Source organism: uncultured Helicobacter sp. (genome assembly GCF_910577135.1).
In the GTDB taxonomy this organism is placed as follows: Bacteria; Campylobacterota; Campylobacteria; order Campylobacterales; family Helicobacteraceae; genus Helicobacter_C; species Helicobacter_C mastomyrinus.
Map to the genome: position 1 here is coordinate 9,234 of NZ_CAJTLL010000004.1, position 57,671 is coordinate 66,904.

Annotated in this window: 50 protein-coding genes, 3 tRNA genes and 4 pseudogenes (1 of these 57 only partly in view); 41 read left to right on the plus strand and 16 right to left on the minus strand. The window is 38.0% G+C overall.

Annotation, left to right across the window (positions count from 1 at the left end):
* The 6 genes from QZ289_RS02840 to QZ289_RS02865 all read right to left on the minus strand — a co-directional run.
* The coding region (locus QZ289_RS02840) for a methyltransferase domain-containing protein (RefSeq protein WP_295699004.1) at positions 1–381 on the minus strand (381 nt) is incomplete at its 3' end.
* A gap of 71 nt (positions 382–452) precedes the next feature.
* Positions 453–1,376 (minus strand): hypothetical protein, encoded by a 924-nt coding sequence (locus QZ289_RS02845; RefSeq protein ID WP_295699006.1) that lies wholly within the window; start codon positions 1,374–1,376, stop codon positions 453–455.
* Positions 1,351–2,256 carry a glycosyltransferase gene (locus QZ289_RS02850; RefSeq protein ID WP_295699009.1) on the minus strand — a complete coding sequence of 302 codons (906 nt, stop codon included), beginning with the start codon at positions 2,254–2,256 and terminating at the stop codon, positions 1,351–1,353. The genes QZ289_RS02845 and QZ289_RS02850 overlap by 26 nt, the downstream gene beginning before the upstream one ends.
* Before the next feature lie 56 nt (positions 2,257–2,312).
* Positions 2,313–2,389, minus strand: a tRNA-Arg gene (locus tag QZ289_RS02855).
* A gap of 26 nt (positions 2,390–2,415) precedes the next feature.
* Positions 2,416–2,492 (minus strand) — tRNA-Met (locus tag QZ289_RS02860).
* A gap of 65 nt (positions 2,493–2,557) precedes the next feature.
* Positions 2,558–2,632 (minus strand) — tRNA-Gln (locus QZ289_RS02865).
* A gap of 344 nt (positions 2,633–2,976) precedes the next feature.
* On the opposite strand from QZ289_RS02865, the gene QZ289_RS02870 reads away from it, so the two are divergent.
* From QZ289_RS02870 to glf, 7 genes and pseudogenes are all read left to right on the plus strand, one after another.
* The gene (locus QZ289_RS02870) at positions 2,977–3,414 is read left to right on the plus strand and encodes a DNA starvation/stationary phase protection protein (protein WP_295699012.1); all 438 of its coding nucleotides are present in this window, start codon (positions 2,977–2,979) and stop codon (positions 3,412–3,414) included.
* A gap of 373 nt (positions 3,415–3,787) precedes the next feature.
* Positions 3,788–4,858: a bifunctional 3,4-dihydroxy-2-butanone 4-phosphate synthase/GTP cyclohydrolase II gene (locus QZ289_RS02875; protein ID WP_295699015.1), complete on the plus strand. Its 1,071-nt coding sequence runs from the start codon at positions 3,788–3,790 to the stop codon at positions 4,856–4,858.
* Positions 4,859–4,914: 56 nt separating this feature from the next.
* Complete coding sequence (locus QZ289_RS02880) at positions 4,915–5,967, plus strand: DUF4422 domain-containing protein (RefSeq protein ID WP_295699017.1); 1,053 nt, start codon at positions 4,915–4,917, stop codon at positions 5,965–5,967.
* A gap of 21 nt (positions 5,968–5,988) precedes the next feature.
* On the plus strand, positions 5,989–6,903 hold the full coding sequence (locus tag QZ289_RS02885; protein WP_295699020.1) for a DUF4422 domain-containing protein: 915 nt from the start codon (positions 5,989–5,991) through the stop codon (positions 6,901–6,903).
* 14 nt (positions 6,904–6,917) lie between these two features.
* Entirely contained in the window at positions 6,918–8,342 is a 1,425-nt protein-coding gene (locus tag QZ289_RS02890) for an O-antigen ligase family protein (protein ID WP_295699022.1), read from the plus strand.
* Positions 8,320–9,426, plus strand: a complete 1,107-nt coding sequence (locus QZ289_RS02895; protein ID WP_295699024.1) for a glycosyltransferase family 2 protein — start codon at positions 8,320–8,322, stop codon at positions 9,424–9,426. Before QZ289_RS02890 ends, QZ289_RS02895 begins: the two co-directional genes overlap by 23 nt.
* Positions 9,423–10,524 (plus strand): annotated as a pseudogene (gene glf / locus QZ289_RS02900) (UDP-galactopyranose mutase). Before QZ289_RS02895 ends, glf begins: the two are co-directional and overlap by 4 nt.
* Positions 10,525–10,719: 195 nt before the next feature.
* Here the strand turns inward: glf and QZ289_RS02905 are convergent.
* The 6 genes from QZ289_RS02905 to htpG all read right to left on the minus strand — a co-directional run bounded on the left by QZ289_RS02905 (position 10,720) and on the right by htpG (position 17,245).
* A complete protein-coding gene (locus QZ289_RS02905; RefSeq protein WP_295699026.1) occupies positions 10,720–11,541 on the minus strand; it encodes a ferritin-like domain-containing protein in 822 nt (273 codons plus the stop codon).
* A complete protein-coding gene (locus tag QZ289_RS02910; RefSeq protein WP_295699029.1) occupies positions 11,542–12,042 on the minus strand; it encodes an MFS transporter in 501 nt (166 codons plus the stop codon).
* Between the two features lie 16 nt (positions 12,043–12,058).
* A complete protein-coding gene (gene pgk / locus QZ289_RS02915; protein WP_295699032.1) occupies positions 12,059–13,264 on the minus strand; it encodes a phosphoglycerate kinase in 1,206 nt (401 codons plus the stop codon).
* Between the two features lie 169 nt (positions 13,265–13,433).
* Positions 13,434–14,321, minus strand: a complete 888-nt coding sequence (locus QZ289_RS02920) for a YihY family inner membrane protein (protein ID WP_295699034.1) — start codon at positions 14,319–14,321, stop codon at positions 13,434–13,436.
* Between the two features lie 20 nt (positions 14,322–14,341).
* Positions 14,342–15,247, minus strand: a complete 906-nt coding sequence (locus QZ289_RS02925; RefSeq protein WP_295699219.1) for a biotin synthase — start codon at positions 15,245–15,247, stop codon at positions 14,342–14,344.
* A 141-nt stretch (positions 15,248–15,388) separates the two neighbouring features.
* Positions 15,389–17,245, minus strand: a complete 1,857-nt coding sequence (htpG, locus tag QZ289_RS02930) for a molecular chaperone HtpG (protein ID WP_295699037.1) — start codon at positions 17,243–17,245, stop codon at positions 15,389–15,391.
* A gap of 538 nt (positions 17,246–17,783) precedes the next feature.
* On the opposite strand from htpG, the gene xseA reads away from it, so the two are divergent.
* From xseA to QZ289_RS02960, 6 genes are all read left to right on the plus strand, one after another.
* Entirely contained in the window at positions 17,784–19,049 is a 1,266-nt protein-coding gene (xseA, locus tag QZ289_RS02935; RefSeq protein ID WP_295699039.1) for an exodeoxyribonuclease VII large subunit, read from the plus strand.
* Between the two features lie 15 nt (positions 19,050–19,064).
* Positions 19,065–20,189 (plus strand): FAD-binding protein, encoded by a 1,125-nt coding sequence (locus QZ289_RS02940; RefSeq protein WP_295699040.1) that lies wholly within the window; start codon positions 19,065–19,067, stop codon positions 20,187–20,189.
* 43 nt (positions 20,190–20,232) lie between these two features.
* The gene (locus QZ289_RS02945) at positions 20,233–20,916 is read left to right on the plus strand and encodes an outer membrane beta-barrel protein (protein WP_295699043.1); all 684 of its coding nucleotides are present in this window, start codon (positions 20,233–20,235) and stop codon (positions 20,914–20,916) included.
* A 10-nt stretch (positions 20,917–20,926) separates the two neighbouring features.
* A complete protein-coding gene (locus QZ289_RS02950) occupies positions 20,927–21,820 on the plus strand; it encodes an outer membrane beta-barrel protein (RefSeq protein ID WP_295699045.1) in 894 nt (297 codons plus the stop codon).
* Positions 21,820–23,073, plus strand: a complete 1,254-nt coding sequence (locus QZ289_RS02955; RefSeq protein WP_295699047.1) for a [cytidine(C)-cytidine(C)-adenosine (A)]-adding enzyme — start codon at positions 21,820–21,822, stop codon at positions 23,071–23,073. The genes QZ289_RS02950 and QZ289_RS02955 overlap by 1 nt, the downstream gene beginning before the upstream one ends.
* 301 nt (positions 23,074–23,374) lie before the next feature.
* Positions 23,375–25,537, plus strand: coding sequence for a TonB-dependent receptor (locus QZ289_RS02960; RefSeq protein WP_295699221.1), 2,163 nt, complete (start codon positions 23,375–23,377; stop codon positions 25,535–25,537).
* Positions 25,538–25,964: 427 nt separating this feature from the next.
* Here the strand turns inward: QZ289_RS02960 and trpB are convergent, their stop codons facing one another.
* A complete protein-coding gene (trpB, locus tag QZ289_RS02965; protein ID WP_295699050.1) occupies positions 25,965–27,230 on the minus strand; it encodes a tryptophan synthase subunit beta in 1,266 nt (421 codons plus the stop codon).
* A gap of 138 nt (positions 27,231–27,368) precedes the next feature.
* On the opposite strand from trpB, the gene trpA reads away from it, so the two are divergent.
* Complete coding sequence (trpA, locus tag QZ289_RS02970; protein WP_295699052.1) at positions 27,369–28,172, plus strand: tryptophan synthase subunit alpha; 804 nt, start codon at positions 27,369–27,371, stop codon at positions 28,170–28,172.
* Between the two features lie 557 nt (positions 28,173–28,729).
* Here trpA and QZ289_RS02975 read toward each other — a convergent pair.
* Complete coding sequence (locus tag QZ289_RS02975) at positions 28,730–28,891, minus strand: hypothetical protein (protein ID WP_295699056.1); 162 nt, start codon at positions 28,889–28,891, stop codon at positions 28,730–28,732.
* 490 nt (positions 28,892–29,381) lie between these two features.
* On the opposite strand from QZ289_RS02975, the gene QZ289_RS02980 reads away from it, so the two are divergent.
* The 5 genes from QZ289_RS02980 (at position 29,382) to QZ289_RS03000 (ending at position 36,271) form a co-directional block, all read left to right on the plus strand.
* The gene (locus QZ289_RS02980) at positions 29,382–30,638 is read left to right on the plus strand and encodes an aromatic amino acid transport family protein (RefSeq protein ID WP_295699058.1); all 1,257 of its coding nucleotides are present in this window, start codon (positions 29,382–29,384) and stop codon (positions 30,636–30,638) included.
* A gap of 78 nt (positions 30,639–30,716) precedes the next feature.
* On the plus strand, positions 30,717–31,064 hold the full coding sequence (locus QZ289_RS02985; protein ID WP_295699061.1) for a transcriptional regulator: 348 nt from the start codon (positions 30,717–30,719) through the stop codon (positions 31,062–31,064).
* A 67-nt stretch (positions 31,065–31,131) separates the two neighbouring features.
* Positions 31,132–34,431: a glutamine-hydrolyzing GMP synthase gene (gene guaA, locus QZ289_RS02990; protein ID WP_295699063.1), complete on the plus strand. Its 3,300-nt coding sequence runs from the start codon at positions 31,132–31,134 to the stop codon at positions 34,429–34,431.
* A 3-nt stretch (positions 34,432–34,434) separates the two neighbouring features.
* Positions 34,435–35,064 carry a restriction endonuclease gene (locus QZ289_RS02995; protein ID WP_295699065.1) on the plus strand — a complete coding sequence of 210 codons (630 nt, stop codon included), beginning with the start codon at positions 34,435–34,437 and terminating at the stop codon, positions 35,062–35,064.
* The gene (locus QZ289_RS03000; protein WP_295699067.1) at positions 35,054–36,271 is read left to right on the plus strand and encodes an N-6 DNA methylase; all 1,218 of its coding nucleotides are present in this window, start codon (positions 35,054–35,056) and stop codon (positions 36,269–36,271) included. Before QZ289_RS02995 ends, QZ289_RS03000 begins: the two co-directional genes overlap by 11 nt.
* A 42-nt stretch (positions 36,272–36,313) precedes the next feature.
* Here the strand turns inward: QZ289_RS03000 and QZ289_RS03005 are convergent, their stop codons facing one another.
* Positions 36,314–37,801: an ATP-binding protein gene (locus tag QZ289_RS03005; protein WP_295699070.1), complete on the minus strand. Its 1,488-nt coding sequence runs from the start codon at positions 37,799–37,801 to the stop codon at positions 36,314–36,316.
* 220 nt (positions 37,802–38,021) lie between these two features.
* On the opposite strand from QZ289_RS03005, the gene QZ289_RS03010 reads away from it, so the two are divergent.
* From QZ289_RS03010 to QZ289_RS03130, 22 genes and pseudogenes are all read left to right on the plus strand, one after another.
* Entirely contained in the window at positions 38,022–38,273 is a 252-nt protein-coding gene (locus QZ289_RS03010) for a DNA methyltransferase (protein ID WP_295699073.1), read from the plus strand.
* Between the two features lie 336 nt (positions 38,274–38,609).
* On the plus strand, positions 38,610–39,305 hold the full coding sequence (locus QZ289_RS03015; protein ID WP_295699075.1) for a cytolethal distending toxin subunit A/C: 696 nt from the start codon (positions 38,610–38,612) through the stop codon (positions 39,303–39,305).
* 19 nt (positions 39,306–39,324) lie between these two features.
* Positions 39,325–40,146 (plus strand): cytolethal distending toxin subunit B family protein, encoded by an 822-nt coding sequence (locus QZ289_RS03020; RefSeq protein ID WP_295699077.1) that lies wholly within the window; start codon positions 39,325–39,327, stop codon positions 40,144–40,146.
* Between the two features lie 9 nt (positions 40,147–40,155).
* On the plus strand, positions 40,156–40,707 hold the full coding sequence (locus tag QZ289_RS03025; protein WP_034367843.1) for a cytolethal distending toxin subunit A/C: 552 nt from the start codon (positions 40,156–40,158) through the stop codon (positions 40,705–40,707).
* Positions 40,708–40,755: 48 nt separating this feature from the next.
* Positions 40,756–40,932 (plus strand): hypothetical protein, encoded by a 177-nt coding sequence (locus tag QZ289_RS03030; RefSeq protein WP_295699081.1) that lies wholly within the window; start codon positions 40,756–40,758, stop codon positions 40,930–40,932.
* A 148-nt stretch (positions 40,933–41,080) separates the two neighbouring features.
* The gene (locus QZ289_RS03035) at positions 41,081–41,251 is read left to right on the plus strand and encodes a hypothetical protein (RefSeq protein ID WP_295699084.1); all 171 of its coding nucleotides are present in this window, start codon (positions 41,081–41,083) and stop codon (positions 41,249–41,251) included.
* A gap of 103 nt (positions 41,252–41,354) precedes the next feature.
* On the plus strand, positions 41,355–41,627 hold the full coding sequence (locus QZ289_RS03040) for a dihydrofolate reductase family protein (protein WP_295699223.1): 273 nt from the start codon (positions 41,355–41,357) through the stop codon (positions 41,625–41,627).
* Between the two features lie 140 nt (positions 41,628–41,767).
* Positions 41,768–43,528, plus strand: a complete 1,761-nt coding sequence (locus tag QZ289_RS03045) for a DUF262 domain-containing protein (protein WP_295699086.1) — start codon at positions 41,768–41,770, stop codon at positions 43,526–43,528.
* A gap of 18 nt (positions 43,529–43,546) precedes the next feature.
* The gene (locus QZ289_RS03050) at positions 43,547–43,735 is read left to right on the plus strand and encodes an EVE domain-containing protein (RefSeq protein ID WP_295699088.1); all 189 of its coding nucleotides are present in this window, start codon (positions 43,547–43,549) and stop codon (positions 43,733–43,735) included.
* Positions 43,659–43,901 (plus strand): hypothetical protein, encoded by a 243-nt coding sequence (locus QZ289_RS03055; RefSeq protein WP_295699090.1) that lies wholly within the window; start codon positions 43,659–43,661, stop codon positions 43,899–43,901. Before QZ289_RS03050 ends, QZ289_RS03055 begins: the two co-directional genes overlap by 77 nt.
* 224 nt (positions 43,902–44,125) lie before the next feature.
* Positions 44,126–45,635 (plus strand): annotated as a pseudogene (locus QZ289_RS10445) (N-6 DNA methylase).
* A 230-nt stretch (positions 45,636–45,865) separates the two neighbouring features.
* Complete coding sequence (locus QZ289_RS03080; RefSeq protein WP_289688026.1) at positions 45,866–46,021, plus strand: hypothetical protein; 156 nt, start codon at positions 45,866–45,868, stop codon at positions 46,019–46,021.
* A gap of 50 nt (positions 46,022–46,071) precedes the next feature.
* A complete protein-coding gene (locus QZ289_RS03085) occupies positions 46,072–46,293 on the plus strand; it encodes a hypothetical protein (protein WP_034327661.1) in 222 nt (73 codons plus the stop codon).
* Positions 46,283–46,552, plus strand: a pseudogene (locus tag QZ289_RS03090) (type II toxin-antitoxin system YafQ family toxin). The gene QZ289_RS03085 and the pseudogene QZ289_RS03090 overlap by 11 nt, the downstream one beginning before the upstream one ends.
* A gap of 50 nt (positions 46,553–46,602) precedes the next feature.
* Positions 46,603–47,808, plus strand: coding sequence for a restriction endonuclease subunit S (locus tag QZ289_RS03095; RefSeq protein ID WP_289688027.1), 1,206 nt, complete (start codon positions 46,603–46,605; stop codon positions 47,806–47,808).
* Position 47,809: 1 nt separating this feature from the next.
* The gene (locus tag QZ289_RS03100; RefSeq protein WP_295699098.1) at positions 47,810–49,528 is read left to right on the plus strand and encodes a hypothetical protein; all 1,719 of its coding nucleotides are present in this window, start codon (positions 47,810–47,812) and stop codon (positions 49,526–49,528) included.
* 117 nt (positions 49,529–49,645) lie between these two features.
* Positions 49,646–52,030, plus strand: coding sequence for a type I restriction endonuclease subunit R (locus QZ289_RS03105; protein WP_295699099.1), 2,385 nt, complete (start codon positions 49,646–49,648; stop codon positions 52,028–52,030).
* Complete coding sequence (locus QZ289_RS03110; RefSeq protein WP_295699101.1) at positions 52,014–52,712, plus strand: DUF3387 domain-containing protein; 699 nt, start codon at positions 52,014–52,016, stop codon at positions 52,710–52,712. Before QZ289_RS03105 ends, QZ289_RS03110 begins: the two co-directional genes overlap by 17 nt.
* 20 nt (positions 52,713–52,732) lie before the next feature.
* Complete coding sequence (locus QZ289_RS03115; RefSeq protein ID WP_290456786.1) at positions 52,733–53,371, plus strand: CatB-related O-acetyltransferase; 639 nt, start codon at positions 52,733–52,735, stop codon at positions 53,369–53,371.
* A gap of 93 nt (positions 53,372–53,464) precedes the next feature.
* Positions 53,465–53,682, plus strand: a pseudogene (locus QZ289_RS03120) (DNA methyltransferase); the annotation flags it as partial.
* A gap of 344 nt (positions 53,683–54,026) precedes the next feature.
* Entirely contained in the window at positions 54,027–56,603 is a 2,577-nt protein-coding gene (locus tag QZ289_RS03125; protein WP_295699108.1) for an AAA family ATPase, read from the plus strand.
* 90 nt (positions 56,604–56,693) lie between these two features.
* A complete protein-coding gene (locus QZ289_RS03130) occupies positions 56,694–57,392 on the plus strand; it encodes a thioredoxin fold domain-containing protein (protein WP_295699110.1) in 699 nt (232 codons plus the stop codon).
* 27 nt (positions 57,393–57,419) lie between these two features.
* Here the strand turns inward: QZ289_RS03130 and QZ289_RS03135 are convergent, their stop codons facing one another.
* A protein-coding gene (locus QZ289_RS03135; protein ID WP_295699112.1) for an McrC family protein crosses the window boundary here: on the minus strand, positions 57,420–57,671 show its end. It continues 1,401 nt past the right edge of the window; the window shows 252 of its 1,653 coding nt (coding positions 1,402–1,653); the start codon falls outside the window, past its right edge; the stop codon is at positions 57,420–57,422.

Sequence of the window (57,671 nt, forward strand, 5' to 3'; positions counted from 1 at the left end):
GCCCCCCCCCCACAATATACTCTCATTGCAAGAATCTAAGCTATGAGATGGCAAGAGATTTTTAATCTTATGCAACGTATCCAAATAGGCTTGTGCCATATTTTCCAAATCAGGCACGACTATGCGCAAAATACCATTTGGTTTAAGAATGCGCTTGATTTCTTTGAGTATATCAAGGGCTTTGTGAGGATTCAAATGCTCTAAAAAATGGCTGCTGTATGCTACATCAAAGCTATTATCGCTAAAGGGTAGGGTGGAGAGGAGATTTACCTTTTTGACACGATTATCAAGTGGGCTAAAATCTATATTCACCCAATCCGTGTGGAATCTACTGCCACAGGCGAAATTAAGCATTTTGATGGGGGTATTATTTTCTTGCATAGGAATCCTTTGAAATGTGGTAAAAAGATGATTGTAGTAGCAATTCACTTAACATTTGATTTTCCATTTTGCTAGAGTGATGTAAAAAATGTCAATGGATAGACATTATAGCTTCCTCTCATAGATCGCCTTAAGCGATGATAAAGGGCTTTAAGATTTTTAGGAGGCTTATGCCTTAAATCAAAATTATGAGGCATAAAAGTTTCTCTTAGCGCAATAAGCTCTTTTATATAAGGTGTGTAGATTTGCTCTAGTGTGGCTTGAGGAAGCTTATAATTGCCTAAATCGACTTTGTTTTCACCAATAAATGAAAGGGCGTGAAAATGATAAAAAATAGGGCGGAGGTGGAAAAACTGCTGGATATTCCACGGAGCAAGTGCGTATCTAGGATTGCTTGGCACATACACGCCGCAAAATCGTTCAGTCCAATCATCAAGGTATTTTTGGTCACCAAACTTACCATCTTCAAAACGCGCAAAACACCATTCTAAACATCTTTGTTTCCACCAAGTGAGCGCTTCTAATCCATCTTGTGTCGCCTTAAAGCACATAAACTGCACGCAATAGATTCCACTTGTGGCTTCTTGATTGTAGATAGGCGTGTAGTTATGCTTTGTGAGTAAGATAGAGTTTTCTCTCATTTCATCAATAATCACATTAGGATTTTCAAAGAAATACACATCTGCATCAATATATGTGCAAAATGGGAGGTTGAAAGTTTTAATACAATATTCAATAATCGCGGGGGTGCAGCTCCAGCAGTATTCCCCAAGACTTCTTGTGCTTTTAATAGCAAGGAGCTCTTCATTTTCAAAATCATATAGCGCAATAGGCGTAACAAAGGATAGTTTAAGCGCGGTGATATGTTTTAAACTCTCATCATCAAAGCAAAGCACATAGATATGAATATCTTGTGTATGAGCGCTCAGGGATTTAATCATCGCAATCCCGCGTGTAAGGTAGTTTGCATTAAAGAGTGTGCAGTAGTAATACATACGCACTCCTTAGAGATGGTAAAGAAGGGGAATAGATTAAATGCGATTTAGAAAAAACAGAAAAAGAAATAACAAAATGTCTAAGAATGTAAAGTAGGAGGAGGATTACAAGTTTGTGTGCCCCCCCCCTAGCACCAAAACTAATGAGTTTTTTTGGTGTGTTGATACGCAGGGTATTTCGTGCAAATTCCTTATTGATAGGGCGGTATAGGCGTGTGTCGATAGGATTAGGGAGGTTGATAATAGGCTTATTTTTAAAAAGTGTAGAATCTCTAGCACAGGATGTAATCCATTGAGATAAGCCGTTTATGGTTAGATTCTGTAATGTATTATAAACTTTTGCCTTATGCTTAAAAGTCCAAAAACTGATGTCAAAAGGAAACTTAGAATGGAGGAGTGGGCAAGATTTACAAACAGAGCCAACCCCTATACAGGCGGGTGCCACATAGTGGCACCCGCCTGTATAGGGGTTGGCGTCGTGCAGGCTCCACAAAAGCGGCGCTTTGATGGATTGCAAATCTTTGATATTAAAGAATCCGCTTTCAACACAATGCAAATGCACTACATCAGGGTTTAGCTCATTAATAGCGGCAAGAAGGGGACGATTGCGCGGTGTGAAGAATGGAAGATGGGGTGAAAATATATCTTTGTGTCGTTTGGGATAGAGTTTAAGCGGGAGCTGGGATAAAAAGGGGCGAATCTTGGCAAAGGCTTTTTGGAGTTTGGTTTGCGCGATTTGTCTTATCTGTGGAGTATCTGTAGTTTTATTTTGTGTAAGTATTATAGAATCTACATTGTGTTCAAGCAGTGCCTTATGTAGCCGGACACAGGCTCTTCCAGCTCCACCATTATCTTGAGTAACAAGATGCACTATTCTCATCGTATTCCTTAATCTAAACGCTCTTTTTGCTATTTTGCATCTTAGGTTAATCAAAGTGGCACGCCCAAGAGGATTCGAACCTCTGACCTACGGCTTAGAAGGCCGTTGCTCTATCCAGCTGAGCTATGAGCGCATTTAAAGTAAAAAGAGGTTTGGGATTGGTTGCGGGAGAGGGATTTGAACCCCCGACCTTTGGGTTATGAGCCCAACGAGCTACCGGACTGCTCTATCCCGCGATACTTAAACTTAATTACAAACTAGAATGTTTAGATATAGCTATAAAACTAAAGGCTTAAAGAAGTGGCTGGGGTAAAAGGATTCGAACCTCTGAATGCCTGGACCAAAACCAGGTGCCTTACCGCTTGGCGATACCCCAATAACAAAAAAATTTAAAGGCGCAATTATAATGAGTTTGTATAGCTTTGTCAAGATTCTTAATGCGCTACGCTTGTGGCAGGAACTCTCTCTATGCCTTTGCTATCAGGATTAAAGCTTTCGCATTTACACAAAGTGTCAATCCACAATTTGCATACAGCGTAGCATACGAGCGAAGCTCTTATCCTTTGGCAAATCCCGTAAGGAAAAAATGAGTTTTTAAGGCAGAATCTTTATGATATATTTGCTTTGAAGTTACTTGTGTGTTTTACAATGTAGGTATTCCTTGAATGGTTTTAGCGATGAAGCTATTTTAAGGAAAATATTATTGTGAAAGGATATATTATGAGTAAAGTTGTTGAAATTTTAAAGCAGATTCAAGCTGATACAGAAGTGTTTTATGTCAAAGTGCATAATTTTCATTGGAATGTTAAGGGTATGGATTTTTACCCTACACATAAAGCTACTGAAGAGATTTATGAAAAATTTGCTGATGTCTTTGATGATGTCGCAGAACGTGTATTGCAAATTGGTGAAAAGCCTTATGTAACACTTGCAGATATGCTTAAAGCTGCAAAAATTAAAGAGGAGAGTAAAACAAGTTTTACTTCAAAAGATGTTTTAAAAGCTATTCTTGCTGATTATGAATATTTCCTTAAAGCATTTGAAAATCTTTCAAGCGAAGCAGACAAGGTAGGAGATAATGTAACTGCTGCGTATGCTGATGATAAGGTAGGTGAGTTACAAAAAGCTATTTGGATGCTTAAAGCGCAACTTGCTTAAAAATACAATGATTTTAGAGCATTCACATTCTATATAAATGCCCATTTGCTACTACACTTCGTGTGAATGCGGCACGAAGTGTTAATCTACACTTGTTTTTAAACAAAAAATAATAGAATCCAAAAACTTCAATGAAAATGAAATAAATATTTATTGAAAAAACTCAAAGAAAAACCCACAAATATTTACAAGACTCATTTCTTCAAAATCTATTTTAGTGCATATTCTTCTGTGCTATTTGATACTTTATATAAATATCCACGCTTAAGGCACTCAAATACATAATAAAATTTATTTTATTGCTATATAATGCCGCGCTAGCTTAATATAAATTATCAATGATTGAGATTTTGAGATTCTATAAAGGTTTGCTATGTATGAGGAACGTGTAAAGAGAGCCATAGAGGCGATAAAAAAGGGCGAGATGATTATCATAATGGATGATGAGGACAGGGAGAATGAGGGTGATTTAGTAATGGCGGGGATTTTCTCCACACCGCAAAAAATCAACTTTATGGCGCAAGAGGCACGGGGGCTCATTTGTGTATCCATCACAAATGAGATTGCCAAAAAGCTGGATTTACCCCCAATGGTGCAAAAAAATGATAGCAATTACGAGACAGCTTTCACTATTTCCATTGACGCTAAAGAGGCAAAGACAGGTATTTCAGCTTATGAACGTGATATGACTATCCGCCTAATGTGTGATAGCAATGCCAAGCCTAGCGACTTTGTGCGCCCCGGACATATTTTTCCGCTCATTGCCAAGGAGGGAGGCACTTTGGTTCGCACAGGGCACACTGAAGCAAGTGTAGATATTTGCCGCCTTGCAGGTGTTGCACCTATCTCTGTGATTTGTGAGATTATGAAAAAGGACGGCACAATGGCAGGGCGAGGTGATAAATTCCTCCTTGATTTTGCAAAGGAGCATAGTCTTAATATCCTTTATGTAAGCGACATTATTCACTATCGCTTAAATTTTGAGAATCTTATCAATGAATCGGGGCGTGAAAATGTGATGTTTATGAATGAGAGTGCAGAAAAAATCCATTTTATCGACCATTTGGGGCGTACACATATCGCCTTTGCTTTTGCAGGGCTTAGTAAGATTGCTTCACAGAGCCCTGCACAGATAAAGCCACTTATTCGATTCCATAATGTGCGGAGTGATTTAGAGCTTTTACAAGATGATGAGGAGTTTAACGCACTTTTAAGCAGTATTAGCCACCTTAAGCAGCAGGGCGGGTATTTGATATTCCTTAATCAGCAGGACAAAGCACATAAGAGCTGTGGTGAGATAAAGGATTTTGGCATAGGAGCGCAGATTCTTAAAAGGCTAGAGGTGCAAGACTTTATCCTTCTTAGTTCGTGCAATACTCAAGCGAGTGAGTATAACGCCCTAAGCGGCTTCAATCTGCATTTGATAGAAAAAATAGAGGTATAAATTAAGCTTTTAAAAGCTATACTTGCACTTTTATTTTAAGTTTTTAAGGTTATTGTTTGTCCCCCAAGGTTAAGATTCTTATCTGCTATCACAAAGTAAGCCCTATTATTGCTAATGATTTCCTAGCACCCATATTGCTAGGAGCAGAATCTGCACCAAAAGATACTCAAGAATGCCTAAAAAGTGATTGCATTAAACATAATACAGATTTGTTGAGAGATGATTCTATCTGCGCTGGGGGAGGGCAACCTCATAGCTTAAAAGGTAATCCTGTTTCATTAGAAGATACATATCTTTCGCATACTGATTCTGCCGCACTGCCTATATCTTTGAATCCTCGTGAGATTCCCCACACCTTAGAGCATATTTCCTCGCTTAATCCCTACTTTTGCGAGCTTACCGCGATGTATTGGGCGTGGAAGAATCTAGAGGCGGATTATTATGGGCTATTTCACTATCGCCGAGTGCTGGATTTTACGTCATCAAGCCTCCTAGCAAAAACTCTATCTTTTCTCACGCCTAAGGCTTTTCCACAGGTGAAATACTCTTTGCATCCCTGTCATATAGATAAGCTTTTGCAAACACAAAAGCCCGATATGATCATCCCTCAAAGGCAGAATCTCGCAGCACACTTAACCTCTTATGATACCTACAAGCAAGACCATCATATACAGGATTTAGACAAGGCACTTGCGTATATTAAGGCACATTTTCCCTATATGCAAGAAGCAGTGCAAGAGGCGCTTTTCACAAAAGGGCAGGGCGTGTATTATTGGAATATCGCTATATGGCGCAAGGAGCTATTTTTTGAATACTGCGAGTGGCTTTTTGATGTGCTCTTTGGGATTATGGAGGAAATCCCATATAAGCAATATGATGATTTTCAAAAGCGCGTTTTTGGCTTTTTGGCAGAGCGGTTATCTAATGTATGGCTGATGTATAAGATGCAAACCCAACTCTTAAAGATTATAGAGTGCAAAACAAGGCTTCTGCATACCTCTAATAAAAAGTTTTTTGGTGTGGTGAGAGGGAGAGAGTATAAGCGGCATTATTGCTTTTTTATTCGCATGTATAAAAAGCCTCTCTCACCCCCCCCCCCACAATATTAGTGAAAATGCAAGGAGTAAGGAATGAATATAAAAATTTTAGTCTGCTATCACAAAGTTAGCCCTATTATCGCCAATGAGGTTTTGCAGCCTATTTTGCTAGGGGCGGAGAATGCAAAGGAGCAGGTGAAAGATGAGCTAGAAAATCTCTGCCACAGGGTAAATGTAAAGCTATACTATGATGATAGCGGAGAGCATATCAGCAGCCTTAATCCCTACTTTTGCGAACTCACTGCAATGTATTGGGCGTGGAAGAATCTAGAGGCGGATTATTATGGGTTGTTTCATTATAGGAGGGTTTTTGATTTTAGAGGGAAAACACCTCTTAATAATCCCTACGATGTAAATAAAATTAGACTTTCTCCATCACAGCTTCAGCATACCTTTGGGCTATCCGCACAAAGCATAGAGTCTATGTTAAAAACAGCGGATATTATTGCTTCAAAACGTATTATTGTTTCCTATGGTTGGGAGAGTTCGCGCTTCTTTAATCAATATGAAATCTATGCGCGAGACCATCATCAAAAAGATTTAGATATAGTGCTAGAGATTATAAGGGAGAAATACCCTCATTATGAGGAAGCAATCCAAAAGGTATTTTTCACTCGGGGGCAATGCCTTAGCTGGTGGAATCTCTTTGTGATGAAAAAGGATTTATATTTTGAATATTGCGAGTTTTTGTTTGGAGTGCTTTTTGAGGCACAAAAACGTATTGATTTGCGCTTTTATACCCCTTATCAAGCACGTATATTTGGCTTTTTGGCAGAGCGGCTTTTAAATGTATTCCTTGTGTATAAAGACTTAACTTCTCTTACGAGGATTGAAAAGCTTCAAGCGTGGCAGCTTAAAGATGAGCGTCCGTGGCTAGGTTGGGTGCAGGAGGGTGATGTAAGGCGATTTTATGTTTGCAAACTACGAGTGTTAAAGCGGTATTGCTAAGGCAGGTGTGAGATATGCAAAAGATAGTGAGATTTACCCAAAAATATGATGTGAGGCAATATATTTTGTGGCTTTGCATAGCCTTATGTGCCATATCTCTAGCGATTTTGCCACTTTCATATAGCTATCTTAGTATAAAGATTCCCATAAACTGCCTTTATACTGCATTTGGCCTCTTTCTTTTGTGTTTTTATAAAGATGTGAAGCATATAAGGCAGATATGGTTTGTGCTTGTGTGTATGGCTGTTATTGTGGTGATGGCGTATATTTCACTGCTTTATGCGGCACATATTGATTGGACAAAAACTGCCATTAGGCAGTATCTCTTAGAGCCTACGCTTTTTATGATTTGTAGCTTTTTGCTCGTGCAAAGGCTTAGTCAAAGACAGCTTTTAGGACTTTTTGTAGCCTTATGCGTGGCACTTTTTTATCACCCTTTAGCTACGATATATGATTTTTATGCTAATTGGAATGGAATGTTTGGCTACCGCGCTATGTTACCGAGTTATCACGTACCTGCTACGGTATATGTATTTTATTTGCTTTTTGCTTTGAGTATTGCTTATGTAGGATTTTTGAAAACTAAGGGTTTGTTAAAGCTTATATTTGGCGTGTTTGTGCTTTTAGGGATAGCGGCATTTGTGCTTAATGGCGGGAGATTTGGTATCTTAGCTTGTCTTACTATAATAAGCGCACCTCTTGTATGCTTTGCATATACCTATAAAAAACTCTCTCTTGCCTTGCTTTGTTTGGGCTTGATTGGCGCAAGTGTAGCGTTGTATTATGGTAGCCAAAAGTGGGATTCACGCTACAATTTGCATAATGCACTTAATACTTTTAGTGAAGTGTGGCATACCCCTCCGGCAGCTATGGGGCAATATCTAGGTGGAGGTTGTGAATCTTGGGCTAAGTGCTCTAAGCACTCTCTCAATCAGCCCTCATCTATTGTTTGGGAATATTCAAGCGTAGATAGAATCTCCAAACTTAAAGCCACGCTTCTCGCCATAGCTGATAATCCTTTGCGCCCTAATGGCTATCACTTTCAGCAGTTCCCTTTTAATATCCAGCATATTTTTCCACTTGATTCTATCAATCACCCTTTTTCACTTACCCCATATAAGGATACATTTATTATGTCAAATGCGCATAATCATAACTACCCCTTATCAGTATTTTTTGAACTAGGACTCATAGGTTTTATAGGTTTTTGTGCCTTTAGCTTATTCTTTCCTGTGAGTATGTGGAGGGTAAAAATTGCATTAAAGGCTAAAAATACAGATATAGGAGAGATAATAATAGGTAGCATAGGTATAGCGGTTATTGGTTTAATAGTGGCAAATATGTTTGATTGCATACCTGTTCGTGATGGGCAGCTTATGCTCTTTGTGATGTATGGAATCTTCTTAGGGGTAAGATATGGGGCATTGCGTCAAAAATAGTCCTTTAGTCTCTGTGATAATTCCTATTTACAATGTAGAGCAGTATTTACAGGAGTGTTTAGATTCTGTTTTGAATCAAACATACAAACATTTAGAGATTATCCTCGTGAATGATGGCAGCACCGATAAAAGCCCAGATATAGCACAAGAATATGCTAAAAAAGATTCTAGAATCCGCTATTTCACACAGGAAAACAAAGGCGGTGGGGTGGCTAGAAATATAGGGTTAGATAATGCGAGGGGCGAGTGGGTGCTTATCTTTGATAGTGATGATTATATGCGTCCTTTTGCTATTGAAACTCTTTTGCAAAGGGCATTAGAGGCAAATGCGCAAATAGTGATAGCGCAAAGTGAGGAGCTAAGAGATGGGCGTATATCGCTTATGGATTGGGCTTTGCGATTAGATTTAGTGCCAAATAAGCTAAGTTTTAACTACAAAGATTTGGGGGATAATGTCTTTGGATTTTGCGTAGGGTGGGCGTGGGATAAGCTCTATAAAAGGGATTTTATAGAATCTTATGCTTTGCGCTTTCAAAACATTCAAGTTGCTAATGATTTGTATTTTACCTTTATGGGTTTGATTATGACAGATTCTATCAGTATATGTGATAAGGTGCTTTTCACTCATCGTAAGCATAGCACTTCGCTAGAAAGTAGCCGCGATGGCAATCCCGCCTTGTTTTTAGAATCTGTGAAAAAATGGCACAAGACACTTAAAAGTTTAGACATATTCTCGCAAGTGGAAAGGAGCATTATGAATTGGACACTTAGTTTTTGTCTATGGCATTTGCATACTCTAAGTGATGATAGGGCGCATTATAGGTTATTTAAAGTGCTAAAAAGAGCATTTTGCGATTTAGGTTTAAGGGGCTACCCACAGGCAAAGTTTTACAATCAAAAGCATTATAAACAAATGTGCTATATTTTGCGTATCCCTCTGTGGCTACATCGCCTGAATACCTTTAGGGTGTGTGATATGAAAGGTTTGTTTCGTATGAGAGTTGGGGAAAAGGGGTGTGTGATAAGACTTTTTGGCATTACTTTGTATAATAGCTATGAAAATAATATAAGGCATAGAAAATGAAAGTAAAAAATCTCATCGTAGGGGCGGGACTAGCTGGGCTGACTTTAGCAGAGCGATTAGCAAATGTGAAAAAACAAAGAGTGCTCGTCATAGATAGGCGCAATCACATCGGGGGGCAATGTGTATGATTACGATGATGGCGGGATTTTAGTGCATAAGTATGGCACACATATTTTTCATACCAATGATAAAAAAGTGTGGGATTATCTCAATCAATTTAGCCGATTCTATCCCTATATGCACGAGGTAAAAGCCTTTGTCGATGGACAGCTAGTGCCTGTGCCTTTTAATCTTAATACCCTCTCTATGCTCCTGCCTCATAGCATTGCAAAAGACATAGAATCCGCGCTTTTAAAGCATTTTAGCCTTGGGAGCAAAGTGTCTATCCTAGAGCTGCAGAAGCTCCCTGAATTTGCCTTTTTGAGCCAGTTTATCTATGAAAAAATCTTTTTGCATTATACACTGAAGCAGTGGCAATGCAGCCCAGAGGAGCTAGATAGCAGTGTGTTTGAGCGTGTGCCTGTGGTGCTAAGCAAGGACAATCGCTATTTTAGCGATACTTTTCAGGGTATTCCTATACAGGGCTATACGCAAATGTGTGAAAATATGTGTAAAAGTGAGCTTATAACTTTAGAGCTTGATTGCGATTATAAGGACGTAGCGCACTCGCTTGAATGTGAGAGAATCTTCTTTAGCGGGGCGATTGATGAATTTTTCGACTATGAGCTAGGGGAGTTGCCCTATCGTAGTTTGTATTTTGAATTTATGCGATTTGAGAGGGAATATTTCCAAAGTAATAGCGTGATAAATTACCCTAACAACTATGATTATACGCGCATAGGGGAATATAAGTATTTCTTAGATAGCAAAACACCTCATAGCATTGTGAGCTTTGAGTATCCTAAGTCGTGGAGTAGGGGAGATGAGCGATACTATCCCGTGCCAAATGCCGCGAGTGCTGCTATATATGAAGCCTATATGCAGAGGGCAAAGGCATTGAAAAATGTCTATTTCATCGGCAGACTTGGGGAATATAAGTATTATGATATGGATAAGGTGGTAGCTAGAGCCTTAGAGCTTTTTGAATCTTTAAGCTGATAAAGGAAACAGATTTTTTGATACCAATATCAAATCTCGTCTTGACGTTTTTAGTCTTTTTGTGCCAAAAAGATAGAAGCTTGTGTATTGCGTGGTTTCTAGTGTTAAAGCTAGATTTATGAGGTATCCAACCTTTGCATTTTGTAGAAAAATATTGCATATAAAAATATGTCTCCCAATGCCTTAATATCGATTCTATACCGAGTAATGCCTACCCATCATACGCAGTTCTTCTGTGCTAAAACCTGCTTGGATTCTTGCTTGGATATTAAGGATACGTGGAGGGCTGTAAAATGCCCTAAAACGTTCTAATGTGGCTAAAAACTCCTGTGTAGAGGCATTAGTGTGGCTATATCTCCACCATTTATTACCCTTTTTTACGTGAGCAATTTCATCGTGCAAAATTACCTCTAGCACAGCAAGAAGCCTATCACGCAATGTATGCTCAAAATGCTTAATCTTGCTCACTACAAAGGGATTTGCATCAAGCCCATTTGCCTCTAAGCCTCTGTGAAGTAGCGCCATTCTATCGCTCATATCGCTTGTTGCCTTTTGTGCATCAAAGAGTTGAGTATGCACGGGGAAATCGCCATATTCATAGCCAAGTGCATTGAGGCATTCGTGCAATAATCTAAAATGCCGCATTTCCTCTAATGCGACTTCTAGCCAATCGTGATAATAGGATAAGGGCAAATCCCTAAAGCGATACATCGCATCAAGGGCTAAATCTATCGCACTATACTCGATATGCACGATAGAATGCAGCATTTTAGCGAGGCTTTGCTCACTCTTTATATGCTTTGGGCGGCGGATTCTAGTAGGGTGGGTAATCATGCAGAATCCTACATAGGAGGGCTGCTTGAGTGGATAGATGGGAGAATGTCTGCTCTTTATGGATTCATAGCTTTGTGCGGAGGCTAGAGCTATCTTACTTATCCTTGCCAATGCCTCGATCTCTGTGCATTTTTGTGCAGGAGTTTTAGCACTCATAGCACTATAAAGCATATCAAAAAACATTCACACCCTTTCTTTTATGCGATAAAACACCGCAGAAGTTGCGCTCAAAAGCAGCGCAATGCAGAATATGAAAATCTCCCAACCAAGCATTTCAAAGACAAATGATGAGAGATAAGAGCCAAGTGTGCTATCTGTGTAGTAAAAGCTCAAATATAAGCCGCTTAATACGCCTTTATGATGTGTGCTTAGGGAGCTATTGAGCGCATTAAGCATAGAATACGCAATAAAAGAGCTAAAGCACATTATAAGCATACCCACATATATCCACATTACAGAATCTATGAGGAATACACATAGCCCTAGCACGAAGAAAATGAGGCTTAAGAATATGGTCTTTTCCTTGCCCTCGTATATTTTTGCGATAGAATGAGCAAGGAGTGAGACGACAATACTTGCGCGGTATCCTAAATAGAACCGCCCATTTTGTGCTTGAGTAATATGCGGGAATATGTCTCTAGTGTGGAAAGGAAGTGTATCGAGCACGGCTTGTTGTGCGCCCATATCAGTGTTTATATATTTATTTGCGCTCTAGCACTTCGCATGCAGGGAGGATCTTACCCTCTAGCAGCTCTAGGCTCGCTCCACCACCGGTAGAAATAAAGCTCATATTATCACGCTCACCAGCTTTGTCAATCGCATCTGCAGTATCGCCCCCGCCAATAAGGCTAAAGGCATAGGTATCGCTTACGGCGTGAGCGAGATTAAACGTACCGCGTGAAAATGCTTGTATTTCGTAGATTCCAAGCGGTCCATTCCAAATAATCGTTTGGGAATCGCGCACTACTTCACTAAAAAGCTTACTTGTCGCTGGTCCCATATCTACTGCCATAAAGCCTTCTGGCACATCTTGCGCGGGAGTGATTTTAATATGGCGGTGCTCTTTAATATCATCAGTGCTGACGACATCTACGGGCAGATAAATTTTGACTTTCTTTTCTTTAGCATGGTTGAGAATCTTCTGTGCCTCACTGATGAGATTATCCTCTACAAGGGATTTTTGCATATCAAATCCTAGCGCCTTAAGGAATGTATTGCTCATCGCTCCGCCGATGATGATTTTATCCACGACATCAAGGATATTGTATAAAAGGGCAAGCTTGGAGCTGACCTTGCTACCGCCTACAATGAGTAAAACAGGCTTGAGCGGATTTGCCATAGCTTTTGCAAAGGAGTCAATTTCTTTTTTGAGTAATAGCCCTGCTACGCGCTCTTTTGCATATTTTGCAATGCCACAAGTGCTAGAATGGGCGCGGTGGCTTGTGCCAAAGGCATCATTGACATATACATCACAGAGGGAGGCGAGTTTGCGTGAAAGCTCATCGCTATTTTTTTCCTCTCCCTCATAGAATCTAATATTTTCAAGTAAAATCACATTGCCATTCGCACCTTGTTGTAAGGATTCTACATTCTCAATATTTTCTGCAAAATCGACATCTCGCCCTAAAAGCCGCTCCACACGTTTGATTACGTGTTTGAGTGAAAATTCCGCACTTCGCCCTTTGGGACGTCCTAAATGACTCACAAGCACAATACTTTGAGCGTGATTATCTGTGCAATAATTAATCGTTGGCAAAGCCTCCCTTATACGTGTATCATCACTAATATCAAAGTCTTCACCCATTGGCACATTAAAATCCACGCGTATTAGCACTCTTTTGTCTTTTACATCAATATCGCGCACACTTTTTGTATTTTTCATCACCTCAATACTGGCTTCTTTCATTAAACCTACTCCTTAAAAATTTGTTGTTATTTTAGCATATTTATGTGATTATGGCTTTTAATTCAAACATACTATATGTCCTAAATATTATCGATTTTACCGCCCATTATCGTGCAAAAGCCTGCCTAAATTATTGTTTTAATAGTATAAGGAGGGGTTGGATAATAGCTTACACTTCAGTTGTGCTAATACCATATTTCTCCTCAAGCTTCTTGCCAAAATTAGTAGCAAAACCCTCGCAAAATCGCATTCCATAGAGCATAACAAACCACGAAACATAAATCCACAGCATAAGAAAAAGAAAGATAGAAATCGAACCATAGACGCTTTTGTAAGTTTGATTATAGAACACATAATACACAAACGCCCATTTAGTGAGTAGCCACGCTGCAGAAGTGAGCACACTTGAAGTAAGTAGAGAAAGGAGTTTCAAGGGTTTATTGGCTGAAAGTTTAAAAAGGAGGAAAAACATAGCCCAAGTCAGCAAATAGGGAATCAAATCAAATAATATGCTTAAATCTGCCGTGCCTTTGAGCGTTTTTTGCACTTCGCCACTAAAATAGATTGAAAAGGCTAATACCACCGGGAAAAGCGTAATCATCGTCCAATACATCATAAGAGAATCAAAAAATTTGCGCGGCGTGGAGTTAAACATCTTTGCCGCGATATACTCATAATTGCGAAAAAACATCACAGAAGCCACAAGTGTGTAGCCAAGCCCCATCATACCAAGCGAAGAGCTATTTTGCATAAAGGTATCAAGGTATTCTGCAATCACATCTGTGTGCGTGGGCAGGATATTTGAGAGGATAAGGGTGCGGATTTGCTCGATTTGGGATTGAAAATTGGGTAGATTGATAAAAATCGTAAAGATAATAAGTAAAAGCGGCACAATAGCAAAAATTGTATAAAAGCTAAGCGAAGCTGCATAAAAGCTAAGCTCCTTATCAGCGACAAAATCCCAAATGCTCTTAATCTTGCTCCATAGTGCAAAAAAAAGCTGCCGACTCCTGCTCCAAAGCCAATGAACAAATCGCTCTTTTGTTGTGTGCTGCATATTGCTCCTTACATATCGCCTTAATGGCAGCTTGTAGCTGCGACATAGCCATAAGATTCTATCATTGCTACATCATCTCTAGGGGCTTTACCATCGGTGGTGAGGTAGTCTCCTAGCACGACAGCGTTAATCCCTGCCTCAAAAAGCGGCTTTTGGTTATCTCCAAAAACCATCTCTCGTCCCCCGGCAATCATTAACCGCGTGTTAGGGAGATATTCACGCGCTAAAATCACGCATTCAAGCGCTTCATCTTTGCTTAATGTTTTCATTGGTAAAGGCAGTGCTTCATTGGCGATATAAAAATTAATAGGAGAGCTATGAGGGGAGAGAATCTGCAAATGCTTTAGAAGCTCGATTCTATCGCTCCAGCTTTCCCCTATGCCAAAGATTCCGCCCGAGCAAAGCCCTAGTTCAGCTTTAAGCGTGTTTTCGCAAGTCTCAAACCGCTCAAGCCACGTATGTGTGCTGCAAATCTGCGGAAAATAATCTTTTGATGTTTCTAAGTTGTGATTATAGCTATCCACGCCGTGCTTTTTAAGGAATTTAAGCGAATCTAAATCCGCACTCCCACAACAAGCGATAATATGCAAACCTAAATCCGCCTCTTTAATCGCACTTGCAGCTTTAGCGATATATTCACATTTATCAGAATCGAGTGAGCGTCCTGCCGTTACAAGGCAAAATCCCAATGCCCCATACTCACGCAAAGACTTAGCTTCTTGCAGAATTTTATTTATGTTTTTGTTTTTATATCGTTGAATCTGTGTGCCATAATGCGCACTTTGTGTGCAGTATTTGCAGTCCTCCGGGCAATCTCCTGATGTTACATTACAAATACTGCATAAAAATATTTCATTACTTGCCATATTTTGCCTTTCCCTAATAATAAGATGTTTCAAATTACAAAATCTCAAAAAACTTAGCATTGTAGCAAAAAAGTATTTAAAGTTTATGACAAGCTTCTTTAAAAATAGCTTCTTGCGTGCGTTCAATATTTTTTCAATTAATGTTGTTTAAGGAGAAGTTAAAATCGCAGACATCTAGTATCATAGATATCTGCAAAGGATTTAAAGGCTTTGAAGGATAAGTTCATTGAGTTGTGTATTAAAGGCTTTAGCATTTTCCAATGTGCCACCTTCAAGGACAAGCGTAGCGCCAAAGAGCAATAAGGCACTTTGAGCGATTTTATCTTTTTTTGCACTTTTAAGCTTTTTGACAATGGGGTGAGTGATGTTAAGCTCTAAGGTCGGCTTAGATTCTGGCATTTTCTGCCCCATTTGTGCCATAAGATTTGCCATCATAGGATTAGAATCTTCCTTAATAAGCGTGAGTGGCGCATCGCCAAGAGATGAGAGCTTCACATCAGCAATTTGCTCTCCTAAGGCTTCTTTAAAACCTTTGATAACTTTCTCATAGTCTTTTTGCGTAGCCTCATCTATGCTCTCCTCACCAAGCTCCTCTAAGGCTTCTTTAGAATTGATACTTCTTAGTGGTGTCTTGTCATATTCACCTACCATTGGCATTACAATTGCATCAATCTCATCGCTTAAAAGCAGCACATCAAAGCCCTTTTTGGCGAATTTTTCAAGTAGCGGTGTGTTTTTAAGCGTGTCTTTGTTTTCCCCTAGTATGTAGTAAATGCTCTTTTGCTCACTGCTCATAGCGTCTTTGTAAGCCTTAAACGAGAGATTCTCCACCTTAAAGCTATCAAAACGCAAGAGTTCTAAAATCTTTTCCTTATTTTCATAATCGCTATACAAGCCCTCTTTTAGCATCTTGCCAAACTGCTCATAAAACGCCTTGTAGCTTTCCTCATCTTTAGCGATATTGCCAATTTCACCTAGAATCTTCTTTGTCGAGGCGGATTTGATATTGGCTAGAATCTTATTTTGCTGCAAAATCTCGCGGCTTACATTAAGAGGCAAATCCTCACTATCAATCACCCCTCGTACAAAGCGTAAATACGGAGGCAAAAGCTCCTTATCATCATCGGTGATAAACACACGTTTGACATAGAGCTTCACACCGGATTGATAATCCACGCGGTAGAGGTCAAAAGGGGCTTTTTGAGGAATATAAAATAATGTTGTGTATTCTAGATTCCCCTCGACTTTTGTGTGAATCCACCGCATAGGCTCGTTATTATCGTGTGAAAGTGTGCTGTAAAATTCCTTATAATCTGCATCTTTTAATTCCGCTTTGGGAATCTTCCATAAAGCCTTAGCTGTGTTGATTTGAGAGGTTATGTTCTCTTTGACTTCTTTTTTGTCATCACCCTCGCCTTCAAAGCTAGATTCTGTATAATGGAGATAAATAGGGAAAGCGATATGCTCGGAATATTTATGGATAATGTTTTCGATCTCCCAACGTGACGCAAAATGTGCTTCCTCCTCTCGCAAATAGAGTGTGATTTGTGTGCCTTGTGTGTCTTTGACACATTCGCCTACTTCATATTCACCCTTGCCCTCGCTTACCCACGCATAAGCCTTATCCTCTCCGGCTTTCTTACTTTGCACGACAACGCGATGAGCCACCATAAATGCGGAGTAAAAGCCCACGCCAAACTGCCCAATGAGCGCAGAATCTTTTTTTTTATCCCCGCTAAGTTGTGCGAGGAAGCTCTTTGTGCCTGATTTTGCGATAATGCCAAGATGTTCTTTCATATCCGCCTCATTCATACCTATACCATTATCCTCTATAGTAATGGTTTTCTTAGTCTCATCAAATTGTATGTCAATACTTGGCGTGAATGTAAGCGATTTGAGCTTCTCATCTGTGAGTGTGAGGTAGGAGAGCTTGTCTAGTGCGTCAGAGGCATTACTAATCAGCTCTCTTAGGAAAATCTCCTTATTGGAATACAAAGAATGTATCATTAAGTCTAAAAGCTGTGTGATCTCGGTTTGAAATTGATGTTTTGTTGCCATTTTGTTTCCTTGAATAATAAAATTGAGCAATCATAGCAGAAAATATTAAATTTTATATAAAGTTTATAGTAATAATATCAAGTTTAATGAGTTAATATATATAAAAATATTTAGTATAAATCTACTACATTTCAAGAATATGCCCTAAACTTAATGAATTTTTCAAGACTCAAAAAAATCATTGTTTTTTTGCAATATTCTGTAACTCTATGTATAGAGTAATCTCTACTTTTGCAAAATTAAACAAAAAATATATGCAATTACAGAAACTTATCATTAATTATAGACTTGCATTTAATGGCGAGTAATGTTATTAAATAGCTTAATAGCAAATGCTTGTAGGTGTTGGTGTTAATACGCACGCTTAGAGTTATGGATTAATAATGCTACAAAAGTTTTTATGTTTAAGGAAATATCTTCTAATAATATGTCTCTAGCAGTATTGCCAATGCTGTTGTATTGTGCAGTTTAAGAGTGCATTAAAGCTATGCTGTGATACAATCGTGCAAATTTTTCAAACAGGAGCGGCAGGAGCGGTATGAAAGCTTTAGCGGTGAGTGAGTTAAACGCGCAGATTAAAAGCATTTTAGAGCAAACCTTTATGGATATTCTTGTGTGTGGGGAGATTAGCAGTGTGAAGATTCACACAAGTGGGCATATCTACCTCACGCTTAAAGATGAGCATTCAAGCATTCGCTGCGTGATGTTTAAGGGAAATGCACGTAGCCTTAAAATGACGCTTGAAGTGGGGCAGAATGTAGAGATAAATGGCGCAATTAGCGTATATAGCCCTAAGGGGGAATATCAGATTCTATGCAAAAGCATTGCTCTTGCAGGGATTGGGGAGCTTTCACGTGCGTTTGAAGCCCTTAAAACAAAGCTTAGTGCAAAGGGTTATTTTGATAGTGCGCACAAAAAGCCTCTGCCTAGATTCCCTAAACGCATAGCCTTGCTTACATCTGCCACAGGTGCAGCAAAAGAAGATATGCTAAAGGTCGCTCAAAAGCGATGGGAAAACATACATATCACACTTTTTAATACCATTGTGCAGGGCGTGGAAGCAAAAGATTCTATCGTGCGTAATATCGCCCTTGCCGATAGCTTTTTTGGCACAAAAGAGGGCTTTGATGTGTTAATTATAGGTCGTGGTGGTGGTAGTATGGAGGATATGTGGGCGTTTAATGAGGAATGCGTAGCGGAGGCGATTTTTGCCGCAAGGACGCCTATTGTTTCCGCAGTGGGGCACGAAATCGATACCTTTATTAGCGATTTTGTCGCTGATATCCGCGCTCCTACGCCCTCTGCTGCTATGGAGATACTTCTGCCGGATAAAAATGAATATTTGCGTTTGCTTGATGAGATGATGAATGCGTTTGCCTCCATACTGCAGAAGCATATCACGCATAAAAGCGATATTTTAGAACAGCTAAAAGAGTATTTCCGTCTTTTTAACTTCCAATCTCAATATATGTCTAAAACTGAGCAGATTAAGACATTGCAAACAATGCTTACAAGGCAGATTGAAGTATTATTACAAGAGAAAAAGGCGCAATGTGAAAATATGGCTTTGTCTCTAAATACCCTTAAAGAGCGGTATATAAGAGCGGCGCAAAGTCAATATGAGAGGATTTATGAAGCTATAAGTGTGCTTAATCCTACATTGCTTTGTGCGCGTGGATTTGCACAGGTGAGTAAGGATAATAAGCCTATCGTGCTAGAGCAGCTAAAGCAAGGTGATACATTTTATTTAAGTGATATAAAACACTCGATTCTAGCTCAATGTATAGAGCGCAAAACACACTAATAAGGTTATAGGCGTATGGAAAGCAAGGATTTAGGTATATATGATATTGCCATTATGGGCTTAGGCGTGGCAGGGAGCAATCTTGGCGCATTGCTAAAGCCCAATCTTAAGGTGATTGGCATAGATAAGAAAGATTTAAGGGGAGATTGTTTTGATGAGGGCTTTCATAAGCCTTGTGGTGGGCTACTCTCTCAAGGAGGACAAAAGGCTTTGGCAAAGCAAGGGCTTACCCTCTCTAACGCACTTTTGGTCAATCCGCAGATTTTTGCCATTAATACCATTGATTTTGGCTATCCTCACGCCTCATATATACATAAAAGCTATGTGAATATGGAGCGGCATCGCTTTGATTTATGGCTGAAAGGGCATATCCCTAGTCATATTGATACTTATCACAGAGCGTATTTTAAGCAAATAAGGCGGGAGGGAGAGCTATATCATATCACTTTCAAGCAAGGGCAAAGTTTCTATCATTTCAAGGCGCGTATTGTGGTGGGAGCGGATGGAGCAAAAAGCCATTTGCGTCAAATGCTTTATCCCAAGCTTAAAACAAAGAGCCTTGTGTGCATTCAGCAATGGTATAAAGAATCCAATGCCCCTATGCTTTCGTGTATTTTTGATAGGGAGCTTAGCCCGAGTTATAGCTGGAGTATGTCTAAAGATCATTATTTTATCTTTGGTGGGGCATATTTGCATACGAGCTGTAATGAGCGATTTAAGGAGCAAATTAAGCGATTGCAAAGCATAGGGCTACATTTTGGCATACCACTTAAGAAAGAGGCGTGTTTGGTGCTGCAACCCACACGAATGCGGGATTTTGCGCGGGGGCATAGTGGGGTATTTCTCATTGGTGAAGCGGCGGGATTCATTAACGCTAGCACTTTAGAGGGCATTAGCGGGGCGTTGCATAGCTCAAGAATCTTAAGCGAGATTCTAAATAATATACAATCAAGCACAGATATTAACATTAAATCTTTGCATATACTTTATGCTAAACGCACGAGGCTCCTTGTCTTTAAAACACTCTTTAGGCATTATGCGCGTTATCCTTTTATGTTTATCCCGCTTTTAAGACGTATGATCTTGCGTATGGGAATCTTGCGTGTGCGTAGCGGCTTAAGGGATAATAAAATCATTTAAAAATGGTCGATATAATCAAAAGCATAACAAAAAAGGCTTATAAATGATGAAAAAACTATTTCTATGTGCGAATTGCTTGTGTGTAAGTGTGGCTTATGCCGGACATAGCGGATTCTTCATAGGTGGGAGCTTGAGCCTTAATAACACACATTACAGCGGTGTGTATAGCACACAGGATAATGGCACAACTACGCATTACCCTCATGGCAACGATTCTCATAATGCTTTTGGCTTATCTGCGCAATTAGGGTATCAAAGGTTTAGTGCCGATGCGCGATTTGGCGCGAGATTCTATATCGAATACAACGATAATGGCTATGCAAAGTATATTGATGAGGCAAATATAAGCCACAAAATGGATGCTTATGGCTTGGCTTTGAATGTGGATTTACTCTTTGAGCTTTTGCAGATGAAAAATGCTACTCTAGGAGTTTTTGCCGGTGGCGGCGTTATGTTTAATACGCAGACTTTTACAAAGACGCATTATAGTATTTATCAGGAGGATTTTACTTCAGCAGCATCGCTTAAGGGTTATGGGCTAAGCGCACAAGCAGGAGTATCGCTTACATTTAATGATAAACATAGAATCGAATTAGAGATTAAGCGTAGTAATCTTGTGAGCGATTATGATTCAGGATATATTTATGTCGGTGCACAGGCGGAATCTTTGAAACTTGAAGCGCAGGGATTCTTAAGCTATCGACTAAACTATGCATATGTGTTCTAGGAGGTGTGAGATGAGATATGTATGTGTAACATCTCTTGTTAGCCTTTGCCTATGTGGAAGTGCCCTGTTTGGGAGTGATGAGGTAAGTGGAAGTATAAAAAATGGTGCGTTTTTTGCCATTGGGGGAAGCTACACGCCTCAAATACCCTATAATGTGCTCTCTCTAGTAGATTCTCAAACACAGATAACGCGCACAGCCCTTTATGGCGGAGGTATTAAATATGGTGCAAAGCATTACTTTGGCAATGCGTTAGGATTGCGCTTGTATGTGCCATTGCAAGCAGGGTATAGTCGATTTGATGCAGGGTATAGCTCTAAAAACGCGACATTTGCTGCTTTAGGTATGGGGGGCGATATACTCTTTGATATTGGCTCATCGCGCAAAAGCATTGGTATCTTTGCTGGTGGTGAGGTAAGCTATGCATATTATTGGCTGGGTGGGAGTAATGCTAAGGGTATGCAAACTGAAGTGCATACGGGTGTAAGCCTTAATTTCAATCCGCATTTTACTTTGCAAATGGGCATTAAGCATTATATTGATAGACCCTCGCAGGCTAGACTTGCTCTAGGTTCATCGTGGCGCGATTATGGCGCGTTTGTGGATTTTGTCTTTTCACTTGATAATAGCGATATTTCGCGCTCTTATGCCTTAAGGGAGGAAGCAAGACAAAAAGCAAAAGAACAACAAGCTAAAGAAGAAGCCGCTAGAATCGCTGCTCATAATAGGAATATATATGCAAATGGCGGCGTGGTGTATGGTAGCTCAAATCCCGGCGGAGGTATGAGCGCGTTTTTTGGGGCATTGCTTGGTGGATTGTTGGGCAGTTCAACAAATGCTGACAATAGAGGAGGTTCATATTATTCCCCAAGGCAAAGCCCACCACCGCAATTAAAAATGCGCTAATGAATACCTTTGATCCCGCTATTTTTAAGCCCACATTGCCTGATTCTGTGCTTTATATCTTGCAAACCTTGCAAAATGCGGGATATGAGGGGTATATCGTAGGTGGCTGTGTGCGCGATATGATTTTGTGCGAGATGGGGTATTCTCTTGCTTTGCCAAATGACTATGACATCGCTACTTCAGCGCTCCCGCAAGAGATAATGGCACTCTTTCCTCATACTATCCCCACAGGCTTAAAGTATGGTACGATTAGTGTTATTATAGAATCTTGTAGCTATGAGGTTACTACCTTCCGTGTTGATGGGCATTATAGTAATGCGCGTAGCCCGGATTCTGTATATTTTAGCACTTCTCTTTTGGCAGACGTGAATCGGCGGGATTTTAGCATAAACGCCCTTGCTTATACACCGCACAAGGGGTTAATAGATATGGTTGGCGGCATAGAGGATATATTGCACAAACAAATTGTTTGCGTGGGGAATCCTATGGAGCGTTTCAGTGAAGATGCCTTGCGGATTCTAAGGGCCTTACGCTTTAGTGCAACTCTTGGTTTTGGGATAGAATCCCACACAAAGGCGGCATTATATGAATGCGCTGTGTCGCTAAAAAAAGTAGCAAAGGAGCGCATACGTGTGGAGCTATCTAAGCTTTTGTGTGGGGCTTATGCGCAAGATGTGCTAAGTGAGTATATATCACTTTTTGTAATAATGATCCCGCAAATCCCGCCTCAAAGTGATTTTAGTGTTTTTGAATCTTTGTGCGGGTGCGAGGTAAGGGTTAAATGGGCTTGTTTTTTGTATCCTTGCAAGGCTTGTGCCGATGGTATTTTAAGGGCTTTAAAGTTTGATAATAAGACGAGGGAGTATGTGTTGGCATTGCTTAGGCTTTATGAAATGCCTTTAGGTATGAGTGCACAGGAGCTAAAAATATTGATTGCGAATCTTGGTGGGAGAGATAAGGGGCAAAATGTGAGCGGCGAGCGTTTAATTAGCGATATACTTATGATAAAGGCGGCGCAAAAGGTGGATAGGGAGCTTTTGGAGCAATTTAGGGAAGGCTTTAATGCGATTTTAGATTCTAACCTGCCTTTAAGTATTGCAGAACTCTGCATTAATGGTGATGATTTGCTAGATAGAGGAATGAGGGGTAAGAGAATAGGAGAGGTGCTGCAAATGCTTCTTATGAAAGTATTAAACGAGGAGATAGAGCATAAACGCCCCACTTTGCTTAGATATATCTCGAAATTAGCATAATATTGGCTCTGCTTGATTGGGCTAAAGATATAGCTTTTCTTTAAGAATATTTTAATAATGCTTATGATACAAATCGTTTTTAACATATTATAGTAATAATTATTATAATACTTTAATTTTCAAAAAGGATTTGCTATGAATATATTTCTTATGCCCCCCCCCCCATTAATCTTTTCTAAAAAGCATTATAAACTCTTCTTTTACACATTAGCATTGACTACTTTAGGTTTTTGTTGGTTTTGCGGAGGAATTAGAAGATTCTCAATCTCAACTTACACAAAATAAAAAACTCAATGCCATTATCACTTCTGCTACCGGTTTTGACTTACCGCTTAAAGATGAGCCGAAAAATATTTTGTTCATTGAAAAAGAGGATTTAGAAAATAAGGGCTATCAAAGCTTGGAACAAGCTTTGCAATATCAGCCGCTTATCATCTTTAGTGATTCTGGCTTTGGGCGAAATATCGATTTAAGAGGGCAGGGAGCTGATGCCAATCGTGCAGTGAAAATTTTGCTTAATCGTGTGCCTATCTCCCTGCTGGATACCAGCCACGGTGTGCCACCTTATAATAATATCGACATAGAGGACATTCAAAGTATTGAGGTGATTCCCGGAGGGGGAGCTGTCGTCTATGGGAATGGCACACGAGGAGGGGTGGTGAATATCGTTACTAAAGCCCCGAGTAAAGATTTTGTGCGATTGGTGCTAAAAGGCACAAGCGGCGAGGCTTTGGGGCTGCAAGGAGGAAGTCTTAGCTTAGCGGCAGGAAAGAGGGTAAGCGATAGTCTCTTTATCCGTGGTGATGTGAGCGGAAGCTACACCCCCGGCGCACGCAATACCGCTTCATTGGATAACTCCGTAAAAGCCTTTGAAAATGACAATACTACAAATACCTATGTTGCCTTTCAAGCCCTCTATACCCCAACAGAATCAAGCAAGCTTGATTTTAACATCAACTATTCGCATTTATGGCGGAGCTATCCACGCGCATATTTTGCCTTAGCTAATTCTACGCGAATGGGGCAAAACATTACTTATTTCCCAGATAAGGCCAGAAATGAGCTAAAAAATGAGCGTAATCTCCCTCACGCCGATACATACAGAACAGAGACAGACGCCTTGCAAACTTCACTCAATTACACACAAAAATTTAGCGAGAGCCTTAGCTTTGACGCGCTAGCTTTTTACCAATTCTCCTTATTAAGATATACCAAAGATAGTTATATAAGTGGGATGTTTGTTAATAATGGCAGTGGAGGCAAGGCAGGATTCCAAAATCACGGCGGGGGCTTAAATCTCAAGCTTAAGCACAGCACACAAAACAACACTTTGATTGTAGGGCTTGATAATGTGCTAGAGTATTCTCAAAGGCGGAATCTAACCGACCATATCATTACTATTCCCGCAGGACAAACTCCCACGATATACGACTATGCGGCAGATGTGAATAACACTGCACTAAAGCTTTCTAACTCACTCTATGTCTATGATACCTATGCTTTTAGCGAGAGATTTGACTTAAGTGCGGGAGCGAGAGTGGAGTATTCAAACTATTGGACAGATAATAATCAAGAGTATGCGAGTGTGTGCAGTGGTATGTTATGCAATTCTATGCCTACAATGTATCCAAGCTTAAATCAAAGCGAAAAATTTAGCCTACACAGACAGCGATTAGGCTATGCCGCAGAGATTACGCCTAACTTGAAATACAGCGATACGGGCAATATCTATGCTAAGGCGGAGCTAGGATTCATAAGTCCTAGTGCATATCAAATGATTAATGCAGACCCTAATTCAAGCACAAATAGTGGGCGACCAAGCGGTGGAATCTATCTCAATGAAGCTAATGGCGTGAGACCAGAGCGATACCTCACAGGCGAAATAGGCTTTAAAGATGAGCCAAGCTTTAGTTATTTGCAAGCTGCACTTTTCTATACACATACCTTTGATGAGATTTTTGTAAATCAAATCCAACACGGCACGGCTTATACATATAGTAATCTCGGGCAGACGCAACGTGCGGGGCTAGAATTCATCGCAAGTCAAAGACTTTTTGCGACTGAATGGCTTAGGCTAAGTGAGGGGGTAAGCTATATATGGACAAATATTTTCAAGTCAAATGGTGCTACTGCCGCACTCAAAGGCAAGAATGTCCCTTATGTGCCAAGCTTAAAGCTCACTTTTAACATCGAGGGCGATATTTTTAGGGCTTCAAATCAATTTCTCACGCTCTTTTTAAACAATGCCTATTTTTCCCAAAGTATCGATTCCACAAGCAAGACAATGAATAAAAATGGCTATGTGCTAAGCGATTTAGGGCTTATGTATGGTATAAAAGATATAAAGGTAAATGTGGGCGTTCGAAATCTGCTTGATTCTTGGTATAGCACTTATCAAGTGTTTCCAAACTACTATCCGGGATTTGGCAGAAGCTACTATGCAGAGCTGCGATATAGCTTTTAACAGCTTTATGATTGTCTATCTACCTTGTCTATTATGCCTTTGCTATTGCAGCTAAAGCTGCTGCATTCGCACGAAGTGCCAATCCATACTTGTAAAGCAAAGCTTCTTCAGATGAAATCTCGCAAGGGTAAAAGGTTTTGTTTTACACAGTGAAGCCCTGCAAAACGAAGTTTCTTTAGGTATAGGTTCTCTAGTCTATTTTTCTCCCCATAAGTGAGGTATATCCTCACTCATATAAAAATAAAATAGGCACGATAGTGCATACCTCTTAAAGCGTCGTAGGGGTGGGGGATTTATAAGGGGGAGGGAGCGACTTCGCAATTCAAGCCCCTCCCCCTTATAAAAAAAGAAAAAATTTAGAATAGTGAATCTAAAGAGAATAACTTATGGCAAAATCTTATCTTGGCTATCAAAGCGAGTTTTGCTACTACCCTTTGTCAATCCGTGTGAGCTCTGCTTGTAAAAAGCCCTTCCATTTTGCCCTATTGATAGCCTTTGTTGTGATGAAAATATCCTTATCACCGCGCCCGGAGACATTCACAATGATATTTTTATTTTTAAGATTCTTGCAGATTTTGATAGTTGCTGCGAGGGCGTGACTAGATTCTAAAGCGGGGATAATGCCTTCATGTTTAGCAAAGAATTGACAAGCCTCAATTGCCTCTTTATCCAAAGCAGAGGTAAATTCTACCCGTCCAATCTCCGCTAAATGTGCGAGCTGCGGACCTATACCCGCATAATCTAGCCCTGCAGAAATAGAATGTGTTTGACTAAGCTGCCCGTCTTTATCCTGCAAAAAGAGGCTTTTATAGCCCTGTGCGATACCCTCACTCGCGTGAATATTATGAATCCTCTTAGCATTTGCCCCTCTCTCCTCGCCTATGCCACCGCCCTCAACGCCGATTAAACGGACATTTTTATCCATAAGATAATGCGTAAAAAAGCCCATTGAGTTGCTTCCACCGCCTACACACGCTACCATTACATCAGGTAATCCACTAAAATATTTTTTTGTCTGCTTTTTGAGCTCCTTGCTTATCACACTTTGCAGCTCCCGTACCATATCAGGGTATGGATAGGGACCCAGCGCACTGCCTAATACATAAAATGTATCCTCGCTTCTCTTGCTCCACTCGCGTAATGTCTCATTCACCGCATCTTTAAGCGTCTTGCTCCCGCTACTCACACTATGCACTCGTGCCCCGAAAAGCTCCATATTAAAGACATTAGGATACTGCCGCGCGACATCAATTTCACCCATAAAAATATCGCATTCAAGCCCGAGCCTCGCACAAGCTGCTGCTGTGGCTAATCCGTGCTGCCCTGCTCCTGTCTCGGCTATCACACGCTTTTTTCCCATATATTTTGCTAGAAGCGCCTGTCCTAGCGCGTTATTAATCTTATGTGCTCCTGTGTTTGCCAAGCCTTCAAACTTCAAATAAATATTATTTTTGAGGACTTTTGAGCTATTTTGCGCATAAATAAGCGGTGTAGGGCGTCCCACAAAGTTTTTAAGCAAAAATTTTAACTCTTTTTTATACGCCTTACTGGTAAAAATATCGCGATACGCGCTTTCTAGTTCCTTAAATGCAGGAAGCAAAATCTCGGGGATATACTGCCCACCAAAGGCGTGGACACCATTTTTTCCCTCGCCAAAATAGCCCTTTTTAGATTTTGTAAATATTTTTGCCATTCACATACCCTTTGTAAAAAATTCCCCAGATTCTAAGGAAAAATATATGAGATTTACTTTAAATGCTCGCAGTTTTTCTGCAAAATGTGCCGCTAAAATATGCTACAATGTGTGTTTTACTTCATTTTGAGGGCTACTATGTGTGAAAATGCGAAGCAAAAAGATATGACAAAGCTAATGGGGCATATTATTGCAGGGTATCCTAATATGGAATCTAGCCTGTATGCTGCACTTGGGATTTCTCTAGCGGGGGCGAGTTATTTAGAAGTGCAATTTCCATTTTCTGACCCTAATGCCGATGGTGTGGTAATAGAGGAAGCTTGTGATAAGAGTATAGCGGAGGGATTCACACTCTCTGCAGGATTTGAGCTACTCTCCACACTTTCAAATCGCCTCTCACAGCTCCAAGATTCGCCTACAAAGCTTATTATCGTAACGTATGCAAACTTGATATTTCACTCTGGTATGGAAAAATTTATCAAAGAGGCGAAAAAATGTGGTGTATTTGGGATACTCGTGCCTGATTTGCCCATAGAATCTGATGAGAATCTCCGCACTTTAGCAAAAAAACATCATATCGCTATTATCTGCCTCATCACGCCTAAAACGCCTATTGCACGTATGAAAAAGATTGCTAAAGTGAGTGATGAAATCGTGTATGTAGTTGCTAGATCAGGAATCACAGGGGATAAAACAGAGTTAGATCAAGCCTTTTTTCGCTATCTTGCCGATGTGAAAAAACATTGCAAAAAGCCTATCGCACTAGGATTTGGAATAAACTCTCACGCTCAAGTGGCAAGTTTAGAGGGAAAAGTCGATATTGTAGTCGCGGGAAGCTACTTTGTGCGCTTTATCAGTGAGCTTTCAATACAGAATCTTGCCCCGCAAAGCTATCAAGATCAACTCACTACCTACGCAAAAAGCCTTATGGGTTGGGATTAACCATAAATACAAAGGCTTGGCGTGGAAGTATTGTTTTTATTTTGCTACTTGGCTTGGTGATGATAATTTGGAGAAGTATCGCTGGGCTTATGGCAAGCTCCTCGATAAAAGCACTCAAACAAGCCTTGTTTGAACTGCAATATAAAATAAGCCTATTCCAAAAAAGAGATAGAAGGTCTCAAAAATCCACAAACAGCAGATTCTCAACCCCATAAACACAAAAATTGATATAAGATTTAAAAGCAGACTTAGCCCATAGTAAAAATAAAATGCAATGTTTTCCTACTTTTAGAGAAACTTTTATAGGTTTAAACACATCTAGCAAAGCCATAGCAGAGCTATCACCCCCCCCCCACAGGCACAAAAGATGGAATCTAGCACACCTTATATTTTGTATAAAAAGTAATGAGGCAAAACAAGCACTTTATTGGTATTTTTTATGCTTTTCATCAAATTTTATTATGATAATATGATATTTGGAATGCTCATTCTCAATCTATTTTTTTTGCATTACCTTGAACCTACAAATGCATTTTTTGACCTTACGTTATTGCGGGCTACTTGCAAGTATTATCATCGCTTGGAATCTGTTCAAAATATGCTTTACATTGGAGTAATCCCAAATGCTTTTTTACAATATATGCGTAATACGCACTCTTATTTGTAATGATTTTGTGTGCTAATGTAGAGCGTCTTTTTATGTTTTGTATATGCTGCATAATAGCGGTGTGAGCTTTTATTTCAATGCTAATTTGAATATGTCTATTTTGCGGCTTTGGTGCTATGTGGCATTGTGTTGCCCCATATATGCTTCAAAAAAACATATTAAACTTTTTAGAATCTACCCATTATTATTTTTTTCCTTGCGGCGTTAAAAGTCTTTTCTTATCGATACTATCGCTTTTGGTAGTTTTGCTAAGATTGTATTATTTATCTTTATGGGACTTGTATTTTGGGATTGTTTATATCTACTCGCACTATGGTTTTAAACTATTAAGTCGATAAGATAAGATGTGTAGCGTAAATAAGATTCTTTTTACTTAATGCAGGATAAATGCTTTCCTCTTTAGTAGAGATTGCCCTTCGCATTTTCTTTTCTTGCCTTTATTAGCGCGGGAGAGATACATTAAAGCATTTCATCTATTAAAGTGGAAACTAGATTGATTGTCTTTTGATAAGATAAATATATTTTCATTTAAAAGGAATACTATGCGTTGGAATGCCTTTGATACTCGTTGGGCGCTTTCGCTCTTTGGCACGGCGGTGGGAGCGGGAATCTTATTTCTACCCATTCGTGCAGGGACAGGTGGATTTTACCCTGTGGTGATTATGACTCTTCTCATCTTTCCTATGGCGTGGCTTTCTCATCGAGCTTTGAGCCGATTCGTCAATGAATCTCAAAGCCCTGAGCACGACATCACACACGCTGCAGAGGAATATTGGGGGCGAGGTGTGAGTATTTTTATTACTCTTTTATACTTTTTTGCCATTTATCCCATTTGTCTTGCCTATGGCGTGGGAATTACAAACACCTTTGCGAGTTTTTTTGTTAATCAACTCCATTTAAGCAGCCTCTATGATGAAGCTACAATGAGCCTCTACCCTTGGGCACGTGCGAGTTTGGCATTTGTGCTTGTGAGTGCGATGATGGCAGTAATGCTGCTGAAAGAAGAGCAGATTACAAAAGTATGCAATGTCCTTGTATATCCGCTATGCGCGGTGCTTTTTGGCTTTTCACTCTATCTTATTCCGCATTGGAAGCTAGAATCTTTGCAGGAAGTCCCAAGTTTTGGTGAATTTATAGAAGTGATATGGCTTACCTTGCCCGTGCTTGTCTTTGCCTTTAATCACTCTCCGGCAATCTCTACTTTTACGCTCAGTGTGCGGAGGGAATACACAAACTCACAGGAAAAGGCAAATCAAATCCTCTTCTGCACAGCGCTTTTGCTATTAGTTTTTGTGATGTTTTTTGTGTTTTCTTGTATTTTATGTCTTGATTCAGGGGATTTTGCTAAGGCAAGGGAGGCAAATATCCCTATCCTCTCATATTTTGCTAATCAGTTTAACACGCCAATTATTGCCTTAGGCGCACCGCTTGTGGCTTTTCTAGCTATTGTGAGTTCATTCTTTGGACATTATTTTGGGGCACTTGAGGGCTTGAATGGCATTATCCGCAAAGGCGTTAAAAGCAGCGGCAGAGAGCCACATATTCCCACGATTAAGGCTTGTAGCACAGCTTTTATGTATGTGAGTATTATCGTTGTGGCATATCTCAATCCAAGTATTTTGGGTTTTATCGAGGATTTGGGTGGTCCAATCATCGCTGCGATTTTGTTTTTAATGCCGATTATTGCCATTTGGAGTGTGGGGAAGCTCAAAGACTATAAAAACCCGCTTTTGGATATATTTGTGTTTGTAATGGGAGTTCTAACAATTACAAGTGTGGTATATAAGCTATTTCTTTAGCTTATACTAAATGCCAAGTAGTTTTTGTTATAGAATCATTATAATTTAGCATAAATATTAAAAGGAGGTTTATTTTCTATGGTAGTTGAGTCTTTCAAAGATTTTGTCCTAGAGCAGTTAGATTCTGCATTACAAGGGCAGTATCAATTTAGCGCAAAAAAGATGTTTGGCGAGTATTGTATTTATGTGCAGGATATGGGTGTGCAAGGCGATAATGTAGCTAAAGCGATATTTTTGTTATGCGATGATACATTATTTATCAAGCAGCATAAGATTCTCCAAGATATATGCAAGAATCTGCCACTTGGGATTCCCTACCCAAATGCTAAAGAATATTATATGCTTGATGTGGAAGATTCTGCCTTGCTAAAATCTATCGTGGAACTTGTTAGTCCAATCTTACCCGCCCCAAAGAAGCGCAAATAGCATCGCAAAGTGGATTAAGCAAGTTTTGCTATAATATGCGCCTTTTAAACACACACAAAGGCTACCTATGCAGCACAATCCTTCAATACTTGTCTTAGATTTTGGCTCTCAATACACACAGCTTATCGCAAGGCGTTTGCGTGAATATGGCGTTTATACCGAGATTGTCCCTTACTTTGAAAAGCTAGATTCCATAAAAGCTAAGAATCCGCGCGGGATTATCCTAAGCGGAGGACCTGCGAGTGTGTATGAAAAAGATGCGTATAAACCCAATTTTGGCTTATTTTCTCTTGGTGTGCCTGTGCTTGGAATCTGCTATGGTATGCAGCTTATTGCTCAACATTTTGGTGGGCGCGTGATGAGGGCAGAAGCACAAGAGTTTGGCAAGGCGGTGCTAGAGATAGAGGATAAGAACAATAAGCTTTTTAAAGGTGTGAAGCAAGATTCTATCGTGTGGATGAGCCACGCAGATAAGGTGGAATCTATCCCGCAAGGCTTTGTAGAGCTTGCAAAATCAGGTAACACGCACTATTGTGCTATTGCGGATTACAAGTGCAAGATTTATGCCTTGCAGTTTCACCCTGAAGTCGTGCATAGTGAATGCGGCGCACAAATCTTGCAGAATTTTGCGGTAGATATTTGTGAAAGTAAAACTAATTGGAATATGCACAACTTTGCGCAAAATATCATAATGGAATTGCGTCAAAAAGTGCTAGGAAGTGAGAATGCTCCTCTAAAAGAAGCAGAGAGAGCAGCAAAACCGCTACAAGAGATGCAAGAATCGATACAAGAGAAGCCACTGCTGCATTTTATATTCACACAAGCGGATAAAAAAGACTTCAAATTGCTACATATCAAACCTACTCAAAATACTATCGCTTATAAATGCACCTTACAGGGTAAAATGGTCGCCTTTATGTGTGGATATAGAGATAAAAACATTGGCTTAATAAAGCATTTTATGATAGATATTGCGGACAAACATCAAGCACAAGGCATTAAAAATACCTTGTTACAGCATTTATGCACGGCGTTACAATGCGAGACTTTGCATATCAAAGATAGCGATTTGGCATTTTATGATGAGTTTGGTGTGCCATACACGCAAAAAGAGGGCTTTTTAGCATTATCTTTGAGTGATGTATTGCCCCCGCCTGTGATTATCACAAAGCGATTAATTTTAAGAGAATATACAGAATCTGATTTTGCAAATTTGCATAAGATTCTAAGTGATGATGCAGTAATGCACTCGTGGGGTGGTGGCTTTAATGCACCACAAAGCAAAGAGTGGCTCAAAATGCAGCTTAAGCATTACCGCAAATTTGGCTTTGGTATGTGGGCGGTGGTGGAGAAAAAGAGTCGTGAGATTATTGGACATATTGGCTTAAACACGATGGGTATAAGTTTAGATTCTAAAAATTTATCCATCGTTGAGCTAGGTTATTTGCTACGTACAGTTTCACAAAAGCAGGGCTATGGAATCGAAGCGGCAAGGGCATGTGCGGATTATGCCTTTTATCAATTAGGTATAGACATTCTATACTGTCTCATCACAGAGGGGCATACAGATTCTATAAACCTCGCAAAGAAGTTCAATATGACACTTTTAGGTGTGAATGGCAAAGAAAAATATAAAACAGAGCTTGTTTATGGGATAAATAAGCAAGATTGGCTTTATTTGCGAAATGTTAAAGTTTCTAATAATGTGGCGATAAGCCCCATAGACACCATACAAACACGCTGTGAATGGGTTAAGGCAAAAAATGCCGAAGATGAGAGGCTCTATCAAGACTACCACGATTGTGAGTGGGGAGTGCCACTCCACGAGGATAAGAAACTCTTTGAATTTTTGATTTTAGAGGGTTTTCAAGCGGGACTTTCTTGGATTACAATCCTTAAAAAGCGTGAGCATTTTAGGGTGGCATTTGATGACTTTGACCCTCACATTGTAGCCAACTATGATGAGGACAAAATCAAAGAGCTAATGCGAAATGAGGGGATTATTAGAAATCGCGCTAAAATAGAAGCTGGAATTTCTAATGCTAAGGCGTTTTTGGCGGTGCAAAGGGAGTTTGGGAGCTTTGATAAATATATTTGGGGCTTTGTCAATCATAAGCCCATTATCAATACCTTTGAGAGTATTGCAGATTTGCCCGCTTCCACGCCGCTATCGGATAAAATCGCTAAGGATTTGAAAAAGCGTGGGTTTAAGTTTGTCGGCACTACGACTATGTATGCGATGATGCAAAGTATTGGAATGGTGAATGACCACCTTACCTCGTGCTTTAAGCGCAATTCATCTTTGGGTATGCAATGCGATAAGATTTTGGATTTTTCGCAAGGCACGGATACTAAGTCCGCTAACCTTAAAAAAAATCCAAAAAACTTACACAGCCACACCGCAAATACTAGAATTGTGGAATGCCAAGATTCTAAACATATTCTAGCCCAAAAGCCAACGCCCTCCAAAGTGTTGTGTGCGGTGAGTGGTGGAGTAGATAGCTCCGTTGTCGCTGCACTTTTATATCGTGCCATTGGGGAGAATCTGATTCCAGTGTTTGTGGATACCGGACTTTTGCGCAAGGGTGAGAGAGAGGCAGTGGAGAAAATGTTTAGAGAAAATCTCAAAGTGCCACTGATTACTGCGGACGCAAGTGAGTTATTTTTAAGCCGCCTTAAGGGTGTGCTTGACCCCGAGATTAAGCGTAAAATTATCGGCGAGACTTTCATTGAAGTGTTTGAAAAAGAGGCGAAAAAGCATAATACAAAAGGCGAGATAAAGTTCCTCGCACAAGGCACACTCTACCCTGATGTGATAGAATCTGTGAGCGTCAAAGGTCCCTCTAAGACGATAAAATCTCATCATAATGTCGGTGGGTTGCCGGAGTGGATGAAGTTTGAGCTCATTGAACCATTACGAGAGCTATTTAAGGACGAGGTAAGGGCATTAGGGCGAGAGCTTGGAATGCCTGAATCTATGCTAATGCGCCACCCATTCCCCGGACCCGGACTAGCCATTCGCATTATGGGTGAGGTAAATAAGGCGGATTTAAATTTGTTGCGCGAGGCGGATTCTATTTTTATAGAGGAACTGCACAAGCAAGGCTATTATGATAAAGTGTGGCAGGCGTTTTGTGTGCTGCTCAATGTGCGAAGCGTGGGTGTAATGGGTGATAATCGCACTTATGATAATACAATTTGTGTAAGAGCGGTGGAAGCGATTGATGGAATGACTGCAACTTTTGCGCATTTACCTCACGATTTTTTAGAGGGCGTGAGTAATAGAATCATCAACGAGGTAGAGGGCATTAACCGCGTGGTTTATGATATAACTTCTAAACCCCCGGGGACGATTGAGTGGGAGTAGGAAATGAGTGAAAAAACCACATTGCCCAATCTATTAAATGATATAGTAGATTTTCTTAAAAAACAAAATCTACAACTAAGTAATCAAAGTCGTGATGGGCGGATAAATTCGGCTTTTAATGAAGATGAAATCTTTAGACTTTTAGAATCAAAATTTGCAATAAATCACCCAAATATGCGTGACTGGGTGGATTTTAGCTTTTATGAAAATAATGTATTCTATCCTGTAAATATTAAAGTTAGCACGACAAAAACAACTGATAATCTTAATTGCAAACTTGGAATTTATTATGCTTTAACAGGTAAAATTCCGCCTTTTAATAATGGTGTAAGCTGGGAAATATATTTTAAAACTTTAAGTGAGAACCTAAAAGCAAATAGCAAAGATTATTATTTTTTAATTATAAATAAAGATAACCCTAGTGATGTGTTTGTTACTTCGTTAAAAAGTTTAGAATTTATCTTGCCAAATGGTAATAATCTCCCCTTTCAAGCTAAGTGGGATAATAATCGCCAACTTATTCATAGAGATTTTGAAAGTGCAAAAGCCTTTTTACTTGGAACTTTTGAGGAATCTTTAAAGCTTCGGGCTGATGCTTATTTGCATTTTAGGACATATTTTTATGAATCTTAATGTAGTAAATCTTGGACAGGTTTTTACCCCACCACATATTGTGAGCGATATGTTAGCCCTTATTCAAAGCACAAAGAAGCTTTCTAATCCTAGATTTCTAGAGCCAAGTTGTGGCAATGGAGCATTTTTTCAAAATCTACCTAAAAATAAAGTAGGTATTGAAATAGATTCTGGTGTAGTTTGTGATAAGGCGATTTTGCAAGAAGATTTTTTTGCTTATTCTACAAACGAAAAATTTGATTGCATTATTGGGAATCCACCCTATGTGCGTTATCAAGACATTGCTATATCTACAAAAGCTCTTCTTAAGTCTTATTCCAAGCTTTTTGATTCTCGCTCAAATCTCTATCTTTTTTTCATCTATAAGTGTATTTTGCACTTGAAAGAGGGGGGAGAGTTGATTTTTATTACCCCTCGAGATTTTTTAAAATCAACCTCAAGTGTGCGCTTAAATGAGTTTTTGTTTCATCAAGGCAGTATCACGCATTTTATTGATTTGGGCGATAAAAAGATTTTTGATAACGCCCAGCCAAATTGTGCGATTTGGAGATTTGAAAAGGATAATTTTACGCGTAAGACGCAGTGTTTAAGAGAGTTTTCTTGTATCAATGGACAGCTACTTTTTACTAAAAAAGCCTACACGATTCCTTTTAAAGATTTATTTTTTGTCAAAGTTGGAGCAGTGAGTGGGGCAGATTCTATCTTTGCGAATGAAAAATGGGGTAATATGGATTTTGTTTGCTCACAAAGTGCTAAAAGTGGTAAAACGAGAAAAATGATTTATGGAATCTATGGCAAAGATTGTGCATATTTGCAAGATTTTAAAGAACGGCTCTTGAGGAGGAGGATTAAAAAATTTAATGAATTGAATTGGTGGGAATGGGGTAGAGACTATTATAAAAGTGAGAATCCTAGAATCTATGTTAATACTAAAACACGAAACAAAACCCCTTTTTTCTTGCATCCTTGCAATGTTTATGATGGTTCTGTTTTAGCAGTTTTTCCAAAATTTAAGGTGAATTCTATAAGATTGGGGATATTATGTGAGAGGCTTAATAATGTGGATTGGGAGGAACTTGGATTTGTGTGCGATGGGCGATTTTTGTTTTCACAACGAAGCTTAGAAAATGCAGTGCTAGATTCTAGCTTTTTGGAATTTGCAAATGATAGAATCATTAACGAAGTAGAGGGCATTAACCGCGTGTAGCATAGTAGTATCACTTTCAAACTTTATTAAGCAAAATCAAAGTTAGTTTTCACATAGAATTTCCACACACTTTTTATAAATATCGGGATTATTAATAATAATCAACTTAAGTCGTTTTCTTACTCTTGTTAGGGCTTGAAATAGTGTTTCTAAGGGATTATAATAAGCTCTAGCTTTATAGCTTAATCTACCCTCTTCTGTGTAGTAGAAATCTTCAGTAATTGTTATAACAATATTATCCCATTCTTGTCCAATAGCTTGATGAGAACTCGTGTCTGACGAAAATTTAACTTGGCTTAATTTTTCTTGTGTATGCAAACTTGTAGAGAGATAAATATATTTCCATTTTTCTTTAATCAAAAAAATAATATATTCTTTTGCGTCTTGTAAATTGTTTGCATAATATAAGGATATATTCTTAAATTCCTTTGGTTTTGAATCTTGAGATTCTTTATTTTTTGGATTAAATATTTTTTTAATGAAATAAGCAATTTCTTTATTGTGTCTAATTTTATTCTTTAATTTATAATCAGCTCCCTTTGCGACTTTTTGAATTGCTCGTGTTACTTCCTCTGCCTCATTAGTTTTGTTGAGTCTTTGGCGAACATCGTGAGAAAAAATCAGTATCCCATTTTCTCTTATTTGCAGTATTTCTTTTAGCTGCTTAGAGCTTATTCTTTGAGATTCATCAACAATAATAATATCGGCTTGAATTTCTTTAATATGATTAAAATCTTTGATTGGATGAATGTTCCACTTTAAGTCTCTAAGTTTATGTATTCCTTCATTAAGGCTTGCACAATGCACAATTACAACTTTATAGTCTTGTTGCATTAATTTTTTTGCAATGTGATATGTTAGCAGAGTTTTTCCTGTTCCAGCTTGACCAGATATTGAAAATATATAATGGCTTTTTTGATGAATCTTTTCTAATACCTCCTTGCAGATTTGTTCTTGATAGTTGGTTAAAAAATATTGATTATCAATAAATGGTTGTGTATTGTTAAAAGGAGAGATTAAGTAATTAATTGGAACAAATAAAGTATCTGGGTGTCTTTGTTCGTTTTCAAACTCTCTAAGTTCTTGGAGCAAGTTAGGTGTTTCAATTTCTTTAAGTTCTCCCTTGAAATATTTATAGAGTTTCTTTTGGGTAGCCACAAAGGTATAACAATGAATCTCTTTGTTAAGAGGAGAAAAATAGTGGTAGTTGCGCTGAAGTTGTTTAAGAATTTTATTGGCTGCAATCTCCTCAAATTTTAATTCAATATTAATAATCCTATTCTTTTCAAATCTAACTAAATCAAACTCTTTTCCGATTTGTGGAATGTTGTAGTTAATGTAATAGCCCTCAAAAATATTAAAATTTTCATTATTTAATTTTTTAAACTCTTGACATAAAAGACATAAACTTTGAATTTCGTGTTCTTTAACATTTTGAATTTGTAAAAATTCTTTGATATGTTTATCTGATAGCAACTCTTTTTCTTTAAAAAGATTACAAATTTCTAAAAGATTTACGGGTCTTTGCATAAAGATTTTTCCTTACTTGGTAAAATGAGTTTTTATGTTTGATTGTATCATAAATGTTTCAGATACAGCTATGTAAAAATTTGCAAAGGAATATTAAGCTATACTCGCCTAAAAGGCTTAGATTTTATCGCAAGATTTTCTAAAACTTCCATTAAGCAGAGAACTACAAGGGGATTACGATCAAAAAAATTTACTTATTTTTGATGATAACCTCAATGCTATGCAAAATCAAGCTAAAAGCTTCAAAAATAGTATAGACTTAATCTATATTGACCCTCCTTTTGCCACAAATAATACCTTTAGACTAGGAAGCACGATGAGCGCAAGTTTAGATTCAAAAATTGCATATAAAGACAAATTTAATTTGGAATCTTATTTGGAATTTCTCTACTATCGTCTAATTTTAATCAAAGAATTAATGAGTGAAAAAGGGAGTCTGTATTTACACATTGATGATAAGGTGGGAGTTTAGAACAAATGAGCGCAAATAGTTAAGGAGCAATTAAAAAAAAGATTAAAAATGATAAATTTTTGCATTATTAATCATTTTAATATATGATATAAATACATTTGAATAAAGCAGTTTTGCCAAATATTAAATAATCAGGCTCTTTATGAAAATAAATAGCAAAATTAAAGTATTTAGCTCTATCTTATAGAATAAATTAAATAAACTTTTTTATTTAATTTTAATATATAAATTTAGATTCTTATTTACATTAATGTTTAAAATGTTTAAGTATTTAACTTTTGGTTATAGACTGCTATTGAGTGTATTTAATCAATTTATTTTACAAAGGATATAACAATGAGACTTTTATTTTTTCTCTTAATAACTCTTTTGTTTGCAGCGTGTTCTTCAACACCAAAGGTTCATCAGCCTAAGCATTCGTCTAAGACTGAAAAAGATTTGGGTATAGGATTAAGTCCAACGCCTCCACCTAATGAACGAATACCGGGTGAAAAATCAAGAGCAATGCTGATGGAAATGGAAGGGCGTGAAATTCCTGTTAGGATTCCTGATGCAAATGCATCAAAAATAGATAAAAATGTTTCTAATCCTATATCAATTATGTCTTCATCAGGAGGTCTTTTAACACTTTGGGCGCTTAAGCCAAGAAATTGGGTATGGGGATATACGCCTATTGATAGTTTTGAGTTTGGCAGAGCAAAATTTTGGCGTATTATAAGTTTTTCAAATGGGCAAGTGATAATTAAAAATATGCAAGAAGGTACTTGTCTTCAGGCTTACGGAAATGGTGTAATTCACGATATATGCGATAGTAAAAATCAAGCACAATTATGGAATCTCAACTTTTTTGACAATCAAGCCATACAAATTCAAAGTGTGAGTGCAAAAACTTGTTTGCAAACACCAACTGTGCGAACAACGACATACTATAGTATTTATTTAACAAAATGTTCGACGAGTTCTAACCTTGACCAACAATGGTATATTACCCCTGTGGCACTAGAACCAGAGCCTATTTTTTTCATTAAATAATCAATATTAAGGAGTAAAAATGAGAATACTATTATGCTTTTTAATGAGTTTTACCTTTGCTTTAGCCAATCTTGAAGATTATAGAGTAAGCACTTGGAATCTACAAGGTTCTTCAGCAAATACTGAGAGTAAATGGAATATAAGTGTGAGACAACTCATCACAGGAGATAATCCTGCTAATATTCTTATGGTGCAAGAAGCAGGTGCTATACCTGCTTCAGCGAGAAGAACAGGTAGAATGGTTCAGCCCGGTGGGACACCTGTAGAGGAATTTACATGGGAACTTGGAACTTATTCTAGACCAAATACAGTTTATATCTATTATGCTCCTCTAGATGTGGGAGCAAGAAGGGTGAATCTTGCCATAGTTTCTGATAGAAGAGCTGATGAAGTTCTTGTAGTGCATCAAAATGTTGTTGCTACAGAGGCATCGCGTCCAGCTATTGGTATTCGTATCGGCAATGATGTGTTTTTTAATATTCACGCTTTAGCAAGTGGAGGTGGTGATGCACCTGCTTTAGTTACAGCTGTGCACGATAATTTTATTAATATGCCACAAATAAATTGGCTTATCGCTGGAGATTTTAATCGCGATCCAGCGCTCTTGCAATCGGGGCTAGATACAAGAATCGCTAATCATATCCGTATTACTGCTCCAAACTCTGCTACACATTTTAGCTCTAGAGGAACAAATAGAACACTTGATTATGCGGTAGTAGGCAGATCAAGCCCTTCTCGTTCCACTATAGCTTTGCCGCAAATTGCAGCAATACTTATGGCAGCAAATATACGCGCACACCTCTCATCTGACCATTCGCCTGTGCATTTTGGACGATTTTAGGAGGCATCAATGAAAAAATTTACTTTATTATTCATTTTAATCTCAAGCTTTGTATATGGAGGCGATCCTGAAGATTTACCAGATTTTACCGCACCATTTTCTCTAAGGAGTCTTGCAACAGGAGATTTGCTTGCTCCAGATTATAGAAAACCAAATTGGAATCTCAAGCAAGTTGATCTTGATGAGCAAATCCGCAAAAGTGATCCTTTTGATAAGTTTAATTTAGGGGCTATGCAATTTGTTAATGCAGATGATCCAAAGTCGTGCCTAGGGATTGATGAAAGCGGATTTTTTGCGCTTAAAAATTGTGAAGAGGATTTAAAAAGTAAAAATTTTGAAACCGTATTTACAATTATTCCTACAACAAGTTCTGCGGTGCAAATTCGTTCTTTTGTTTTGGATAAAACAGAATGTATTTCGGTGTTTTTTAACCCTCGCTTACCTTCAGGAAGGGGCATTGGCATTACTCCTTGTAGTGTAGATAAAATATTGACCATAAATTTGTATAAACTTATGCTCATTCTCCCTCCTTTAGTTGAGGCAAAAACTATTAATCCTTAAAAGTTTGCATAAAAGAAAGATTGAGTTTGTGCGCAAAAGCAATCTCAATTGGCTCTATGTCAGCCCTGCAGCATTTTTTATGAGGGTAAATCGCAAAATTATGAGTTAATAGGTGAGGAATTTAAAGTCAATGCAAAAGGTGAAAGTAGAGTGTCTTATAGCACTTATGCGACTGCTCTTATCAAACTGCTTTCTAGTGGAGAGATTAAAATGTGCCAAAGATAAGCCTCATTAAAGTGTAGATTCTAAATGGTATAGTGGCACAGATTTTATGTAAAAAGATTTTGTGCCTATTTTCATTCATTCCCTTGTAATTTTTTTTGATAGAATGCGGATTTGGAAATTACAAAGAAAAAAGGAGAGGGAATGATATATGAAACGTAAAATTATCTTGTATATTTCACAAAGTTTAGATGGGTTTATTGCGGATAATAGCGGGAGCGTTAATTGGATTGTCAGAAATGTTGGAAATAATGAAGATTATGTTAGTGATTACGAATATAAAAACTTTATTAAGGATATAGATACTGTTATTTTAGTATAACACATACTATCAAATAAAAACTGAATTATCACCTGATAAATGGATATATGACGATTTAACAAGTTATGTCCTAACAAGTAAAAATATCAAAGATAATGCCAATATTAAATATCTTAATATGAATATAACCGAATTGATAAATAGATTAAAGCAAGAAATAAGGAAAAGCATATGGATTTGCGGCGGCACAAATTTAGTCAATCAATGCGTGAAAGAAAACCTAATTGATGAATACCAAATTACGACTGTTCCCATTATTTTAGGAAGTGGAATTAGACTTTTTGAAAATAATAGTAAAATAAAATTGAAGCTAAAAGATATGAAAGAAGAAAATGGTTTGATAACGGGATTTTACAATAACAATAGTTTGCAGTAAAAATAGGAGTTAGAAATGCGTTATTTCATCGGGGTAAGAATGCTGACATTTGCAGCAAATTAGGCTTTTGGTTTAGTTTGTTTATAGCTTGGTTTGGTATAATATTTAGGTTTGGAAATTAGCTAGAAAAAAGAGAGGGAATGAAAGCAACAGAAAATAATTTTGGTTTTATGGAGCAAGAATCTTTGATTGAAATTCCATTTTTTCAAAGAGCGTATGTATGGGAAGAAGAACAATGGAAGCAACTTTTTGAAGACCTACAAGATAGCTATGCAAATAACAGAGAACATTTTTTAGGTTCAATAGTTTTAAAACAACTTCCTACCAATGCAGGAGAGGGAACAAAAAGAAGCTTGATTGACGGACAACAAAGATTAACAACTTTTTCTATTCTCGTAAAATCTTTATATGATAAGTTAGATGAAGATGATAAGCAAGACAATGTTAAATATTTATTCAAAAAGCCAACTAAAGAAAAAAATCCAAAAATTCAACATTCTAGGGTTGATAAAACTTCTTTTAATCAGATTCTACAAGCTAAAGATTTTGTATCCTTGCAAGATATTGAAAAGCACAAAGAAGGCAAAGATAAGGATAAAATAAGGAATAGATTAATTCGATGCTATGAGTATTTTACAAAGCGGGTAGAGGAAATAGAAAAAAATTATAAAGAATTTTTAGATTTTATTCTCAATTCAAAATTATGGGTTACCATTAATTTAGACACAAATGAAGATGAACAAAAAATCTTTGACTCTATTAACACCGCAGGTTTAAAACTCACCGCAACAGATATTATTAAAAACGCGCTTTTTGCAAAAGCTATGGCATTAAATACAGATTATGAAAAGCTTTATAAGGAGTATTGGGAAGATTTATTTGAAGCAAAAGAAAATAAGGAATTTTGGGAAGAGGAAATTGCCACAGGAAGGCTTAAAAGGGTGCAAAGTGAGATTTTCTTACACTCTTTTGCGATTATCGGGGGATTCTTTGATGTTGAGAAAGACACTTTAGAAAACTTAAGTGATATTTATAAACAAAAAACGAGAGATTTTAGTGCGCAACAACTAGAATCTTTTTTAAAGAAAATCAAAGAATATGCTTTAATTTATCAAAATTTTCCATACATTACCAAAGATACTCCATTATGCTTTGAAAATGATGAGCAACGCTTGTTTCATATTTTAAAAGTTACAGATACAAATACAATAATGCCTTTAATTTTGGCTTTAAAATTCAACCTTAAAAACAATTCTGATATTATGAAAAAGTGCTTAAATTTACTAGAAGTTTTTATCCTTACGCGTTGGTTATGTTTTAAAAGCACAAAAGATTACAATAAACTCTTTGCAAATATGACAAAAAAGCTTAACAAGACCAACCCCCTAGAATTTTTGAAAAATAATTTGAAAGATATTCCAAAGAGATATGAAATTGAGGATTGTTTAATATCTAAAGATAACTATCTTGCAAATAAAAAAGCTGCGTTAATCCTTTTTTGGATAGAACTTTATAGACGCCATACAAATAAAAAGACACAAGATAGTATAGAGCTTTCTTATAAATGGACATTGGAACATCTTATGCCACAATCGTGGGAAGAAAATTGGAAAAGTATTGCAAAAGATGAATTACACGCAGAGGATTTAATCTATCAAATAGGCAATATGACGCTTTTAAAAAGCTCTCTTAATAGTGCAATAAAAAATGCTTCTTGGAAAATTAAGCTTAATGGCGATGGAAGTCGTAAAAATTCCATTAAAAGCTGTGCGGATTTGCTTATTACTAGAGAGCTATGCGATAAAACAATATGGAACGAAGATACCATAAGGGATAGGACACAGAGATTAACACAAGAATTTTTCAAAATTTGGAATGTTGATGATATTTTCACTAAATAATTAAAATAAGGACACCCAATGCGCTACTTCATCGGCATAGCATCAAAAAATTATATTCAAATAGGACAAGCAGGGGGATTTTGCCAACTCTGCCACGGCAAAGCCGCACCGCTTAAAAGAATGAAGCAAAATGATAAAATCATCTATTATAGCCCAAAGCTTACTATGGAATCTAGAGCCTTATCAAGCCTTCACCGCACTAGGTGAAATCGCAGATGAAAATGTGTATCAAGTGGAGATGTTTAAGGGATTTTTCCCTTTTAGGCGCAATGTGCTATGGAGTGAAATTAAGCGAGAATGCCCTTTAAGCGTGGCAAAGACACACCCAGAATGGAAAGCCTACGCAAGCAAACTGCGTTTTTGGGCATTTTGAAGTCTCCAAAGAGTTTTTTAACTTCCTCGCAGAGTATATGACAAAGGATTCTTAATGCAAAATACAATCTGCCAAAGCCGCGGTTGCTATTATAAAAACAAAAACGATTAATCCTTAAGGAGAGTTGAGCCTTTTTATTGGAGAGTGCATTTTATTTAAGGTAAAATTGTGCTAAAAAAATTGGTAAAATATTACCAAAAGAATCCCACAACAAAGAAGCTTGTATGACACAAACCTTAGCGCAAACACTTTTTAAATCCGCCGATAAACTCCGCAAAAACATCGACGCTGCCAAATACAAGCATATCGTTTTGGGCTTAGTTTTCTTAAAATACATTTCCGATAGCTTCCAAGCCACTTTTGAGAGGGTGCAAAATGAAGGCGGAGATACGGAGGATAAAGACGAATACCTTGCCTACATGCGTTTTTCGTGCCGACAAAGGCGCGGTGGGGCTACATTATGGAAAACGCCAAACAAAGCAATATCGGCAGCCTTTTAGATAATGCAATGCAAACCATAGAGCAAGAAAACCCAAGCCTTAAGGGAGTTTTGCCAAAAGTCTATGCTCAAGAAGAATTAGATTCCATTTGTTTGGGTGGGCTGATTGATTTGCTCTCTAATCTCTCTTTGCATTCAGCCCAAAGTAGCGATATTTAGGGCATATTTTTGAATATTTCTTAGGCGAGTTTGCGCTAAGTGAGGGTAAAAAGGGCGGGCAGTTTTACACACCAAAAAGCGTTGTAGAACTTCTTATTGCGATGCTAGAGCCTTACAAAGGACGCGTATTTGACCCCTGTTGTGGCAGTGGGGGAATGTTTGTGCAAAGCGAACTTTTCGTGCAAAGCCATCAAGGTAGCATTGATGATATTTCTATTTATGGACAAGAGAGCAACCAAACGACTTGGCGACTAGCGAAAATGAATCTTGCTATAAGACAAATTGACTCCTCACAAGTTAAATGGAATAGCGAGGGTAGCTTCTTAAATAACGCGCATAAGGACTTAAAAGCGGATTTTGTCATCGCTAACCCGCCCTTTAACGACTCCGATTATAGTGGCGAACTCTTAAAGCTTGATGGACGTTGGAAGTTTGGCACTCCCCTTACTACAAACGCAAACTATGCGTGGATTCAGCACTTCCTCTATCATCTTGCCCCTAAAGGCGTGGCGGGATTTGTCCTTGCCAAAGGCAGCCTCACAAGCAACACCGCGACAGAAGGCGAGATACGCAAAAACTTGATAGAATCTAATCTCATTGATTGCATTGTCAATCTCCCCGCTAAGCTTTTCTTAAACACGCAAATCCCCGCTTGTCTGTGGTTTATCCGCCGCTCCAAAGCAAATAAAGAAATCCTTTTCATAGACGCAAGAAATTGTGGCGAGTTGATTAATCGCAAAAATCGTATTCTCACGCAAGAGGATATTCAAAGGATAAGCTAAGCTTACCACGCGTGGGAAAAAGCACAGAATCGTGCAGATTTGGCAAACTCTAAAGAATCCACCCCACCTTATGCCGACATCAAAGGCTTTTGCAAATCTGCTTCCCTACAAGAAGTCGCCGCACTCGGCTACACTTTGACACCGGGCAGATTTGTAGGCTTAGAAGAAAGTGAAGAAGATTTTGACTTTGAGACAGAATTTACACGCTTAAAAGAGGAGTTGCAATCCCAAATGCGAGAAGAAGAGGCGTTAAATAAAAGGATTCTAGCCAACCTTGCTTTGATAGAGAAATGAAAGATATATACAAAGCGGTAAAGCACCGCCGTGAATGAGCGAAAATTGTAGCATTAATACCTTAACAATACACAAAACACACAAAGGCAAACAATGAATAAAACCACTTGGCAAAGGGTGAAGTTGGGGGATTTAATATTAACACACAAGCCGTGATGATTTATGTAAAAGTTTCATCGCAATCTGCTATAATGCCTAGAAAATAAATACAAGGAAGTAAAGGAAAAATAATGAATATCACCTTATCCAAAGAAGCACAAAACTTGCTTCATCTCGCACAAGAAAATACGAAACAGCCAATAGAAGCGATTATCACAAAGGCATTGGCAAATTATTTAGAGGATTTAGCAAAAAAGGCAAAACTTAATGCAAGTGAAATAAAATAAAGATTATAAAATTTGCTATAATTAAAAAACTTCAAGCCAAAGGATACACAATGACGCTCATCATTGAAAATGTCAAAGAAGAGTTTTTGCCAGCTTTTAAGGGGTTGGCTAAGGGAATTAAGGCAAAGATAAGAACACAAAAATCAAGAGCAGAAGCTATTGCCCAAATGGAAAAAGAGAGTGAGGAAATGGATAAACTCTACAAACAAGGCAAATTAAAAACTTATTCAAATGCTAAAAAAATGCACAAAGATATTTTAAATGAAATATAAAATCGCTTATTCAAAACAATATAAAAACGCAGTGAAAAAACTTAACAAAGAGGATTTAAGCCTTGTTGAAAATCTCTTAAACCGCCTTGCAAATGATGAAACTTTAGAGCCAAAATACAAAGACCACAAATTAATAAGGTAGTTAAAAGGCTTAAGGGAATGTCATATTAAACCAAATTTAGTTTTGATATATGACAAAATAGAATATTTACTCATTCTAAAGGCAATTAATGTTGGCTCTCATAGTGAAGTGTTTTAAGTCAATCTCTCAAAGTATAAGCAAAGCATAGAAGCTCACAAAGGCAAACAATGAATAAAACCACTTGGCAAAGGGTGAAGTTGGGGGAGATGATAAAAACAAATTGCAAAAGTATTGATAAAAATTATCCATATAATATAGTTCAATATCTTGATACAGGCTCAATTACAGATAGCAGAATAGAATCTCTCCAAAATTTTGATTTAAAGGATTTGCCAAGTAGAGCCAAAAGACTTGTTCAAGATAATGACATTATTTATTCACTTGTTCGTCCTATTCAAAGACACTTTGGTTTTATAAAAAATCCGAGTAAAAATTTAGTTGTTTCAACAGGTTTTTGCACGATTACGACTCATCAAAATATCTTAGATTCTAAGTTTTTATATTATTTTTTAATACTTGACGAAACAATAGAATTTTTAGATTTAATAGCTGAAGCCTCAACAAGTGCTTATCCAGCCATTAAACCATCTGATATAGAAAACCTTATTATCCCCTTACCGCCCCTTGAGACACAGCATAAAATCGCGGAGATTCTAAGTAGTTTGGACGATAAGATAGATTTACTCCACCGCCAAAACAAAACTCTAGAATCCTTAAGCCTCACTCTCTTCCGCCATATCTTTATAGACAATCCCAAATGCAATGAGTGGGAGGAAATCAAAATTGGCGATTATGTAGAGTGTGTGAATGGATATTCATATAAAAGCAGTGAGCTAGATAAATCTAACATTGCTTTAGTTACATTAAAAAATTTTGCACGAGATGGTTCTTTTAATGTCAATGGATTTAAAGAATTTATTGGAACAAGATTTAAAGATTCTCAAATTGTAGAAAATGGAGATTTAATAGTTGCTCACACAGATATAACACAAGAAGCAGAGATAATTGGCAACCCTGCATTAGTTATTGATATAGGTCAATTTGAAAAACTTATCATTACAATGGACTTGGTTAAAGTAGAATCTAAAATAGAATGGTTAAGTAAAGAGTTTTTATATTATTTATTTAAGACACAGGATTTTAAATCTCATTGTCTAGGCAATTCTAATGGCACAACCGTTCTACATATGAATAGAAAAACTATTTCAGAATATACAACCAAGATTCCAAACTCAGAAATTATAATGGATTTTACTAAAAAAGTTTCGTATTTTTTGAAAAAGAGTTATAGCAACTTATTGCAAATTCAATCATTACAACAAATGCGTGATATAATGCTACCAAAACTCTTAAGCGGTGAAGTGGAGGTGTGAGGTGAACGAAAATCTAAGTAATCAAGAAATCAAATTGCAATATTTTATTGATTATTGGGAGTATTTTACAGCCATCAAAGAGGATGAAAGGACTAAATTGTCTCATTTTAAGAGTTTAGAACAATATTCTATCAATCCTATTTTATACAATCCAAAAGAACTTTTTAAAGAATTTATTGATGAAATAGAGAGAAAAAATTTATCAAATTCCAATAATAAAAAATTTTTTATAGAAAATGTTAATAATTTGATTGACCTAAAGCTAGAAACGTTAAAATTTTTAGAATCTACTTTAAAAATCATTCAACAACAATCTAGTAAAAAAGATGATTTGCTCTCCGCATTAAAATCTACTTTAAAAGAAATGAGTGATTTTAGATTAGGCAAAGAATGTGTCAAAGAATTATCTAAAATTCTTTTTAATGACAAAGAACTTGAAAGTAATGATAAAGAGAGTATAAAACATTTAGTTAGATTTATTGTCTTTGAATTGCAACATAAAGGCTTCTCGGATAAAGTAATACACGAAATAAAAGATGGCAAAGTAAAAGTAATAGAAATTTTCAATGATTATTTTGATAGTGAAACACTCTCAGTAAAATTTATATTCCAAGTTACAGGATTAATACACAACAAGAATCTTAAAATGGGAGGGGTTGAAATCTATAATCCTTTTGTTAAACAATTTATTAGTAAAAGTGAGGATGATTTTAATCGTAAAAAGGAATTTTTCGGTCGTCTTGATGAAGAAATTTCTTTAGATTCTGGATTAGAAAAAAATAAAGAGGAATCGCCTACTTTCTGCAATATTGCTATAGATATAGAGATGATAAATGATACAGAGAATATAGAATATGAGGCATATAAAGCCATCAAAAAGGCTAATTTGTTTTTTGATGTTATTGCTTCACGTTACTCCGAATTGGATTCTAATATAAAAGTTGATAAGGATTATTTTATAATAGTTGATAATAAAGGTAATTTTTTTGGTAGTAAGAAGCATTTTGAACAGTATATACCAATTATATTATCAAATTCTATTGATATGAAGTCTTTTAATCACCCAAAAGAATATCAAGATTATTATGCGAAACTTATTGAAAATCAATCATTGAATTTGCTTGATACAAAAATATCCGAATCATTAACTTGGAAAAGAAGAGCCTTAGAAACTGAATCGGAAAATTATGCAATTTTATCGAATTGGATTTGTTTAGAAAATTTATTTGAAATTAAAGGCGAGAATACAATAAAAAATATTTTAAATGTCGCTCCAAAAATTTTAGCAATAGTTTATAAAAATCAGTATTCTATAGATGAAGGTTGTGTAATTTTATATAATTATTGGAAATCACGTAAGTGTAATTTAAGCGATAGGGGCAAAAAAATTATTGATGGAATAAACGATAAAGAATGTAAAATAAAGCGAAAGGATGTTTTAAAAAAGATGATAGAATTTACAGAAGTGGAATCTAATAATTTTAAACATAACTTTTACTTTGATAGGCTTCAAGAGTTAATAAATTATCATAAAGATTGTAAATTGATTGAAAAATACGAGGATAACCAAAGGCAAAAATTAATATTTTTATATAGACTTAGAAACAAAATAGCACATAATGCTAATAATAAATATAGTCCAATAATAACTTACTATAAAAATTTTGCTAATTATGCAAACAATCTCTTTGTTTCTTATTTTATTGATAAGAGAATGTAAGGATTCCAAACAAATAAGGAAATTATCCATTAATGGAGAATATGAATACAACACGATATTATTAAATACTAAAAAATATGGTGTGGATTCCATCATCAATCCAAAGGAATATGAATAATGCAAGAACCTCAAAAGCTTGATGAATTCGCCATAGAATCCTTGCTCCTGCAAGGTTTAGAAAACGCAGGATACACTTACAAAAGCGGCAAGGAATTAGAACGCGTCAGCAAGGAGTGGATACTTGAGAATGAGTTTAAAGAGGCGGTGCGGAGGATTAACTTTGCGGATTCCAAACCTTGCAATCTTAACCTAAGTTATGAAATCCAAGAGCAGCTTATAAACGAGGCATTAGCTAGACTCAAAGCCCTTGAAAATGAGGAGCTTTTAGAAGCAAATGCGAAATGCCACGCTTATCTTACGCAGGGTATCCCGCTTGAAGTGCTACTTGATGGTGAAATGCGAGGCATTCTCTTGCAAGTGCTAGATTTTGAAAACCCGCAAAACAATCACTTTTTGTGCGCTAATCAACTCCATTTTGAATCTAAAATGCCCAAACGCCCTGATGTTGTGCTCTTTGTCAATGGCTTACCCTTAGTGGTGTGTGAGCTTAAAAATCCTCTAAATCCAAATGCTACCTTGCAAAACGCCTATTATCAGATTCAAACTTACAAGGCGCAGATTCCTATGCTTTTTATCTCCAATGCGCTATGTATGGTAAGCGATGGGCTAAATAGTAAGGTGGGGAGCTTGAGTGCGGATTTTACGCGCTTTATGGTATGGAAAAATGAGGAATCGGAAATACCCCTAATGCCCGATGTGTTAAAACCTCACAATCTTTTAGAATTTACGCGCTTTTTTGTCCTCTTTGAAAAGGAGACTTTTAATGACAAAACAAAAACAGGCTTATCCACGACAAAAATTATTAAAAAAATCGCTGCTTATCATCAATATTACGCGGTGCAAAAGGCGATAGAATCCGCTAGAAGCGCAATGAATGGAGACAAAAGAGGCGGGGTGCTTTGGCACACACAAGGCAGTGGCAAAAGTCTCACAATGGTGTTTTTTAGCGCAAAGGCGATTGCAAACTTTGCTAATCCCACACTTTTAATCATCACCGATAGAAACGACCTTGACGAACAGCTTTTTGGCACTTTTGCTAGGGCAAAGGAGCTTTTACGCACAGAGCCAATCCTCGCAAGCAGCACACAGGACTTAAAAACAAAGCTTAAAAGAGCAAGTGGGGGCATTGTCTTTAGCACGATTCAAAAGTTTAGAAGCGACAAAGAAAGCTTTGAATGCTTAAGCAAGAGGGAAAATATCCTTGTGCTATGCGATGAAGCCCACAGAAGCCAATATGGCTTTGAAGCGCGACTTGATGAGGAGGCGCAGTTGCGCTATGGCTATGCAAAATACTTGCGAGACGCTCTGCCAAATGCGACTTATCTTGGCTTTAGTGGCACGCCGATAGAAAAGGCGGATGCGGACACAAGGCGCGTTTTTGGAGAATACATTGATATTTATGATATTGCACGAGCGGTAGAGGATAAGGCAACTTTGCCGATTTTCTATGAAAGCCGATTAGCTAAAATCGCTTTAAGCGCAGAGGGGCAAGAGCTTTTAAATGCACTAGATTCTAAACTAAGCAAAAGCGAGGAGCAAGAGAAAATCAACGCCAAAGCCACGAGGTTATGCGAGATTGTCGGGGCAAAGGATAGACTGCAAACTATCGCAAAGGATATTTTAGAACATTTTACGCAGCGGCAAGAGATTTTGCAAGGCAAGGCGATGATTGTTTGTATGAGCCGAGAAATCGCAGTGTCGTTATATGAACAAATCGTGCATTTAAAGCCCTCGTGGCATAATGAGGATTCCACAAAGGGTAAAATCAAGGTGATAATGACTGCAAAGAGTGATGATGGAGCAAAGATAAGCCAACACCACACGAGCAACGCACAACGAAGCGAAATCGCTAGGAGACTTAAAAACATTGATGATGAACTGCAAATGGTTATCGTGTGCGATATGTGGCTTACCGGCTTTGATGTGCCTCCGCTGCATACGCTTTATATGGATAAATTCCTAAGCGGACATAACCTTATGCAAGCTATCGCAAGGGTAAATCGTGTGTATAAGGACAAACCTGCGGGGCTAGTCGTGGATTATCTAGGCATTGCCAATGAGCTAAAAAACGCACTAGAATTTTATACAAAAAGCGGAGGTAAGGGTGCGTTTATACAAGAAAAGACAAAAATCATAGAAAAAATGCAAGAAAACTATGAAATTACCACCCAAATGCTGCAAGGGATTAATTATTTGGAATATTTTACGCTACAAGCACAAGAAAAACTTCAGCTCATCGCCCAAGTTTTAGAATGTATCCTAGCCCAAGAAAATGGCAAAAAGCGATTTTTGGATAATGCAACAAGGCTTTTAAAATCCTATGCAATGGCTCTGCCTTGCGAGGAAGCGGAGAAAATCGCAAAAGATGTGGCGTTTTTTTGACCTCATCAAAAGAACTTTGCAAAAATCTCTTGTGCCACAAAGCGCAATTAGGCAAATTATTAATGACGCGATTGTGAGTGAGGGGGTAGTGAAACTTTTAGATAGCACAGGAATTAAAAAGCCCAATCTCTCTATTCTTTCAGAGGAGTTTTTAAGCGAGCTTGCCTCCCATAAACACAAAAACCTTGCCTTGCAGACTTTGCAAAAGCTTTTAAACGATGAACTAAGTGCGCGTCTTAGCTCTGCACTCTCTGCAAAAAGCTTGATAGAGCGACTGCAAAAGACAATGCAAAAATATCAAAACAACTTCCTTAGTGTAGCAGAAGCCATAGAGGAGCTGATTGCCCTAAGCAAAGAACTTATTGCGAGTGATACGCAGAGACAGGATTTGGGATTAAAAGACTATGAATATGCCTTTTATGAAGCGATTGCCAAAAATGAAAATGCAAAAGAAGTGATGAGTAAAAATGAGCTAAAAGAACTTGCCATAGCGATTTTTCAGACATTAAAGCAAAATGTTAGCTTAGATTGGCAGCACAAAGAATCTGTGCGAGCAAAGCTTCGTGTGGCAGTTAAAAGGGTGCTTAAAGAATATGGCTATCCACCGGATATGCAAAAACTCGCAACAGATAGAATCATAGCTCAAGCCGAACTTGTGGCAAAAGATTTGACAGCTTTATAATTGAATATAAGGAGACAAATATGAAACATGGAATCTCGCCCAATCCAAATAATCCCTTTCCAATCAAGGGTGTGGATTATGTTTGCTATGTCAAGCCCATCATAAAGAATCCAAATGTTATCGTGGGCGACTTTACATACATTAGTGATAGTGATTTTGAGCGGCATATTAGCCACCATTACGCATTTAATGGGGATAAACTTATCATTGGTAAATTTTGCCAAATTGCTGCGGGTGTGGAGTTTGTGATGAATGGCGCAAATCATCAAATGAATGCGGTAAGCACCTTTCCTTTTAATATCTTTGAGGGTTGGAATGCACTGCCTCCAACTCCCGAAAATCTGCCGCTTAAAGGCGATACGATAATTGGTAATGATGTGTGGATTGGGCAAAATGCTACGATTTTACCCGGTGTGCATATCGGCGATGGTGCGATTATCGGTGCAAATAGCGTTGTGGGCAGCAATGTCGCACCTTATAGCATTGTGGTAGGGAATCCTGCAAAAGAAATTAAGAAGCGATTTGACGAGGAGCTGATTTCACTTTTGCTTGCGTTTCAATGGTGGGAGAAAAGCATAGACGAGATTCAAACTCTTATCCCGCTTCTTACCTGCAGCGACTTGCAAAGGGTAAAAAAGGAGATAAAACAGAGGATATAAAACAACAAAAAGTTTATTTGGCTTTACCCGATGCCTTTCTCCCTCTTGCATTTTTTTTGATATATTTAGATATAACGCAAAAATGGAGTGTCTAGAAAAAAGGTTTATGCACAAGATTCTAGGGGCAACAAGATTCAAAATATTTGGGAGTTGAAAGATACACAAAATCCTATCTACCCAACACAAAAAAATAATGTAAGAATCATTCAAATGTCCTCTAATGTGGATTCTTTAGTAATGGATTGCTTTTGTGGAAGTGGGAGTTTTTATAAGAAGCATTTTTGTTGGGACGAAAGTTCATAGGCATTGATGAAGGTAGCGAAGCGACTAAAATTAATGAACAGCAGAAATCGTGTCGTCTATGAGATCACAAGCAAACCTCCTGACACGATTGAGTCGGAGTAACTTTCCCCAAATGCCATCCTTGCCTGTAGCTTAAGCAACATTCTCCAATAAAGTAATACATCATCATTCTTTAGTAGAATCTTATAGTAACTTAAAATATTGAGGCTTTGTATTGAAGCCACAAAATACTGATTTTGGGTGAGGAAAACGGATATAAAATTTAAACTTATCAGTTATTTTATAAATAAATTTGACATTAAATGACTAAACTTATATAATGCTACTCATATAAAATTTAAAGGAGTTTGCTATGAACATTTTTGAAAAATTAACTAATCAAATGAAAGAAACCCTCGATAGTGCAGCTTCTCTCGCCTTGCATTCTCAAAATCAAGAAATCACCCCCGCACACGTATATTGGGCATTTCTTGCTAATCATCAAAGTATTTTGAATCAAGCTTTAAACAAAATGAATATCGCTAAAGAGGCTATCGAGCTTCAGGCGCGTAGCGAAGTGGATAAATTGCCTAAAAGTTCAAGTGTTACAAAAGAGAATCTAAGCCTTAGCAAAGAATGCTCTGCCGCGCTACATCTCGCGCAAGGTGAAGCTACCAAAAATGGCGATAGTTACATCGCTGCGGATATGTTTTTGATTGCTAATATTAAAGATGGCGCGTTTGTAAGTATTTTTAAGCCTTTTGTGGATATAAATGAGTTGAAAAAGACCTTGCTTTCTTTACGTGGAGAGGTAAAGATAGATTCTCAAAGTGGCGATGATAATTTAGAATCCTTAAGCAAATTTGGAATTGACCTCACACAAAAGGCGTTAGAAAACACGCTAGATCCTGTGATAGGGCGAGATGATGAGATTAATGCGATGATGCAGATTCTCATACGCAAAAGCAAGAATAATCCTATTTTGCTCGGTGAGCCCGGCGTGGGAAAAACTGCTGTGGTAGAAGGTTTGGCACAAAGGATTGTGGCAAAGAGTGTGCCTGTGAGTTTGCAAAATAAAAAGCTTATCGCGCTTGATATGAGCGCGCTCATTGCCGGAGCGAAGTATCGTGGGGAGTTTGAGGAGCGGCTTAAAAATGTCGTAGAGGAGGTGAAAAAAGCAGGGAATGTGATACTTTTCATCGATGAGATTCACACTATTGTCGGCGCAGGGGCGAGTGAAGGCAGTATGGACGCTGCAAATATCCTTAAACCCGCTCTTGCAAGGGGTGAGCTACACACGATAGGAGCGACCACATTAAAAGAATATCGTAAATATTTTGAGAAGGACGCCGCACTTACAAGGCGATTTCAGCCCATTATGGTGAATGAGCCAAGCATTAATGAGGCATTGCAAATTTTGCGAGGGATTAAGCCTAATTTAGAGGCACATCATAATGTCAATATCGCAGATTCCGCGCTTGTTGCAGCAGCCAAGCTTTCTACTCGCTATATTGCAGATAGATTTTTGCCCGATAAGGCGATTGACTTAATCGATGAAGCCGCTGCAGAGCTAAAAATGCAAATAGAATCCGAGCCATTAGAGTTAAGTAAGATTAAAAAGCAGATTGCGAATTTAGAAGTGGAAAAACAAGCCTTGAATATGGAGAAAAATAATGCTAATGAGGCGCGAGTAGGGGAGATTGATAAGGAATTAGCGAATTTGCGTGAGGAGAGGGTGAGCTTAGAGGGGCGATTTGAACAGGAAAAGCAGGTTTTTACCCAAATAGCTGCACTTAAATCACAGCTCGATAGCTTAAAAAGAGAATCCGAGCTTGCCAAGCGAAGTGGAGATTATAATAAGGCAGCGGAGATTGACTATGGGAAGATTCCTGATATAGAGGCACAAGAAGTGGCATTGCAAAAGCAATGGGAGGATATGCAAAATCACGGCACATTGCTTAAAAATGCTGTTACGCAAGAGAGTATAGCCGGTGTGGTGAGTCGTTGGAGTGGTATCCCGGTAAAAAAAATGCTTCAAAGTCAAAAAGATAGAATCTTAGGCATAGAAGCCGAGCTTGAAAAAAGCGTAGTAGGGCAGAAAGAGGCGATTAAGGCGATTGCACGTGCGATTAAACGCAATAAGGCAGGGCTAAGTGAGGGCGGCAGATCTATTGGGAGCCTTTTGTTTCTAGGACCCACAGGCGTGGGGAAAACACAATGTGCTAAGACATTAGCCGAATTTTTGTTTGATAATGCAAAGTCGCTTGTACGTATCGATATGAGCGAATATATGGAAAAACACGCGGTGAGTCGGCTTGTGGGTGCACCTCCAGGATATGTAGGCTATGAGGAGGGCGGAGTGCTAACTGAAGCTATTCGCCGCAAACCTTATAGTATCGTGCTATTTGATGAAGTTGAGAAGGCACACCCTGATGTGTTTAATATCCTCTTACAAGTGCTTGATGATGGGCGATTAACCGATAGCAAGGGCGTGGTTGTGGATTTTAGTAATACGATTATTATTTTGACAAGCAATATCGCAAGTGATAAGATTATGGAGATAAGTGATAAGGCACAGCGAGATATTGCCGTCAAAGAGGCGTTGAAAATGTATTTTAAGCCGGAATTTCTTAATCGCCTTGATGATGTGGTGATTTTCAATCCTTTGCGTTTAAAAGAAATTACAAAAATTGTGGATATTATGTTTGCGGCTTTGGCTAAGAGGGCAAAAGAGCGAGGCATTCACATTGCATTAAGTGAGGAGGCAAAGGCGCATATCGCAAAAGTGGGCTTTGATAGTGTGTATGGTGCGCGTCCGCTTAAAAGGGCATTGTATGAAGAGGTGGAGGATAGATTGGCGGATTTAATTTTGCGTGATGAGGTTAAAGACGGAGGGAGCGTACGTTTTGTCTGCAAAGATGATGAGATGAGCGCAGAGGTAGGGAAGTGATGACTTTTAAAGCATAAAAGGGCGCAAAATATGGAATTATTACTTAATATGGCTATAATACGCACATTTTTGTAATAGCAAGGGAGTAATATGAAGCATAAAATAGCGTTAGTTAGTGTATTGATAAGTATGTGTCATTTGGCGTATGCCCAAGCAAACAAGGATTCCCTTGAACAGACATTAAGGGCAAATAATATAGAAGGTAAAATTATTTCTAATAGCGATTTAGGAAGCGGACTAAGTATGGTAGTGATAGAGATTGGCACTCAGCACGTGCCATTTTTGGTTACCAATGATGGGAAAATGATGTTCCAGCCTGATATATCTCTCTTCCAAGATAAGAATACGGAGTCGCATATACAAGGATTCTATAAAGATCTCTACGAGAAAGAAAAGGCAAAGATTAATACTAAATTAAAGGAGCTCTTTAACGATAAAAATGCGCAAGTATTTTCCTTTAAGGCGAAGAAGCAGAGTAGTAAAACAATTTATATCGTCTCTGACCCTAATTGCCCCTATTGTCAGCAAGAATTCGCTAATCTTTCTAGGCGTCTAGAAGAAGCGAATGTGAAAATGCTACTCGTAGGATTTTTGGGAGAAGATTCTATGTTGAAAGTAGCAAATGCCCTTAAAAATAAAAGTGGCAATCAAGCTAAAGATATAGCTATGCTTAGTGCGCTTTATGGTGCTAAGGTAAAGGGGAAAGCGATGGATACAAAAGAGGCAATGGCACTCACTCAAGCGGTCGCGAATGTGGGTGTGCGCTCTGTGCCTTATATTATAGAGTGATGAATGTGTAAGTGGGTGCTTGGGATTCTATTGATGGCTTAGAGGGAAAAGGCAAATGTATAGAGTGATTTTTGGTTGATTTTGTGAATCTGCTTGTGTTACCTGCTTAGAACCTTCGCTTAAATTTTTGGCAAATGCCACAACATCAGACTTAAATGTAAAAGTAGGGGGCGTAGGCTTTGCATTGGTCTCTGTGCTATCTGTGGGGGCAGGATAAATCAAAAAGCCCTTTTTGCATTGGTATTTGCACAGATATGCCCATATTTGATAGATGTCCGC

What these genes read in the sequence shown, in the direction of transcription:
- QZ289_RS02845 (WP_295699006.1), bottom strand. Translation starts at nt 1,376, where the DNA reads ATGTATTACTACTGCACACTCTTTAATGCAAACTACCTTACACGCGGG.
- QZ289_RS02850 (WP_295699009.1), bottom strand. Translation starts at nt 2,256, where the DNA reads ATGAGAATAGTGCATCTTGTTACTCAAGATAATGGTGGAGCTGGAAGA.
- QZ289_RS02870 (WP_295699012.1), top strand. Translation starts at nt 2,977, where the DNA reads ATGAGTAAAGTTGTTGAAATTTTAAAGCAGATTCAAGCTGATACAGAA.
- QZ289_RS02875 (WP_295699015.1), top strand. Translation starts at nt 3,788, where the DNA reads ATGTATGAGGAACGTGTAAAGAGAGCCATAGAGGCGATAAAAAAGGGC.
- QZ289_RS02885 (WP_295699020.1), top strand. Translation starts at nt 5,989, where the DNA reads ATGAATATAAAAATTTTAGTCTGCTATCACAAAGTTAGCCCTATTATC.
- QZ289_RS02890 (WP_295699022.1), top strand. Translation starts at nt 6,918, where the DNA reads ATGCAAAAGATAGTGAGATTTACCCAAAAATATGATGTGAGGCAATAT.
- QZ289_RS02895 (WP_295699024.1), top strand. Translation starts at nt 8,320, where the DNA reads ATGGGGCATTGCGTCAAAAATAGTCCTTTAGTCTCTGTGATAATTCCT.
- QZ289_RS02905 (WP_295699026.1), bottom strand. Translation starts at nt 11,541, where the DNA reads ATGTTTTTTGATATGCTTTATAGTGCTATGAGTGCTAAAACTCCTGCA.
- QZ289_RS02910 (WP_295699029.1), bottom strand. Translation starts at nt 12,042, where the DNA reads ATGGGCGCACAACAAGCCGTGCTCGATACACTTCCTTTCCACACTAGA.
- pgk (WP_295699032.1), bottom strand. Translation starts at nt 13,264, where the DNA reads ATGAAAGAAGCCAGTATTGAGGTGATGAAAAATACAAAAAGTGTGCGC.
- QZ289_RS02920 (WP_295699034.1), bottom strand. Translation starts at nt 14,321, where the DNA reads ATGCAGCACACAACAAAAGAGCGATTTGTTCATTGGCTTTGGAGCAGG.
- QZ289_RS02925 (WP_295699219.1), bottom strand. Translation starts at nt 15,247, where the DNA reads ATGCTAAGTTTTTTGAGATTTTGTAATTTGAAACATCTTATTATTAGG.
- htpG (WP_295699037.1), bottom strand. Translation starts at nt 17,245, where the DNA reads ATGGCAACAAAACATCAATTTCAAACCGAGATCACACAGCTTTTAGAC.
- xseA (WP_295699039.1), top strand. Translation starts at nt 17,784, where the DNA reads ATGAAAGCTTTAGCGGTGAGTGAGTTAAACGCGCAGATTAAAAGCATT.
- QZ289_RS02940 (WP_295699040.1), top strand. Translation starts at nt 19,065, where the DNA reads ATGGAAAGCAAGGATTTAGGTATATATGATATTGCCATTATGGGCTTA.
- QZ289_RS02945 (WP_295699043.1), top strand. Translation starts at nt 20,233, where the DNA reads ATGATGAAAAAACTATTTCTATGTGCGAATTGCTTGTGTGTAAGTGTG.
- QZ289_RS02950 (WP_295699045.1), top strand. Translation starts at nt 20,927, where the DNA reads ATGAGATATGTATGTGTAACATCTCTTGTTAGCCTTTGCCTATGTGGA.
- QZ289_RS02955 (WP_295699047.1), top strand. Translation starts at nt 21,820, where the DNA reads ATGAATACCTTTGATCCCGCTATTTTTAAGCCCACATTGCCTGATTCT.
- trpB (WP_295699050.1), bottom strand. Translation starts at nt 27,230, where the DNA reads ATGGCAAAAATATTTACAAAATCTAAAAAGGGCTATTTTGGCGAGGGA.
- trpA (WP_295699052.1), top strand. Translation starts at nt 27,369, where the DNA reads ATGTGTGAAAATGCGAAGCAAAAAGATATGACAAAGCTAATGGGGCAT.
- QZ289_RS02975 (WP_295699056.1), bottom strand. Translation starts at nt 28,891, where the DNA reads ATGCAGCATATACAAAACATAAAAAGACGCTCTACATTAGCACACAAA.
- QZ289_RS02980 (WP_295699058.1), top strand. Translation starts at nt 29,382, where the DNA reads ATGCGTTGGAATGCCTTTGATACTCGTTGGGCGCTTTCGCTCTTTGGC.
- QZ289_RS02985 (WP_295699061.1), top strand. Translation starts at nt 30,717, where the DNA reads ATGGTAGTTGAGTCTTTCAAAGATTTTGTCCTAGAGCAGTTAGATTCT.
- guaA (WP_295699063.1), top strand. Translation starts at nt 31,132, where the DNA reads ATGCAGCACAATCCTTCAATACTTGTCTTAGATTTTGGCTCTCAATAC.
- QZ289_RS02995 (WP_295699065.1), top strand. Translation starts at nt 34,435, where the DNA reads ATGAGTGAAAAAACCACATTGCCCAATCTATTAAATGATATAGTAGAT.
- QZ289_RS03000 (WP_295699067.1), top strand. Translation starts at nt 35,054, where the DNA reads ATGAATCTTAATGTAGTAAATCTTGGACAGGTTTTTACCCCACCACAT.
- QZ289_RS03005 (WP_295699070.1), bottom strand. Translation starts at nt 37,801, where the DNA reads ATGCAAAGACCCGTAAATCTTTTAGAAATTTGTAATCTTTTTAAAGAA.
- QZ289_RS03010 (WP_295699073.1), top strand. Translation starts at nt 38,022, where the DNA reads ATGCAAAATCAAGCTAAAAGCTTCAAAAATAGTATAGACTTAATCTAT.
- QZ289_RS03015 (WP_295699075.1), top strand. Translation starts at nt 38,610, where the DNA reads ATGAGACTTTTATTTTTTCTCTTAATAACTCTTTTGTTTGCAGCGTGT.
- QZ289_RS03020 (WP_295699077.1), top strand. Translation starts at nt 39,325, where the DNA reads ATGAGAATACTATTATGCTTTTTAATGAGTTTTACCTTTGCTTTAGCC.
- QZ289_RS03025 (WP_034367843.1), top strand. Translation starts at nt 40,156, where the DNA reads ATGAAAAAATTTACTTTATTATTCATTTTAATCTCAAGCTTTGTATAT.
- QZ289_RS03035 (WP_295699084.1), top strand. Translation starts at nt 41,081, where the DNA reads ATGAAACGTAAAATTATCTTGTATATTTCACAAAGTTTAGATGGGTTT.
- QZ289_RS03045 (WP_295699086.1), top strand. Translation starts at nt 41,768, where the DNA reads ATGAAAGCAACAGAAAATAATTTTGGTTTTATGGAGCAAGAATCTTTG.
- QZ289_RS03050 (WP_295699088.1), top strand. Translation starts at nt 43,547, where the DNA reads ATGCGCTACTTCATCGGCATAGCATCAAAAAATTATATTCAAATAGGA.
- QZ289_RS03055 (WP_295699090.1), top strand. Translation starts at nt 43,659, where the DNA reads ATGATAAAATCATCTATTATAGCCCAAAGCTTACTATGGAATCTAGAG.
- QZ289_RS03080 (WP_289688026.1), top strand. Translation starts at nt 45,866, where the DNA reads ATGAATATCACCTTATCCAAAGAAGCACAAAACTTGCTTCATCTCGCA.
- QZ289_RS03085 (WP_034327661.1), top strand. Translation starts at nt 46,072, where the DNA reads ATGACGCTCATCATTGAAAATGTCAAAGAAGAGTTTTTGCCAGCTTTT.
- QZ289_RS03095 (WP_289688027.1), top strand. Translation starts at nt 46,603, where the DNA reads ATGAATAAAACCACTTGGCAAAGGGTGAAGTTGGGGGAGATGATAAAA.
- QZ289_RS03105 (WP_295699099.1), top strand. Translation starts at nt 49,646, where the DNA reads ATGCAAGAACCTCAAAAGCTTGATGAATTCGCCATAGAATCCTTGCTC.
- QZ289_RS03110 (WP_295699101.1), top strand. Translation starts at nt 52,014, where the DNA reads ATGTGGCGTTTTTTTGACCTCATCAAAAGAACTTTGCAAAAATCTCTT.
- QZ289_RS03115 (WP_290456786.1), top strand. Translation starts at nt 52,733, where the DNA reads ATGAAACATGGAATCTCGCCCAATCCAAATAATCCCTTTCCAATCAAG.
- QZ289_RS03125 (WP_295699108.1), top strand. Translation starts at nt 54,027, where the DNA reads ATGAACATTTTTGAAAAATTAACTAATCAAATGAAAGAAACCCTCGAT.
- QZ289_RS03130 (WP_295699110.1), top strand. Translation starts at nt 56,694, where the DNA reads ATGAAGCATAAAATAGCGTTAGTTAGTGTATTGATAAGTATGTGTCAT.